The organism is Ditibartonella choladocola (assembly GCF_002007565.1).
Lineage (GTDB): Bacteria > Pseudomonadota > Alphaproteobacteria > Rhizobiales > Rhizobiaceae > Bartonella > Bartonella choladocola.
Map to the genome: position 1 here is coordinate 1,326,442 of NZ_CP015625.1, position 57,671 is coordinate 1,384,112.

The 57,671-nt window shown below is 44.7% G+C and carries 42 protein-coding genes and 1 tRNA gene (2 of these 43 only partly in view); 30 read left to right on the forward strand and 13 right to left on the reverse strand.

The genetic code is table 11. The features are described from left to right. Nucleotides 1–273 carry the 5' portion of an AzlC family ABC transporter permease gene (locus tag BBC0122_RS05945; protein ID WP_077992157.1) on the reverse strand. It extends 450 nt beyond the left edge of the window, so 273 of the gene's 723 nt are visible here — the first part of the coding sequence; its start codon is at nt 271–273; its stop codon lies beyond the left edge, outside the window. Nucleotides 274–427: 154 nt separating this feature from the next. On the opposite strand from BBC0122_RS05945, the gene BBC0122_RS05950 reads away from it, so the two are divergent. After that, nucleotides 428–721, forward strand: coding sequence for an FAD assembly factor SdhE (locus BBC0122_RS05950; protein ID WP_077992161.1), 294 nt, complete (start codon nt 428–430; stop codon nt 719–721). Nucleotides 722–724: 3 nt separating this feature from the next. Beyond that, on the forward strand, nt 725–4,228 hold the full coding sequence (gene mfd / locus BBC0122_RS05955) for a transcription-repair coupling factor (protein WP_077992162.1): 3,504 nt from the start codon (nt 725–727) through the stop codon (nt 4,226–4,228). Nucleotides 4,229–4,348: 120 nt separating this feature from the next. Here mfd and BBC0122_RS05960 read toward each other — a convergent pair whose 3' ends face one another. Next, nucleotides 4,349–5,023 (reverse strand): DsbA family oxidoreductase, encoded by a 675-nt coding sequence (locus tag BBC0122_RS05960; RefSeq protein WP_077992164.1) that lies wholly within the window; start codon nt 5,021–5,023, stop codon nt 4,349–4,351. Between the two features lie 8 nt (nt 5,024–5,031). Beyond that, on the reverse strand, nt 5,032–6,759 hold the full coding sequence (locus BBC0122_RS05965) for an extracellular solute-binding protein (RefSeq protein ID WP_149866733.1): 1,728 nt from the start codon (nt 6,757–6,759) through the stop codon (nt 5,032–5,034). A 465-nt stretch (nt 6,760–7,224) separates the two neighbouring features. Here BBC0122_RS05965 and BBC0122_RS05970 point away from each other — a divergent pair, with 465 nt between their 5' ends. Further along, complete coding sequence (locus BBC0122_RS05970; protein ID WP_075870681.1) at nt 7,225–7,839, forward strand: invasion associated locus B family protein; 615 nt, start codon at nt 7,225–7,227, stop codon at nt 7,837–7,839. 640 nt (nt 7,840–8,479) lie between these two features. Here the strand turns inward: BBC0122_RS05970 and gpt are convergent. Next, complete coding sequence (gpt, locus tag BBC0122_RS05975) at nt 8,480–8,977, reverse strand: xanthine phosphoribosyltransferase (protein ID WP_077992167.1); 498 nt, start codon at nt 8,975–8,977, stop codon at nt 8,480–8,482. A gap of 548 nt (nt 8,978–9,525) precedes the next feature. On the opposite strand from gpt, the gene BBC0122_RS05980 reads away from it, so the two are divergent. The 20 genes from BBC0122_RS05980 to queF all read left to right on the forward strand — a co-directional run bounded on the left by BBC0122_RS05980 (nt 9,526) and on the right by queF (nt 32,108). Then, nucleotides 9,526–9,601, forward strand: a tRNA-Lys gene (locus BBC0122_RS05980). A 511-nt stretch (nt 9,602–10,112) separates the two neighbouring features. Further along, entirely contained in the window at nt 10,113–11,267 is a 1,155-nt protein-coding gene (locus BBC0122_RS13340) for a septal ring lytic transglycosylase RlpA family protein (protein WP_188318091.1), read from the forward strand. Between the two features lie 52 nt (nt 11,268–11,319). Then, entirely contained in the window at nt 11,320–12,483 is a 1,164-nt protein-coding gene (locus BBC0122_RS05990; protein WP_077992168.1) for a D-alanyl-D-alanine carboxypeptidase family protein, read from the forward strand. A gap of 28 nt (nt 12,484–12,511) precedes the next feature. Then, nucleotides 12,512–13,165 carry a dTMP kinase gene (gene tmk / locus BBC0122_RS05995; protein WP_077992169.1) on the forward strand — a complete coding sequence of 218 codons (654 nt, stop codon included), beginning with the start codon at nt 12,512–12,514 and terminating at the stop codon, nt 13,163–13,165. Next, nucleotides 13,149–14,195 (forward strand): DNA polymerase III subunit delta', encoded by a 1,047-nt coding sequence (locus BBC0122_RS06000; protein ID WP_335617824.1) that lies wholly within the window; start codon nt 13,149–13,151, stop codon nt 14,193–14,195. The genes tmk and BBC0122_RS06000 overlap by 17 nt, the downstream gene beginning before the upstream one ends. Nucleotides 14,196–14,275: 80 nt before the next feature. Next, nucleotides 14,276–15,823, forward strand: a complete 1,548-nt coding sequence (metG, locus tag BBC0122_RS06005; RefSeq protein WP_077992171.1) for a methionine--tRNA ligase — start codon at nt 14,276–14,278, stop codon at nt 15,821–15,823. Nucleotides 15,824–15,825: 2 nt separating this feature from the next. After that, nucleotides 15,826–16,599, forward strand: a complete 774-nt coding sequence (locus tag BBC0122_RS06010; protein ID WP_077992173.1) for a TatD family hydrolase — start codon at nt 15,826–15,828, stop codon at nt 16,597–16,599. Nucleotides 16,600–16,609: 10 nt separating this feature from the next. Continuing rightward, nucleotides 16,610–17,422 (forward strand): MBL fold metallo-hydrolase, encoded by an 813-nt coding sequence (locus tag BBC0122_RS06015; protein WP_077992175.1) that lies wholly within the window; start codon nt 16,610–16,612, stop codon nt 17,420–17,422. A 542-nt stretch (nt 17,423–17,964) separates the two neighbouring features. Then, nucleotides 17,965–18,765 carry an ABC transporter ATP-binding protein gene (locus BBC0122_RS06020; protein ID WP_077992177.1) on the forward strand — a complete coding sequence of 267 codons (801 nt, stop codon included), beginning with the start codon at nt 17,965–17,967 and terminating at the stop codon, nt 18,763–18,765. 1 nt (nt 18,766) lies between these two features. Beyond that, a complete protein-coding gene (locus BBC0122_RS06025; RefSeq protein ID WP_077992179.1) occupies nt 18,767–19,777 on the forward strand; it encodes a FecCD family ABC transporter permease in 1,011 nt (336 codons plus the stop codon). Next, entirely contained in the window at nt 19,774–20,835 is a 1,062-nt protein-coding gene (locus tag BBC0122_RS06030; RefSeq protein WP_335617825.1) for a FecCD family ABC transporter permease, read from the forward strand. Before BBC0122_RS06025 ends, BBC0122_RS06030 begins: the two co-directional genes overlap by 4 nt. Before the next feature lie 11 nt (nt 20,836–20,846). Beyond that, nucleotides 20,847–21,809: an ABC transporter substrate-binding protein gene (locus BBC0122_RS06035; protein ID WP_077992181.1), complete on the forward strand. Its 963-nt coding sequence runs from the start codon at nt 20,847–20,849 to the stop codon at nt 21,807–21,809. 98 nt (nt 21,810–21,907) lie between these two features. Further along, the gene (locus tag BBC0122_RS06040; RefSeq protein WP_077992182.1) at nt 21,908–24,025 is read left to right on the forward strand and encodes a TonB-dependent receptor; all 2,118 of its coding nucleotides are present in this window, start codon (nt 21,908–21,910) and stop codon (nt 24,023–24,025) included. Nucleotides 24,026–24,507: 482 nt separating this feature from the next. Further along, nucleotides 24,508–25,140 (forward strand): TetR/AcrR family transcriptional regulator, encoded by a 633-nt coding sequence (locus BBC0122_RS06045; protein ID WP_149866646.1) that lies wholly within the window; start codon nt 24,508–24,510, stop codon nt 25,138–25,140. Between the two features lie 1,789 nt (nt 25,141–26,929). Further along, nucleotides 26,930–27,649: a transcriptional repressor LexA gene (lexA, locus tag BBC0122_RS06050; protein ID WP_077992185.1), complete on the forward strand. Its 720-nt coding sequence runs from the start codon at nt 26,930–26,932 to the stop codon at nt 27,647–27,649. Between the two features lie 322 nt (nt 27,650–27,971). Then, nucleotides 27,972–29,285 carry a 30S ribosomal protein S12 methylthiotransferase RimO gene (gene rimO, locus BBC0122_RS06055; protein WP_077992188.1) on the forward strand — a complete coding sequence of 438 codons (1,314 nt, stop codon included), beginning with the start codon at nt 27,972–27,974 and terminating at the stop codon, nt 29,283–29,285. A gap of 117 nt (nt 29,286–29,402) precedes the next feature. Next, nucleotides 29,403–30,149, forward strand: a complete 747-nt coding sequence (locus BBC0122_RS06060) for an arginyltransferase (RefSeq protein WP_077992189.1) — start codon at nt 29,403–29,405, stop codon at nt 30,147–30,149. 29 nt (nt 30,150–30,178) lie between these two features. After that, a complete protein-coding gene (locus BBC0122_RS06065) occupies nt 30,179–30,802 on the forward strand; it encodes a YrbL family protein (RefSeq protein ID WP_225868160.1) in 624 nt (207 codons plus the stop codon). Between the two features lie 85 nt (nt 30,803–30,887). Then, a complete protein-coding gene (gene queC / locus BBC0122_RS06070; protein ID WP_077992190.1) occupies nt 30,888–31,595 on the forward strand; it encodes a 7-cyano-7-deazaguanine synthase QueC in 708 nt (235 codons plus the stop codon). 42 nt (nt 31,596–31,637) lie between these two features. Next, nucleotides 31,638–32,108: a preQ(1) synthase gene (queF, locus tag BBC0122_RS06075; RefSeq protein WP_077992191.1), complete on the forward strand. Its 471-nt coding sequence runs from the start codon at nt 31,638–31,640 to the stop codon at nt 32,106–32,108. Between the two features lie 95 nt (nt 32,109–32,203). Here the strand turns inward: queF and parC are convergent, their stop codons facing one another. Next, nucleotides 32,204–34,453 (reverse strand): DNA topoisomerase IV subunit A, encoded by a 2,250-nt coding sequence (gene parC, locus BBC0122_RS06080; RefSeq protein ID WP_077992192.1) that lies wholly within the window; start codon nt 34,451–34,453, stop codon nt 32,204–32,206. 131 nt (nt 34,454–34,584) lie between these two features. On the opposite strand from parC, the gene BBC0122_RS06085 reads away from it, so the two are divergent. Next, the gene (locus BBC0122_RS06085; RefSeq protein ID WP_077992193.1) at nt 34,585–35,862 is read left to right on the forward strand and encodes a hypothetical protein; all 1,278 of its coding nucleotides are present in this window, start codon (nt 34,585–34,587) and stop codon (nt 35,860–35,862) included. 78 nt (nt 35,863–35,940) lie between these two features. Here the strand turns inward: BBC0122_RS06085 and aspS are convergent, their stop codons facing one another. Continuing rightward, nucleotides 35,941–37,731 (reverse strand): aspartate--tRNA ligase, encoded by a 1,791-nt coding sequence (aspS, locus tag BBC0122_RS06090; RefSeq protein WP_077992195.1) that lies wholly within the window; start codon nt 37,729–37,731, stop codon nt 35,941–35,943. Between the two features lie 148 nt (nt 37,732–37,879). Between aspS and rnd the strand changes: the two genes are divergently transcribed. Then, nucleotides 37,880–39,031, forward strand: coding sequence for a ribonuclease D (gene rnd / locus BBC0122_RS06095; protein ID WP_077992197.1), 1,152 nt, complete (start codon nt 37,880–37,882; stop codon nt 39,029–39,031). Between the two features lie 82 nt (nt 39,032–39,113). Next, entirely contained in the window at nt 39,114–40,079 is a 966-nt protein-coding gene (locus BBC0122_RS06100) for a 1-phosphofructokinase family hexose kinase (RefSeq protein ID WP_077992198.1), read from the forward strand. Nucleotides 40,080–41,139: 1,060 nt separating this feature from the next. Here the strand turns inward: BBC0122_RS06100 and ppx are convergent. Together ppx and BBC0122_RS06110 are read right to left on the reverse strand one after the other, a co-directional pair. After that, nucleotides 41,140–42,654: an exopolyphosphatase gene (ppx, locus tag BBC0122_RS06105; RefSeq protein WP_077992202.1), complete on the reverse strand. Its 1,515-nt coding sequence runs from the start codon at nt 42,652–42,654 to the stop codon at nt 41,140–41,142. Between the two features lie 7 nt (nt 42,655–42,661). Then, on the reverse strand, nt 42,662–44,881 hold the full coding sequence (locus tag BBC0122_RS06110; protein WP_077992207.1) for an RNA degradosome polyphosphate kinase: 2,220 nt from the start codon (nt 44,879–44,881) through the stop codon (nt 42,662–42,664). Between the two features lie 677 nt (nt 44,882–45,558). Here BBC0122_RS06110 and BBC0122_RS06115 point away from each other — a divergent pair. Further along, a complete protein-coding gene (locus BBC0122_RS06115) occupies nt 45,559–45,828 on the forward strand; it encodes a zinc-finger domain-containing protein (RefSeq protein ID WP_077992208.1) in 270 nt (89 codons plus the stop codon). Nucleotides 45,829–45,851: 23 nt separating this feature from the next. Next, nucleotides 45,852–47,090 (forward strand): FAD-binding protein, encoded by a 1,239-nt coding sequence (locus BBC0122_RS06120; RefSeq protein WP_077992210.1) that lies wholly within the window; start codon nt 45,852–45,854, stop codon nt 47,088–47,090. On the opposite strand, the gene BBC0122_RS06125 is transcribed toward BBC0122_RS06120, so the two are convergent. From BBC0122_RS06125 to BBC0122_RS06140, 4 genes are read right to left on the reverse strand one after another with little or no spacing between them, the layout of a single operon-like run. Next, on the reverse strand, nt 47,085–47,798 hold the full coding sequence (locus BBC0122_RS06125; protein WP_225868182.1) for an amino acid ABC transporter ATP-binding protein: 714 nt from the start codon (nt 47,796–47,798) through the stop codon (nt 47,085–47,087). The two genes, BBC0122_RS06120 and BBC0122_RS06125, sit on opposite strands and share 6 nt — an antisense overlap. A gap of 49 nt (nt 47,799–47,847) precedes the next feature. Further along, nucleotides 47,848–49,008: an amino acid ABC transporter permease gene (locus BBC0122_RS06130; protein WP_077992214.1), complete on the reverse strand. Its 1,161-nt coding sequence runs from the start codon at nt 49,006–49,008 to the stop codon at nt 47,848–47,850. Between the two features lies 1 nt (nt 49,009). Then, a complete protein-coding gene (locus BBC0122_RS06135) occupies nt 49,010–50,188 on the reverse strand; it encodes an amino acid ABC transporter permease (RefSeq protein ID WP_077992216.1) in 1,179 nt (392 codons plus the stop codon). 46 nt (nt 50,189–50,234) lie between these two features. Then, nucleotides 50,235–51,266, reverse strand: coding sequence for an amino acid ABC transporter substrate-binding protein (locus BBC0122_RS06140; protein WP_077992218.1), 1,032 nt, complete (start codon nt 51,264–51,266; stop codon nt 50,235–50,237). A 182-nt stretch (nt 51,267–51,448) separates the two neighbouring features. On the opposite strand from BBC0122_RS06140, the gene BBC0122_RS06145 reads away from it, so the two are divergent. Next, on the forward strand, nt 51,449–52,618 hold the full coding sequence (locus BBC0122_RS06145; RefSeq protein ID WP_077992219.1) for a cystathionine beta-lyase: 1,170 nt from the start codon (nt 51,449–51,451) through the stop codon (nt 52,616–52,618). Between the two features lie 133 nt (nt 52,619–52,751). Here the strand turns inward: BBC0122_RS06145 and dnaE are convergent, their stop codons facing one another. Beyond that, nucleotides 52,752–56,240 carry a DNA polymerase III subunit alpha gene (gene dnaE, locus BBC0122_RS06150; protein WP_077992221.1) on the reverse strand — a complete coding sequence of 1,163 codons (3,489 nt, stop codon included), beginning with the start codon at nt 56,238–56,240 and terminating at the stop codon, nt 52,752–52,754. Nucleotides 56,241–56,989: 749 nt separating this feature from the next. On the opposite strand from dnaE, the gene recG reads away from it, so the two are divergent. Then, nucleotides 56,990–57,671, forward strand: the 5' portion of a protein-coding gene (gene recG, locus BBC0122_RS06160) for an ATP-dependent DNA helicase RecG (RefSeq protein ID WP_077992224.1). 1,427 nt of this gene lie beyond the right edge of the window; only the first 682 of its 2,109 coding nucleotides appear in the window; its start codon is at nt 56,990–56,992; its stop codon lies beyond the right edge, outside the window.

A 57,671-nucleotide genomic window follows, 5' to 3' on the forward strand; every position in this document is an offset into this window, starting at 1 on the left:
ATAGGTGTTGATTAAAAGATAGCGCATATTGATAAAGAGGACGCCCAGAGCGATTTGCATCAGTCCGGCTCCTGTCGAGGCCATTGAATAAAACAGGAATTGTGCAGAACCGGCGTAAACAAATGTGCTTAGACAAAAAATCTGCAAAACAGAAAATCCGGATACCGAGCCGATTGCACCGCAGGCGAAACCGATCGCCCAATATCCTAACAATGTCGGGATGCAGGCGACGATCCCCTGTTTGAACAGATGCCAATGATTTTTCTGTATCATTCAAAGACTCAAATTTGCGTTCAACGCCTTTTGGAACGACGTCTTGATATACATGTTTACATATTTGGACTATTGTCAAACAACGAATTATTGAAACATAGTCGAGAGCGTAATATAGGACGAAGTCCCATATCGTGTTGAATTGGAGGATAGGATGACAGGCTCAAGAGTCGATAATAGTAAGCTGAATGTAAGGCAACGCCGACTTGTCTTTCGTGCCTGGCATCGGGGGATCCGTGAAATGGATCTGGTTTTCGGGCAATATGTTGACGCGCATATCATGAATCTTGATGAAAAGGCCATGGACGAGCTTGAATATATTATGTCTTTTGAAGATAGAGATTTATTGACGTGGGTTACCGGCGAAGTCAAAGTACCTTATGACGTGGATACGCCGCTTTTTCGCGACATTCTCGATTACCGTACACGCATGGATTTTAACGCTTAAGTTATGTCGATATTCAAAAAAAATTTCAGTCCGGAGAAATTGCCTCGATATGTCAGCTTTGACGGCATCGTTTCCGGTTATGAACCGTTTGCAATTTATAAAATAGCGGCTGAAATCGGCAATAAAGGACCAATTCTTTATATTGCTCGTGATGGACAAAAACTTGATGATCTGACACACGCACTCGCTTTTATAGAAGCGCAGATGCCGGTTGTGCAATTGCCGTCGTGGGATTGCCTCCCTTACGATCGGGTCTCGCCCAATCCGGCGATTTCGGCCAAGCGTATGTCGGCACTTGCGAATATTTACAGTCTTTTAGAAAATCCGCATCCGGCAATTATTCTTACAACGGCAAATGCTGTGATGCAAAAATTGCCACCCCGTGCGGCCGTTGCAGGACAATCGATTACTGCAAAGCCAGGGCAGAGCCTCGATATGGACAAGCTTATCCATCATCTTGAGCACAATGGCTTCGAGCGGGTTTCGACAGTCCGTGAAGTCGGTGATTTCGCTGTTCGCGGCGGAATTGTCGATTTGTTTGCACCAGGAAGCGATGCACCTGTAAGACTGGATTTTTTTGGCGATAGTCTTGAAACAGTACGTGCTTTTGACCCAGCCAGCCAACGAACAGTGAAAACGCTTCAAGAATTTTCGTTGGAACCGATGAGCGAGATAACGCTGACACCGGAATCGATAAGCAAATTCAGAACGAATTACATCCGCTCTTTCGGTGCAGCCAAACCGAATGACGCACTCTACGAAGCGATTTCGGAAGGCCGGCGTTTTTCCGGAATGGAACATTGGCTACCACTTTTTTACGACAAGCTTGATACCATTTTTGATTATATTGGCGATATTCCGGTTGTGTTCGATCATCTTGTGGAAGAGGCAATGATCGAGCGCAATAAACTTATTGAAGATTATTATCAGGCGCGTTTGGAAAATCATGATCCGAAGGACTCTTCAACCCCCTACAATCCTGTAAAACCGGCCGCACTTTATCTCACTCCACAAGATATTGATGCGCTCTCGGAAAAAGCCACCCACAGAATCGACTTCACGCCTTTTGCCGAGCCGGAAACATCCGGTCACTATGTGCTTCACAGCAATGTCACAACCGGTCGGGATTTTGTCGAGGAACGGACCTCGGAAAACAAGAATTTGTTTGAAAGTGTTGTCGAGCATGTTGCTCAACTCCGTTTCCGTGGGAACAAGGTTTTGCTTACCGGCTGGAGTGAAGGCTCGTTAGAACGTCTGGTGCAGGTGCTTGACGAACATGGCCTCAAAAAAATTGAAAAAGTTGGTTCTCTCAATACGGTAAAGGCTACGCCACGCGATCACATTACTGCTGCAGTCGTCACTATCGAACATGGATTTGTTGCCGAAGATCTGGTCGTTGTTGCCGAACAGGATATATTGGGCGACCGGTTGGTAAGGTCTGCGCGCCGACGCAAGCGCAACGCCGATTTTATTTCCGATATGACAACATTGAACAGCGGAGATATTGTCGTTCACGTCGATCACGGTATCGGCCGGTTTGTCGGTTTGAAGACGATTGTAGCTGCCGGCGTGCCAAGAGATTGTCTGGAAATACATTATGCAGATGAAGACCGGCTTTTCCTGCCTGTCGAAAATATCGAGTTGCTCTCGCGTTACGGTGGAGAGGGCACAAATGTTGTTCTGGATAAGCTTGGTGGTGTGGCGTGGCAGGCGAGAAAAGCAAAACTCAAAAAACGTTTGCTCGAAATTGCCGGACATCTCATTCATGTTGCTGCCGAGCGCGAAATGCGAAAAGCACCGGTTCTTGTTCCGCCGACCGGTAGCTATGATGAATTTGTTGCCCGTTTCCCATATGACGAGACAGACGACCAATTGCGCGCCATTGATGCGGTCCTCGGCGACCTTGCTGCCGGAAAGCCGATGGATCGGTTGATTTGCGGTGATGTCGGGTTCGGAAAGACAGAAGTTGCAATCAGAGCTGCATTTGTTGCCGCATTAAATGGCTTCCAGGTTGCGGTCGTGGTGCCAACAACGCTTTTGGCACGTCAACATTATAAAACGTTTCAAGCGCGTTTTCAGGGTTTACCGGTAAAAATCGGGCAAGCATCACGCCTTGTGGGCGCAAAAGAACTTGGCGCGGTTAAAAACGGGGTGCGCGACGGAACAATCGATATTGTCATCGGCACACATGCGCTTCTTGGATCAACAATGCAATTTTCGCGGCTCGGCTTGTTGGTTGTTGATGAAGAACAGAATTTCGGTGTCAAACAGAAAGAACGTCTGAAGGAATTGAAGACCGACATTCACGTATTGACCCTTTCGGCAACTCCTATTCCGCGCACTCTACAACTGGCTTTGACCGGCGTCAGGGAGTTATCACTCATTACGACGCCACCGGTAGACCGTATGGCGGTGAGAACATTTGTCTCGCCGTTTGACCCTTTGATCGTGCGGGAAACGCTAATGCGTGAACATTATCGGGGTGGGCAAAGCTTCTATGTCTGCCCGCGAATTTCCGATTTGAAAGTTGTAGAGGAATTTCTTTCCAATCATGTTCCGGAACTGAAGGTCACCACCGCCCACGGGCAAATGCCGCCCGGCCAACTTGACGATATTATGAATGCTTTTTATGACGGGCAATATGACGTGTTGCTTTCAACCAGTATCGTTGAATCGGGCCTTGATATTCCCTCCGCTAATACATTGATTGTCCATCGTGCCGATATGTTCGGTCTTGCGGCGCTTTATCAGTTACGCGGGCGGGTAGGGCGTTCCAAGCAGAGAGCCTATGCTTTGTTTACACTTCCCAACCAGAAGGTTTTGACACCGGGTGCAGATCGGCGGCTGAAAGTCTTGCAATCTCTCGATACTCTCGGAGCAGGATTCCAGCTCGCAAGTCACGATATGGATATAAGAGGAGCGGGTAATCTTCTCGGCGAGGAACAATCCGGACATATCAAAGAAGTCGGTTTCGAGCTTTATCAACAAATGTTGGAAGAAGCCGTTGCCGAATTGAAAGACGGAACAGCTATTAACGATAGTCAGTGGTCACCGCAAATCTCTATAGGAACAGCTGTTATGATTCCGGATAACTATGTTCCCGATCTGCCTTTGCGCCTGTCGCTTTATAGACGGCTCGCCGAAATCGAAGAGCTTGGCGATATTGATGCATTCGGTGCCGAGCTGATTGATCGATTCGGTCCTTTACCGGTTCCGGTTCAGCATTTGCTCAAGGTTGTTTATATCAAATCGCTATGTCGGCAGGCGAATGTCGAGAAACTGGATGCCGGCCCCAAAGGTGTCGTTATCCAATTCAGGGAAAACAACTTTGCCAACGGTGTCGGTCTTGTCAAATGGATTGGCGAGCAGGGGAGCATGGCAAAAATACGCCCCGATCAAAGCGTGGTCTTTATCCGCGATTGGCCAAACGCCGATCAACGTCTGAATGGTGCTGCCACAGTCATGACGCAGCTCGTAAAATTGGCGAAAGAAGGCGCAAAGAAATAACCGTTGCGTCTTCGCTTCCCGTCGAATTCGGGCATTTATCGAGTCCGGGCGTTTATCAAACAGTTTTTGAAGATGATAGAGTGCTAAAAAACCGGCATTCTATTTGTTTTCAGATCGGCGTTAACGATCTTCACTTGCTCCCGGTTCATAACCGTCAGCAATCTGTTCGATAGTGTCTATTAAAACCTCGGTAGGTTGTGCCCCCATGACAACATATTTCTTGTCGATAATAAAAGAAGGGACACCACGTACACCGATATAATATGAATGGGCACTGTCCTGTTTGATCGTATCTTTATCAATGTCCGTCTCAAGCAATTTTTCCACAACATCAAAACGCATTCCGACACTTTTGGCTGCGTCAACGAGTATCGCATGATCGCCAATATTCTGTCCCTGCTCGAAAAAGCGGGAAAACAGTTCGGCGATAAGTTTGTCCTGCATTCCTTCTTTATCTTGAGATGCCCAGTAGACGACACGGTGGGCATCAAGCGAATTCGGCTCGGTTTTGATTGCAGCGAAATCGAATTCGATGTCTTCCTGTTTGCCAAGCTCGATCAACGTTCTTTCGGTTTCATCAATTGTATTCTGATTACCTGAAACTTTCTTCATATGGGTGGCATAAGGAATGCCTTCCGCTTTCATATTCGGATAGAGCTGGAAGGGCGTCCATGTGAGTTTGATGTCAATTTCGGGAAGTGATTTTATTGCCTTGAAAAGCCGTTTGCGACCGATAAAACACCATGGGCAAACAAGATCCGAAATCATATTGATATAAAGGTTCGAGCTCATCATCCTATCCTTTAGCGGTGCCACCAGGCCGGCAGGCGATATCCATAAAGCGGGGTATAGGCCGGATATTCTATGCGTGACCAACGTGCAACCCATTGATCGGGCAAATGATAGAGCGGAAGATAATAATTCCCTGAAATGAGAACACGGTCAAGCGCACGGACAGCGGCAGTAAAATCTTCATCGGAGCGGGCATCCAACAGTGCCGAAATCATGGCGTCGATTGCCGGATCGGCGGTTCCTGCAAAATTGAAACTGCCTTCGAGATTGCGCGAAGCAGAACCCCAACGATTGAGCTGCTCGTTGCCGGGCGATAAGGAAGCCTTGAGTTTTCCGATAATCATATCGTAATCAAATGAAGTCAGCCGATTTTGATATTGTGTATCGTCGACGGTTCGCACTTCCGCGTCAACACCGATTCGTGCAAGAGATCGCTGATAGGCGAGGGCAATTTTCTCTTCTTCCAAAGATTGTGTCATAATTTCAAAATGAAGTGGTTGCCCATCCGCCCCCACAGCCTGCCGGTTTTGAAGTCTATAACCGGCCTCGCGTAGTAACTGCCAAGCTTTTTCGGCTGCTGCACGGTCAATGCCTGATCCGTCGGTCTTTAAACTATGCCAGGTTCCATTCATCACGTCAGGTAAAACGGCGTCAGGATAAGGGCGTAAAAGTTGTTTTTCTTTTTCGGATGCGGGGCGGCCAACGGCCGAAAGCACAGAACCGCACCAATAACCTTCTGTCCGGCTATACACATCGTCAAACAGATTGTGATTGACCCATTCAAAGTCGAAAACAAGCGAAAGTGCCTGCCTGACTTTCCGATCTTTGAAAACGGATTTTCTGGTGTTGAATACAAAGCCGATCATATCGGCAGGTGTTTCTTTTTTAAAACTTTCTTTGATAACCTCTCCTGCACGAACGGCAGGAAAATTATAGGATAGACGCCAGCGGTTCGGATTGGCGGGTTCTTCCAGAAAAACGTCAAGAATGCCTTTTTTGAATGCCTCAAACCGCGTATTATCATTGCGGAAGTATTCGATCTGAACAATGTCGAAGTTATTGAACCCGCGGTTAACCGGTAAATTTTTTCCCCAATAATCGGGATTGCGCGTGTAAATGACGCGTTCCCCCGGATCAACGCGCGAAATAATATAAGGTCCGCTTCCCGGAATTGGCGTCAGCCCGTTGTTCTCGAAAATTGCAGGATTGATTGCATGCTTTGGAAGAACCGGCATACTACTTGCCAGAATGAAGGGAAATTCCCGATCTTTGGAATGAGGGAAATCCATTTTTATAGTGCGTTCATCCAGCTTTTCGATGTGTTCAATCCGCTTCATATAACGATCAAAGGGGGGACGCCCCTTGTCTTTCAACAAATTGACCGTGAATAATACATCATCGGCAGTAATTGCGACGCCATCCGAAAACTTTGCTTCAGGATTCAAATGGAAAACAATTTCAGTGCGATCATCATTCAATATCACATTATCGGCGATCAAACCGTAAAGTGTAAACGGCTCATCACGCGACCTTACCATCAAACTTTCGTAAACCAGACCACCAAATTGTTCGTCGGCAAATAGACCGCGCGCAGTCGTCCTGAAACTGCGAATAACAAAGGGATTGAGGCCATCGAATGTTCCAACGACGCCAAAAGTTATTTTACCACCTTTTGGCGCTTCAGGGTTGGCGTAGGGAAAATGGTCGAAACCGGGAGGAAGGGCAGGCATTCCATGCATTGCAATCCCGTTTTGAGCGGCCTGACAATAGTGTCCCGATTGTCCAAAACTCAAACAGAGAATCACAAAGAAAAAACCGAGTTTATAGACAATATTCATAAAAAGACCTTGGGTTCATAAAAAGACCGTGGGTTCATAAAAACCTTGGGATCATAATATTCCCGATTCGCCGCGTTTTAACCTATTTCATAGATTTTGAGGGATTTTTATCATTAATTACAGGAAAAAATACTATTTTCAACCGCGTCGCTATATATGGGATGTGATTTAAAAAGCACAAAGATCGGTGCAATTTATATTTTGTTTGCTACTAATGCTGGATTTTTTGATTAATCTTGTGTAAATGCGGCTCTAATGGAAGGAAACGTCATCCTATCGCCCTAATTGTAAGTAGAGCTATCCTCATAGAGGATGATATTTGCCTTTCGGGATTATTTTTTGCGCATTGAAAGGATTTGCCTGATCATGTCCCATAAAAGAACCTACGCTGCTATTTCCGCATTGGCTGGTGCTGCTGCTCTACTCGTTGCGTCACATAGCACCGCCAATGCTCAGGGCATGCCTCAGGGGTGGTATAAGGTTTGCAGCAAGCAACAGGATGTTGATGTTTGTAACACAATGAATACCGTTGTTTCCAACACCGGACAACCGCTGACGGCTGTGAATTTGGTTGAAGTCAAAGGGAAACAGAACGAAAAACGCATCGGTATTCAGGTACCGACAGGTCGTTTTATTCCGGAAGGCGTTCATATTCAGGTCGGTGACGGCCCTGTGAAGAAGATTCCCTATGTCATCTGCAATGGCCCTAGCTGCATTGCCAATGATACATTTGATGACAAACTTATCAATGCTATGAAAACAGGACAGAAATTGGTGGTAACAACAATCAATTTCCGTGGCACACCAAATCCGATCGAAATTTCGCTTGACGGTTTCAGTGCTGCTTATACCGGTCCTGGCATGCAGGAGAAAGATTTTGAAGCCGAGCAAATGAAGCTTCAGAAAGCTGTTCAGGCCAAAGAAAAGCAGTTTGAAGACAAGATGCGCGCTGAACAGGAAAAAGCCAAGTCCGGCAATTGATGCGATGCTTCATTTATGACTATTCAAAAGGCCGCTTGCGGCCTTTTTATTTTGCTTAAAACTAAGATTTTTCCGGTTATTTAATAGCTTGTAAACGAAAGAGATTTTTTCTCAAAGCCTCAAAGCCTCAAAGCCTCAAAGCCTCAAAGCCTCAAAGCCTCAAAGCCTCAAAGCCTCAAAGCCTCAAAGCCTCAAAGCCTCAAAGCCTCAAAGCCTCAAAGCCTCAAAGCCTCAAAGCCTCAAAGCCTCAAAGCCTCAAAGCCTCAAAGCCTCAAAGCCTCAAAGCCTCAAAGCCTCAAAGCCTCAAAGTTCTGTTATCCTGAGCAGCGAAACGCTGACCTCGTCGTTCCAGCCAAACCGCTGCAATGAAGAAATGCTGCGCCGACGATTGGAAAATACGTTATTAGTATGGTAAAACAATCTCTTATTATTGTTTTTTAATAATCCGGTTCATACGTCATGAATTCGATAACCGGAAAATCTGCTATAGCGAATCGGATTTCCTGTGTCTGCAAGATAAATAAAAAGGCTCCAGAATGTCGACCATCATGGAGCCTGTTTTTTAATTCCTATTATCCGGATTGGGGATAAACGAAAACCGGATTAAAGAGTGAAACCAATCGATTCACAAATTAAACCATCAACCGGCATGTGAATCTGCAATCGGTTTTTGAAATGCATATCCCATATCCCACGGGAAATAGATCCAGGTGTCTTGGCTGACTTCTGTAACGAATGTGTCTATTAAAGCCCGCCCTTTCGGCTTTGCATAAACTGTTGCGAAATGTGCTTTCGGAATCATACTGCGAACGATTTGAGCAGTTTTTCCGGTATCGGTGAGATCATCTACAACCAGAACGCCTTCACCATCATTCACTCTGACATTGTCACTAATCCCTTTAAGGATTTCCATTTCCGACTGGTGGCGATAATCATGATAAGAGGCAATACACACGGTTTCGATAAGCCGGATACCCAATTCACGACAAATAATTGCAGCGGGAACCAGTCCTCCGCGTGTGATAGCGACCATCGAACGCCATTCTTTTTTCTGGTCTGCAATGCGCCAAGCCAAAGCGCGGGCATCCCTGTGAAATTGATCCCAGCTTACGGGAAAAGCTTTATCCGGAAGCGACATACCAAGCTCCTAAAATTCTAAAAAACGATTTTGCCTTGTAATCCCATTTAATCCCCCATTTCAAGCATAACGGCGTCATCTTTTATGACGAATCGGTATAAGGCGGCTCATTCCACTTGTTCATAGTTCTGATGGAAATTCTTTCCACATAACGATTCGCGATCGACCCGACAGCAATTTTCTATGTTACACAGACATGGACATAATATCGAAGCCGAAAAGGCAGAATAACGGGAGACCGGCAATTTTTATATCCGGCGAAACATTTAAAGGACAAATGAATAACCAATCATTTTGTTCCGCCCAAAGAATGTGAGGCTTTCATTTATCTTTTTGTTAAGCAGAACATATTTTTTAAAATGCTGTTTGAGAGGAATTGCAAACAATAATAGCCGAACGCCGGTATTTTACCCTGATAACGCCGATGGGATTGCCAAAACTAAAGATTTTTTTCAAAACGAAAAAAATTTTTTGCTAAAAGGTGTTGACCTGAAGCGATCTCGCCCGTATGTTCCGCCCACTTTCATCAGGTAACCACCTTCATGAAAGAGCGCGTAGCTCAGCCGGTAGAGCAACTGACTTTTAATCAGTAGGTCCAGGGTTCGAATCCCTGCGCGCTCACCACTTTCCCAACAACAAACTCATCCTGTTATTGTCGCGTTCCGCATTGTCTGCGATTAAAGTTGTCGGCAGTTAAAGCTTCAGTGCGCCTACCTGATTTTTAATGATTACTGACAAGACCGTTTCATTTCTTACGACAATTTGCTCTGCTTACGACAATTTGCTTTGCTTACGACAATTTGCTTTGCTTACGACAATCCGCTTTGCTTACGACAATCCGCTTTGCTTACGACAATCCGCTTTTTCCAGAGCCATTATTTCCGGTGGCCGTCGTCAATCATGAAGGCGGTCAAATGATACCAACGTCGACTGACGATTGAGCCGCGTTAACGATGTTTTAATAAACAAGGCGAACTGGCATATACGCTTCTTAAACAATTATTAAAGATGTGTTAATCGGACAACAGAAAACGTTTCCGCCAAGGCGGCGAAGTCAAAAACGGGTGTTGTTCATTCAAAATAACATATTCCGATTTTGCTTCGTCATCAGTGGCATAACAGGACGGTGTAATTGATGTTGTCAGAAGCTAGAAAGAACGCGCAGAAAAAAGGCGTTGTATTTGTTCGCGGAATTGTTGTTTCAATATCCACAATGATGCTTGCGGCTTGTGCCAATCATGCAAAAGATATAGCGGCTACAGCACCAACGAAGACCGGTAGCGAGCAAGTCAAAGCCTATTCGGTTATACCTGCGACAAAGCCGGCAATCGCCCGTTTCAAGAAAACTGCAGAACGAGAGAACGGAATCCATAACAAGATCAAGGAAATAGGGGAGGTTGCCTATCTTTCTCCATCCGAAAGGGCCTATAAAAAGGTCGGGCGTGCTTCCTGGTATGGTGCGGCTTTCAATGGCCGTCTGACGGCAAATGGTGAAATTTACGATATGCATAATCTCACCGCTGCCCATCCGACAATGCCTTTACCAAGCTATGCGCGGGTAACGAATTTGGAAAATGGAGCTTCTCTCATTGTTCGAGTCAATGATAGAGGACCTTTCGCGGCCGATCGGGTGATTGATTTGTCAAAACAGGCTGCAACGATGCTTGATTATAAAGATGACGGTTTGGCAGATGTGAAAGTGGAATATGTCGGAAGGGCGCCGATTGAAGGAAATGATAATGAATTTCTGATGGCTTCCTATAAGCCTGGCAATATTACACCGGATACATTGCTTGCAATGGCGGGTGTAAATTTGAATTCACAGGTTGCCGACAGTGCTACACAGGCGATGGAAGGCTTTGCTCCGGCATCCGTTCAAAGCACGTACAGGCCGGAAATTATGCGTGTAACTTATCCGGAATTGCCAGAAATAGGACCTCTTCCGGCATTCAAACCGGATAATTCGCAACTGTTGGCATTTGCTGATGAAACCTCGACCAATTCACGACAGGAGGTTTTCAACAGTGTTCTGAATTCCGCAGGCAATGATAAGCCTTCAGGAAATATCATGCATTCCAAAACCGGCGCTTCGGCAAAAACGGCAAAGCCGGTTATGAAAGGCGAGATGAACGACGCGACCCATAAAACGATTGATGATGAGAATGTCAGGAACCCTGCAAAGTCTATGAGTGATGTGGCCGAAAATAGTGGCAAAAAAGCTGATCGGGCATTGGAACTTGCATGGGCGACAGGTGTGAGCGAAGCTTTCAGCATCGGTAGTGAACATTAGATACTTGAGTGAACCGTTGGTTTGTGCTGAAAACAAACCACGGAGACGATTTATGCGCGCAGTCATCATCTATTTGTTTGGATCCTTTTTGTTTGGTTCTATAGCAACGCAGTCATTTGCTCAAAATTTCCAGATTACTGCCACGCAAGCGATTATGGTAGATGGCGAGACCGGCTCGATATTATACCAGAAAAGTCCCCGAACCAGATTTGAACCGGCTTCCCTTGCGAAATTGATGACGGCCGAAGTTGTGTTTCATTTGCTTGAAAGTGGAGCATTACGTGAGGACCAACTTTTCCACATCAGCGTCAATGCCTGGCGAACAGGGGGAGCACCGTCGCGTACAAACACAATGTTTGCGCCGGTTAATAGTGACATAAGTGTGCTTGATCTTTTGCGCGGTATGATTATCGTCAACGGCAATGACGCAGCAATTGCTTTAGCCGAAGGCATTTCGGGAAGTGAAGAAAAATTTGCCGATTTGATGAATGAACGCGCCAAAGAATTGGGGCTTAATTCGAGTCATTTTGTCAATGCAACGGGCTTGCCGGAAAATGGGCAATATACAAATGTGAGTGACGTTATCCGCTTGTCACGTCATATTGCGCATAGTTATCCAAAATATTTCAAGATTTATTCGGAACCGGAAATAAGTTGGAGCAAAATTACCCAACGTAACAAAAATCCGCTTTTTGCTTTGAATATCGGAGCCGAAGGGTTTGCGAATGCGTTCAGCGAAAGTTCCGGATTTTCGACCTCTGCCGTTATTCAAAATAATAATCGACAACTGTTTCTGGTTTTGAATGGTATTAAAAAAGAAAAAGACAGACCGGCGGAAGCAGCAAAGCTCTTCAACTGGGGAATGACTGCATTTCAATTCAAGCAGGTTTTTCCGAAAGATGTCATTGTCGGATATGCACATGTATTCGGAGGTAAAAAACCGCTGGTACCACTGTTAGTCAAGGAGCCTGTCGATATTCTGATGAATGTCGAGAAGAAGTCTGTTATATCTGCAAAAATTATCTATCATGGCCCGTTGGATGCTCCTGTAAAAGCCGACGTGGAAGTTGGAAAACTGCAAATATTGGCTGATAAAACCGTTTTATTGGAAAAGCCGGTCTTTACCGCTGATGAAGTCGCCGAGACAGGACTTGTCGGAAAAGCCAAAGATGCTTTATATGAACTGACATTAGGTTGGTTAAGAAAATATCTTTAATCGTTGTTTATGAAATCGGGATGTTATTGTGAGTGGTTATTTTTTCACATTCGAGGGCGGGGAGGGTGCTGGAAAATCCACTCAAATCAATATAGTGGGAGAATTTCTTAAACAAAAAGGTTATGAAGTTGTAGTCACTCGCGAACCCGGTGGTACGACGGGCAGCGAGGCGATAAGGTATGTTCTCCTTTCAGGGAATGCTCAAAAGATGGGAAGGTGTTTTGAAGCTGTGCTTTTTGCTGCAGCGCGCATCGACCATATTAATGAAGTGATTGCACCGGCCTTGAAACAGGGAAAAATCGTATTGTGCGACCGTTTTATTGATTCGACCCGCGTATATCAGGGTGATGAAAAGGACAATAATCGCTGTAAACTTGAGCTGCTCGAAAAAACAGCCATTGTCGGTTATATGCCCGATATTACATTCATATTGGATTTACCGGCGAAAATCGGAATGGCAAGAGCGGATAAACGTCGGGAAAAAACGGTAACAGTCGACCGGTTTGAAAAAGACGATCTGGCTGTTCAGGAGGCGCGAAGGCAAGCATTTCTTGAAATAGCAGCAGCTGAACCGGAACGTTGTCGTGTTATTAACGCAAACCGTAATATTGACGAAATTGCCAAGGACATCGAACAAATTACTTTAAATTTTCTGAAAAGGAAAAATGATGCAGGAAATTGAGACGCCGCGCCAATATGATGATATTGATGGCGTTATCCGTCCTGCACAAAATACCTGTATTTTTGGTCATGAGGATGTCGTCTCGTCAATTACCCGAATGCTTGAAGACGGACGCCTGCACCATGCACTATTGTTCGAGGGGCCACTTGGTATCGGGAAAGCAACGCTAGCCTATCATCTGGCTTGGAATATTCTGGTATCGTCTTCGGGCGAGTTCAAGTCACCTGATGAAACATCACCGGTCTGGCGCCAAATTGCACAAGGCAGCCATCCTTCTGTTACCCATATATCAAGACGATTCGATAATAAAACCGAACGCTTCAATACGGGTATAACCATTGATGATATAAGAGAAATCAACCGTTTTCTGGCACAGACTTCCTATAATGGAGGCTGGCGCGTTGTCATTATTGACACAGCCGATGACATGAACAGAGCAGCCGCCAACGGTATTTTAAAAACTCTTGAAGAGCCGCCTCAGAAAACGCTTTTTATTTTGGTCTCACATTCTTCGGGGCGTTTATTGCCCACAATTCGCTCACGTTGTCATCTCGTCAAATTTCGCCCGCTCGATTATGATAATATGCAAAAAGCGCTTCATCACGTATTGGCAAATCAATTGCCGAAACCGGCGGAATTGGATGCAATTATCAGCGAGTCCGAAGGGAGTGTGCGCAAAGCGGCTTTATTGGTTTGTTATGGCGGGATGGAAATTATCCGTGTACAAAGAGAGATATTGAATCAACCCGTTTTTGATGTCGTCAAAGCGCAGACAATTGCACAAGCTTTGTCCGGTCGCGACGCTATCGTACAGTTTCACCAATTTTGTGATAATCTTCTTAATATCGTATCAGGAAAGGCGATGCGAGCAGCAATTGACGGGCGTTCTGCTTTGAGCAATCGCTACGCTGAAGCTTGGAAAAATATTGCTGAAGAGGTTGCGCAAACGGAAGCATTTAACCTCGATAAAAAACAATTTGTGATTAATGTTCTTTATAAACTTCATAAATTGATTGCGGAAAATACCTGAATAGTTGGTTTTTCCGTGACAACTGCTTCAACTACCGCTATGTCAGGTTGAAAGCTGATATTGATATAGTTGGGTATCCTATGCGTGAAAAATATTATATAACAACACCGATTTTTTATCCGAATGGTAATCCCCATATCGGCCATGCCTATAACGCTATCGCAACAGATGCGATGGCACGTTTCCAGCGGGCCAATGGTAAAGATGTTTTTTTTCTCTCCGGCACCGATGAACATGGATTGAAAATGCAGCAGACTGCCGAAAAACAGGGGTTAACGCCACTGGAATTGGCCAACATTAACAGCGCTGTTTTTCAAAAAATGTTGAAGACGCTGAATGTGTCGAATGATGACTTTATTCGCACCACTGAAAAACGCCATTACGAGGCCTGTCAGGCGATCTGGAAAATGATGGAAGACAATGGCGATATTTATCTTGATCGCTATTCCGGCTGGTATTCTGTGCGTCAGGAAGCTTACTATGACGAGAGCGATACTGAAGTAGGGGAAGATGGTGTCCGGCGGGAAAAAGAAGTCGGTTCGCCAGTGGAATGGAATGAAGAAGAAAGCTATTTTTTCCGCCTTTCCAAATATGAAGACAGATTATTGGATTTTTATGAAAAAAATCCCGACTTCATCGGGCCTAACGAACGTCGCAACGAGATCATTAGCTTTGTGAAATCAGGCCTGAAAGACCTTTCAATATCGCGTACGACATTCGATTGGGGGATACCTGTTCCGGGCAATCCCAAACACGTCATGTATGTTTGGGTCGATGCATTGACCAATTATCTGACTGCCACCGGTTTTCCGAAGAAAAATACACCGAGATCGGATTTTTGGCCGGCAAATGTCCATGTCATCGGAAAGGATATTATCCGGTTCCATGCAATTTATTGGCCTGCATTTTTGATGTCTGCCGGTATCGCCTTGCCCAAACGCGTTTTTGCACACGGTTTTTTGTTGAACCGCGGTGAAAAAATGTCGAAGTCGGTAGGAAATGTTATTGATCCGTTCAAAATGGTCGAACATTACGGCCTCGATCAGGTGCGCTATTTCTTTCTGCGAGAAGTTCCATTCGGGCAGGACGGAAGCTATAGCCACGATGCAATCGTCAATCGAACAAATGCAGATCTTGCCAATGATCTCGGTAATCTCGCGCAACGTTCGCTTTCAATGATTATGAAAAATTGCGGCGGTCTCGTACCGAAGCCGGGCAAGTATCTCGATCAGGATAACGAGCTTCTGGAAAAATGCCGCAATGCGCTTCAAACTGCTCGTGAAACCATGGATAGACAGGCCCCCCATTTGGCATTATCGGCTGTTTTTTCAGTAATTTCGGACGCAAACCGTTATTTCGCGACAGAAGAACCTTGGGCGCTGAAGAAGACAGATCCGGAGCGGTTTTCGACTGTTCTATATGTGACTGTTGAAGTGTTGAGGCGCGTTGGCATTATGCTTTGCCCCTTTATCCCGCAATCAGCGGCAAAATTGCTTGATTTGCTGGCAATCGATCAAAATGAACGTATGCTGGATGATATTGTCAATAAAAAGATCATGCCTGACATGAAATTGCCTACGCCTGAACCGGTTTTCCCTCGTTATATTCCTACGGAAGATGAAGACTGAGCATGCTTGTCGATACACACTGTCATCTGGATTTCGAGACTTTCAGCAATGAACTGGACGCGGTCGTCGAGCGCGCCCATCAAGCCGATGTCAAACGTATGGTGACTATTTCCACACTTGTTCGCGATATGGAGAAGTTGCTCGATATTACCCGACGGTTCGATGACGTTTATTGTTCGGTTGGAACCCACCCCAGTTCCTCGCATGAAGAGAATGACACAACTGCCGAAAAACTTCTACAATATGCAAAGAATCCGAAAGTTGTTGCGATAGGCGAGGTGGGGCTCGATTATCATTATGATGACGCGACTCCTCAGGAACAAAAACGTAATTTTCATGAACATATTGTCGCGGCTCGCGAAAGCGGTTTGCCACTGGTTATCCATACGCGCGATGCCGATATTGATACGAGCGATATTCTCGTCGAAGAAATGAAAAAAGGAAAGTTTTCTTTCATTCTTCATAGTTTTTCATCGGGCGAAGAGTTGGCAAAGACAGCTCTCGAAATTGGCGGATATATTTCGTTTTCCGGCATATTAACGTTCAAAAGTGCCGAAAATGTAAGAAATATTGCAAAAGCGGTGCCCGTTGATCGCGTTCTGGTCGAGACAGATTCACCCTATCTTGCACCTGTTCCGTTCAGGGGCAAGACAAATGAACCTTCCTTTGTCAAACAGACTGCGTTAGTATTGGCAGAAGTCCTTGGCGTTCCATTTGAAAAGGTGGCCAAGCATACAACGGAAAATGCATTTCGTGTTTTCTCGAAGATGAAATAGGACAGGATTTATGCAAGATCGCTACAAGTTTACAATACTTGGTTGCGGCTCCTCGCCGGGTGTTCCCCGCGCTAACGGTGATTGGGGGGCTTGCAACCCCGATAATCCGAAAAACTATCGGTATCGCGCTTCAATATTGATTGAACGTATCAATGGCAATGGCGAACGAACAACAATCGTCGTTGATACCGGTCCGGATTTCCGATCGCAAATGATCGAGCAGGGGGTTCGTGAAATAACGTCTGTTGTTTATACCCATCCCCATGCCGATCACATCCACGGCATTGATGATTTAAGAACCTATGCAATAAGTCAACATAGGTTGATGGATATTTATGCAGACGATGAAACATTTCAAAGGTTGAACGAAGCTTTCGGTTATTGTTTCAAGACGCCTGAAGGTTCAAATTATCCGCCGATATTGAATCGGAAAAAAATCACACCTTATGAAAAATTCACAATAGACGGGAAGGGTGGGCCAATCACCTTAATGCCGGTTTTGCAAATTCATGGTGATATTCATTCCCTCGGTTTCCGGCTGGATAATGTGGCTTATTGTACCGATGTGAACGAATTTCCGACGAAAACACCTCCATATCTGGAAAACCTTGACGTTCTTATTATCGGCGCACTGCAATATCGCCCCCATCCGAGCCATTTTTCTGTCGATCAGGCGGTTGAATGGGGCAAAAAGCTCAATGCGAAACGGGTTATTCTGACACATATGCATATTCCTCTGGATTATGATGAAGTGATGAAATACACCCCGGACAACGTCGAACCGGCCTATCATGGTCTGACATTTGAAGTCGACGCAAAATAAAAGTACATTTGAAGATAAATGGTTGGCGAGGTTCCGGCTCTCTGCGCGAGTCCCTTGCCAGCGGTTTTAAAAATTGATCGTCAATTGATTTACCGTCAGTCCTGAAAAATAATTCCGGTCTGAAACCGGAAAAGACATTTTTCTTATCAAACCGGTTCCGGATAATATTAATTTTATAAATATTTTTTATTGAAAATAATTTTCTATTGAAACAATCTTTTAATATTGAATTCGACATTATTTTTATATATAAAATGACATAAATTTACAATTAAACGTCGTTTTAAATGGAAAGATTTATTTTTGAATGAAATTATAGATAATAGAGAATTTATAAAATAAATAAAATTCGTTTTCTCTATCATATTTAGTATTCGGCTCATTTAATTGATTGCTTAAAATAATTGATGAAAAGTTCACCCGATTTTTCTGAAAAGGTCGGCTGGGGCGCATCGGGATGATGCCCAATCCCTTATTTTTTTGAGATTGCAAACTTGATTATTTTTATATAGTTTAAGCCCTAAAATTAAATCGAGGGTGCTATGAAACTGGATTTGCAGAATGTAAAAGCCGGATATGGCAAGTTGACGATCTTGCATGATATTTCCGTCAATTTCGTCCCCGGCGAGGTGACCGCCCTTATCGGACAAAATGGTTGCGGCAAATCCACCCTTCTCAAGACAATTATGGGGTTTCTCGATTTGCAAAGAGGCTCTATCACATTGGACGGTCGGGATATTCGGTCTTTTCATCGAAAAAAACTTGCCCAGCTCGTTTCTTATCTTCCTCAAGAGAGCTATTGTCCCGATTATTTGACATTAGGGCAACTTATCGAACTTTCATCTTATGCCAGAAATTCTCTATTTTCAGGACCTTCTGATGAAGATCGTCAATATTTTCATGAGGTTCTTGAAATTGTAGGGCTCGGAGACAAAGCCCATTTGCCTGTTAATTCACTCTCTGGCGGGCAAAAACAAAGAGCCTGGCTTGCTTTGGTTCTGGCGCAAAAGACCGATATGATTTTGCTTGATGAACCGGTTAACCATCTCGATGTCAAATATCAATATGCCATTTTGAAGCTGGTTCGCGACTTGAGTTGCGAACTTAAAAAAACAATCATTGTTGTTCTGCACGACATCAATCTGGCTACCTATTTTGCCGATTATGTTGTTATGCTGAAGGCAGGTAAAATTCACGCTCACGGGCGAACGCAGGAAGTCGTAACCGAGACGAATTTGCAGCAGGTCTTCGGCATTCCGGCAGAATTATTTATCCATAACGGGCATATTATTTGCCAGCCTTATCCCGCTTCAGCCCAATCAGTTCATCATATGGAAGAATAAGATGTATTTTTCCAAATTCTGGTTGAGCTGCATCATCATATTTCTTGTTGTTTTCTATCTCAGCATTGCGTGGGGCGGAACTTTTTCATCTCCTTCCGAAGTTTTTCGTGTCCTGATTTCGAGGAAGCCGGAAAGCTATGAACAGGCATCCATTCTTTATCAACGCTTTCCACGCGCAATGATTGCGATTTATGCCGGTCTTATCATGGCTAGCTCCGGACTGGTATTTCAAGGGCTTATACGCAATCCCCTTGCTTCTGCGTCATCACTCGGTGTCAATGCCGGTGCGACACTTTTTGTCGTCGGAAGCGCTCTGATATTCGAGGCGAATTTAGCAGAGCAGGGGAGTGCTGCGCTACTTGGCGGGCTTTTTGGTTTTCTGCTTTGTACCACTATTGCAAGGATTGCGGGTGTCAGCGAAAAAACAACCGGACTTATGCTCATTTTATCAGGTTCGCTCACAACTATGCTGCTCATCGGTTTAAGCAATGCACTTCTGCTTTCTTATGCAGATAGAAGGAGCGAATTTCTTTCCTGGATAGCCGGTAATATCAACCATGCCTATATTGATCGCCTTTACGAATTCTGGTGGATTGGTCTGATCGCACTGGTTTTTGTTTTTCTACTATCGAAGCCGCTTACGCTTATTCTTCTCGGTAACGAGAAAGCCTCCTCTATGGGGGTAAGAACGGTAGCAATTTCACGTTTCGCAATGGCATGTGCGATTGTTGCATCTTGTTCGGCAACGGCTGTGTGTGGACCAATCAGTTTCATAGGTCTTATCGTTCCCCATATGGTCAAACCGCTTGTTGGACAGGATTTCCGGCTGACATTACCGGCATCGGCATTGATAGGTGCTATATTATGCCTGTTGGCAAGCAGTGTTTCGCAAAATGCGTTTCAGCCTTATGTCGTCAATACCGGCATTATTCTGGATTTATTCGGTGGCATAGTTTTCATCCTTTTGATTCGGAAATTCTATGTTTCTCCCCAAAACAGGAGAGATATATGATGATGTCACGCACGCTTGACGGGCGGTTATCAATCCGCTTTTTTAACGGTAAAGAGCTTATCCTACGCAATCTCGTTACCGGATTGTTTCTCATAATTTCGATATTCATTCTCTTTCTCATATCGTTGAACCTTGGTACGATTGACACCGGCCTTCATGACTTCTGGAGGTTGGTGAGAGGAGAGGAGATCGAACAGCAATCCTATTTTGCACTATGGGATGTGAGATTGCCACGTTTGGCTTTGGCATTCCTGATTGGTTGGTGTGTTGCTGTGTCAGGCGCTATACTACAACCGATTGCGCGCAATCCTTTGGCAGATCCCGGATTGTTCGGCATCAGCCATGGATCGCTGACAACGACCATTTTGTTACTGGCTTTTGTCCCCGCAGCCTCGCGCGTACTAATCGCATTTGCTTCCCTTGCAGGAGGGCTGGGAACAGCAATACTGTTGATTGTTCTGGTCGGTAACCGTCATGCGGGAGGTTTGGTCATTCTGTTAATGGGAATTGCCGTTGCCACAGTCTTGGCATCGGTCAACTCTTTTCTTATTCTCTACCTGCCTACCGAAGCTTCGTATAATGCATCAAGCTGGATGGCGGGGTCGCTTTTTCAGGCAAACTGGCTGAGTGTTACGGCATTTATCCCCTTATTCCTGTTCAGCCTTGTTGCAATGCTGATGGCCGGTCATTCGCTTAACCGTTATGATCTGGGAAGTGAATTGGCGTTGGCGCTCGGCGAACCGGTTATCGTTTCTCGTCCATTGTTACTCCTATTCGCGGTGCTCTTGAGTGCCGCTTCGGTGACAATTGTTGGCCCACTTGCTTTTCTCGGTATTCTTGCCCCCCAACTTGCCCAATTTTTGACAGGGGCAAATGGCAGCGGCCGACTTTATCTTTCTGGCCTTGTCGGCGCCAATCTTGTCATCGGTGCCGATATTATTTCCAAAAACGCAACCACGATTTCAATGCCTCTGGGGCTAACGACCACCATTCTGGGCGTCCCGTTATTCATCGTGGTTTTGCGACTTAGAACTCTCCGGCAATATTTTCACAAATAGGGAAATATCTCATGCGTATCTTATCCTTTTTTATTTTCATGCTTGCTCTTCCATTGACAATACTTTGCAACACGGAGGCGCGGGAAGTTGTTGATACGATGGGGCGAACCGTCGATATTCCCGACAAGCCGGATAGGGTGGTGGTGATGAGCGAGCCGGCCATCGGTGTTCCGATGATTGAACTGGGCGTTAATCCCGTCGGTAGTTTCGGTCGTGCTGATGATGGTACTTATCAAGTCGGTGCGGACTTCATTGATATTCTGTTCGGACCCGACCAGAAGAAACCCCAAGGCATAGGAAATAATCGTCAAGTTGATCTTGAAAAGCTTTACGCGATGAAGCCTGATCTTATTATCGGCACCGAGTTCGACGTTGACAAGCTCAAGCAGCTATCTTCGGTTGCTCCGGTCTATATGCAGCATTACACAACCGGACATCTGGATAATTTTGCGATCGAAGAAAATCTTGCGAAACTCTTCGGTAAGGAAAATGCTTTTCAAGCATTGAAAACTGATTACCAGCAAGATGTTGAAGAAACCAAAAAACAATTGCCGGAAAGTCTGGAAAACAAAACCTATCTACCCGTTATCATTATGGATCAGATCAATATTGTGGGTGAAGGAATCGGCGTTTCCCAACCACTTAATGATCTCGGCATGAAACCGTTCGAGGTATCGAAAGATAAAACGCATTCGGATGGTTCGCCCAAAATTGTGCTGCCAATCAGCGCCGAAGCATTCGGCTCGCTCGATCCGGATATTCTCGTCGTTATCATCAATTGGGGAGCACCTGATAAAAGTGCTGAAGCCACACGCGAAGCTCTGAACAAACTGGTTCCGGGATGGGAAAATTATATGAAGCCGGCACGTGAAGGACGTGTCATTTATCTCGATGGATCGAAAGTTTTCACCCCCAGCTTCAAGAGTGCGCACTACACTTTAAGCGAGGTTAGAAACTGGGCAAAAACCAAATAGGGATATTTTATTTCACTATATAAAATTAATGTTGACTTAGTTTATATCATGAGTAATAAAGTCATATTTTCTTTGTTTGCCTAAAAAGGTTCCATCCGATGTCAAAAGTGTTATCGAAAACTAGGTTTCTTCTATCGTCAGCCCATTACCAACTTTTTTGCGGGGTTATACTGGTATCGTCTGCAATTCCCTGTGCTTTCGCTGAGGATGGCAATGAACAGAAACAAGATCAGTCCAACACAACTGTATTGCAAAAGGTTGTTATCAGCGGTGAAAAATCACTGCGCTCGCTTCAGCATACTGCCAGTTCGGTCAGTGTGCTTAGCAGCGAAACAGTTGCGGAAAGACCGGCGGTGACAACGCTGACAGATCTTTTAAAGGGTACACCGAACGTACTTTATACGAACGACAGTGATGCGCCGATTATCCGCGGTGTCGACACCAAAGGCCCATTGGTTAAAGGCAATGCTTATCTGGCCAATCCTATACCTCGCGCCACGATCAGCGTTGACGGCCGCTATCTGAGTGCGGGCGAATTCGGAATTGGTGCAGCGCCAATTTGGGATGTCGAATCCGTCGAAGTATTCCGCGGCCCGCAGACCACAACACAAGGGGCAAACGCGATCGCCGGTGCCATTGTCATCAAGACGAAAGATCCGACATTTACGCCTGAAGCGGAAATACAAACTCTCTATGGCACCAGACAACAAAAACGTGGCTCTCTTATGGCTTCGGGGCCGATTACCAAAGAACTTGCCGGACGTATCGCCCTTGATTATAGCGGCCGTGATACTTTCATAAAATATACCAATCCCTACTTTCTGGATTCGGAAATGGATAACGACCCTCGGAATGTCAACGGTCGTGTAAAATTGCTTTGGCAGCCTTCCGAAATACCGGGATTGGAAGGTAAGCTCACCTATTCACACATGGATTCACGGCGTCCGGCTTTCGAGATTGCCTCACACCCTTATGACCAACTTCATGATACACGTAATAGCACAGACAACATCCAGACAAAAACCGATGTCGGTGTTTTCGACGTGAAATATGATCTTGGAAACACGGTTATTCTTTTTAACGAGTTGCAATATTCCAATGGCACTTACGATTATAATTTCGGGCGATCCTTCAATGGTACCGCATCAAGAGATTATGACAATATATCGAACGAATTCCGTGTCAACTTTGGTGATGAAACAACGACTCTAAGCGGCCTTGGCGGCGTTTTTTATTCAAAAAGCAACAACGACAACCATATGTTACATGATTTTGCGTCGACTGACTTTACCGTCGATCAGGATAGTGTCGGTGTCTTCAGCGAGTTGACATACCGTTTTGCTGAAAAATGGGCTCTGACAGGTGGTCTACGGTATCAATATGACGGCATCCGACATGACGGTGTTGCAAGCTATGTTCCCGGTGTTCGCCATATTTATGACGAAAGTTTTGACGCTGTACTGCCGAAGATCTCGCTGTCCTATGATATTCGTGACGATATAACCGTCGGTGTTATGGCATCTCGCGGCTACCTTCCGGGTGGTACAGGTTTGAACTTCTCAGGCAAACGTTATTATAATTTCGACGCTGAAAAAGCCTGGAACTATGAAATTTTCTCCCGTATTACAGTGCTTGATAGCAAGCTTTCATTTACGCCGAATATTTTCTACACGCGTTATACGGACTCGCAGCGTTCTGTTACCGATTATATGAACGGCAAACAATTCGGTTCCATCATTGTTAATGCCGATGAAGCAAAAACATATGGTGCAGAATTGGGGGCAGATTATCAGCTTCTCGATAACCTCCTATTGCGTGGTGGACTTGGGCTTCTCCACACAGACACCAGTGAATTCGGTGACACACGCGGCAATGTCTTTGACGGGAAAAAATTTGCAAAAGCTCCCGGTTACATGTTCAATGTCGGTGCCGATTGGGACATCATCGAAAATCTTCGCTTGAGCGGCGATGTCCGTTATACCGATGATTATTATTCAACGGATGATAACGATCCTGCTTTGCGCGTCGGTTCTTATGCAATTGCCAATATGCAGATTTCATATAAACCGAACGATCATATGGAGATTTTTGGCTATGCGAAGAATTTGTTTGACGAACGTGTACCAACGGAAAAAAACAGAGACCGTGTAGCCGGAATTCAGGCCTATATCACCGAACCGCGCGAATTTGGTGTCGGCCTCAAAATGAAGTTCTAATTTGAATCTGATTGAACCAGAACCAATCAAAAGCCAAGAAAGCCATACAGAACGCGAATTGTTGTATGGCTTTTTATTTTTATTCCAATTATCCGCCACTTCATTAGAAGCTGAAAGTTGAATAGGGGGGGAATAAAATATAAAACGGGGAGGAGGTGCGCATTGATGCCGGAACGCTCGAAAAAATCACAAACAATCGGCTAAAGTTATCATTCTGAAACTCAACCGATATTTCCCTTTTTCGGCTGTTTTTGCTTGTCATAATAGATATGATTTGCTTGTCATAATAGATAAAAGATTAATACCGCGTCCGATTTAACTTTTCCGCAAAAAGACAGCAAAATCTATTTCGCGCCATATGTTGGCCACCTTGTCACGTAATAAATAAGCTGTATCAGTAAAGACAGAACGCTTTGTTGTACCGTTCAATTATCCGTGATACATTTCTCGCTCATTCATAACAAACTCAGAAAATTGCTATAATGACCCAATCGCCCAAAAAGCTCCCACGGGGGCGACCGCCTACAATCAGTCGTGACAGGATAGTGGAGGCCGCTATTGAAATTGGCATTCCCAAAATCACCTTTGTGGGGGTTGCTGAAAAGTTGGGTGTAAGCCATATGGCGCTCTATAATCATGTTGACGGTCTCGAAGCTTTAAAGACTTTGGTTGCCGAAACAATTTTCTTGAAGTGGGAATTGCCTCATTGGACGCCCGAAATTGCGTTGCGCGACTATCTTGTAAAGCTCTCTTCGTCTATGTGGAAGCTCGTAGAAACCCATCAAGGCATCACACCGTATCTCTTGCGCAGAGATATGATTACGCCGACAATTGAAGAGCGGATTTCAAATCACCAGCAAAGACTTGCAAAAGCCTACAATCTTTCTCTGATTCAAGCGCATTGGTTGGCATTCACTATTTCCTATCACACACTTTCAGTAGCCGATAGTGTTTTGCCGGATAATAGAGATGAAGCCGATTTAACACGTTATCAGTCCGATTTGGGTATTCCGGGGATTGATGACGAATACGCTATCGGTATACAAGCGCTCATTATTGGATGTCTTTCAGTTCTTGACACGATTTCGGAGAAAGAGCAGGGAACTCACGCTTAAATTGGAAGCGTTTAAAAAGCCGATATTATCTCCAAAATTCGAGCAATTCTGAAAAGCAATAAAGGCGTGAAAAAACATTGCCTGTTACCGGAATTCAAAACCGGATTGATAAGATTGCAAATGTCTTAGTGTTTCATTGATTGACAGCCGATGATTATCGGAAAATCAAACGATCGTTTATCGGGCTTAACCTTTTCATAGGCCTTGGAGCTAACAGATGTTAATGAACAAGCACCAGATGTCGAATATTAAAACATCTTCATAATATATTGAATAAATGGAACAATTTACCTTTCGACATTGATTTTGCAATATCGCGAAAAACTTCAAAGCTTTTTCGGATGGATTTTAAAATCGACAGCTCTTCAGAAAAATTTAAAGTCGCAATTTTATAGGAAGATAGGAAATGCAATTTGAAGATGCATGGTAAAATCCGGCAAGTGAAACAAGCCCGAACGTTCACCAGCATTCGCCATTGATATTCACGTGTTATCATTGATATTCACGTGCTTGATCGAAAAATGGAAATTGAAATAGCCGCGGAATGATACCAAAACATCATCAAAACAGCATTCCGAACGACAATCGAAACAGCGTTCCGAACTATGACTGAAGCACTATGCCGAACTATCGTTAAGACTTTTTTGTGAAATCGGGTTTCTAATGCAATTTAAAAGCCGAGGGAAGAGGTTTCACCAAAACTCGAAAGATATGGAAAAGAGGCGAAAATCCGTTTTCTCGCTGATCGATAAAAATTCTATACCGGTATTTGATAGCAGGATATGTCAGTCAAACTAACATTCTAACATTCTGGCATCTTGTCATTTTATCCATTCTATCGTTCTGCATTTGGTCATTTGGTCATTCGCTTATTCTGACTTTTTGGCGCTTTGTCACGCGTTCATTCGTAATTTTTGGCGCTTTGTCATATTTTTGGCGCTTTGTCATTTGGTCATTCGGGCTTTTTGCCGCTGGAGTTTTACTCTCGAATAATTGCATAAGATATATTATGGAACTTTTTGTATAGGAGGGGGCGAGAACCGTTAAAAAACAACAATTGTGCAACTATCACGTCAAGACGCTCAATTCCTTAAATCACATAGATGCCGTTTTCAAAATGACATGGCCGCTTTCTTTTTCTATAATAACATATGGCCATTCACTCGAACAATCCACAATGCCTTCTATGCCAATATTCACCCGACAACGTATCGGCATTTCCAATGAAAACTTCGTCCTTTTCAGCTATGGAATTTTCGTCTTTGCCAGATGATGTCTCATTGCCGATTTGAAATGTCGCAGGTCAATTTAATTTAAACCTTTTTCGTGAGCGTTTATTGTGTTCCAATTCGTCGGTTTTCATGGCTAGCCTATGAGTACGCTATTCCGCCTTGCGCAAACAATGTCGCACAGATGGACAAATTCTGACTGCATCCCTTGCCATATTTACGGCCATATCGCTTTGCACTCGTCCATGACCTGTCAAAACTTAAATCGATTATCGGATCACACAAGTTTTTGAAAATAGAAAATTCATGCTCTTTAATCTTTGAAGCCCTATAGAAGACAAATGTATTTCTCATAAAAGTCACGATTTTCAGGTCGTATCGGGATGAATTTTATGTTGCAGAACTCGTTAGAAATAATTTTACCTTCTGTTAGATTGGATATTTGAACATAAAAATAAAAACACGAACATAAAACGCAAAATAACTTGTGGAACAATACTAGAACATATAGTGTACGTTCTGGTTTTGTTTCTCGTTGATTCGCATCATTGGAGAGTTTTATGTTAACACGCAAGCAGTATGAGTTGCTTCTGTTTATTCATAACCGGCTAAAAGAAACCGGTATACCCCCCTCTTACGACGAGATGAAGGATGCTTTGGATCTCGCTTCAAAATCCGGCATTCATCGGTTGATAACGGCATTGGAAGAGCGTGGTTTTATACGTCGCCTTCCCAATCGTGCGCGCGCTCTTGAAGTTTTGAAGCTGCCGGAAACAATGTCACCTGCGATAAATAGCGTAAGGAAGTTTTCACCCAGTGTTATAGATGGCCAGAAAAACAAGAATATGAAGAATGTTGTTCGCAGGGAACTGTCGAGTGGCGAAAGTGGGCAGGCAGCCAATGTGAATGTTCCAGTAATGGGACGAATTGCGGCCGGTGTTCCTATTTCGGCAATCCAGAACCAGACAAATATGCTTTCTCTACCATCCGATATGGTGGGCAGCGGTGAACATTATGCGCTCGAAGTCAAGGGCGATTCTATGATTAATGCCGGAATTTTCGATGGTGATACCGTTATAATCAGACGTGGAGATACAGCAAATCCCGGTGAAATTATTGTGGCACTTGTTGATGATGAAGAAGCAACCTTGAAACGTTATCGGCGAAAAGGTGCGTCTATTGCTTTGGAGGCTGCAAATCCTGCTTATGAAACAAGGATATTCGGTCCTAACCGTATCAAAATTCAAGGCAAGCTCGTCGGCTTGATACGCCGCTATTAAGCTCTCGTCATTGAATGTTTTAAACGTTTATGGTGTAAAAAAATTCAATCATAATTGTCGGATAGTGTTTTTCAACGGGAATGACGGAAGTTCTATTAGAGCTGTTTTAACGAGTTCGGGAGAGAAGCGGCGTTTGAGGTTTTTCGGGCGAGATTATCGTCCGGATATAATGAAAATGCGAATAGATGGATATGTCCTGCGGCAGGACTGGCGAAATTTTTGCAAAACAGCCTTGTATTTTTAACAAACTTGTATTTTTAACAAAATAGATTAGGTCTCATCTGATCGTTTTTAGAAATTCGTGTCTTCTACAGGAAGTGATATGTCAGCTCCTCGCGTTAGTTTTGTTTCTTTAGGATGTCCTAAGGCACTTGTCGATTCCGAACGCATCATTACAAAATTGCGCTCTGAAGGATATGAAATAGCACCCAGACATGATGGTGCGGATCTTGTTATCGTCAATACATGTGCTTTCATTGACTCGGCCCGCGATGAATCGCTGGCCAATATCGGCGACGCATTAAAGAAAAACGGTAAAGTCATTGTAACCGGCTGCCTTGGTGCAGAGCCGGAAGTGGTAACAAAAACTTATCCGAATGTATTGGCTGTGACAGGTCCTCAGGCGTATGAGAGTGTTATGGAGGCTGTTCATAAGGCTGCACCGCCTGTCCATGACCCGTTTGTTGATCTTGTTCCCCCTCAGGGAATACGTTTGACGCCTCGTCACTATGCTTATTTAAAAATTTCCGAAGGCTGTTCAAATCATTGCAGCTTTTGCATTATTCCACAATTACGGGGAAATCTGGTTTCCCGACCGGCATCCGATGTGCTGCGGGAGGCGGAAAGGCTTGTGAAAGCAGGCGTCAAGGAAATACTTGTCATTTCCCAAGACACCAGTGCATACGGGCTTGATCTTAAATATAGCGAAAGTCCATGGAAAGACCGTACGGTTCGCGCACGGTTCTATGATCTCGCCAAAGAATTGGGCGATATGGGTGTTTGGGTGCGGATGCATTATGTATATCCCTACCCCCATGTCGATGATGTCATCGAATTGATGGCCGATGGAAAAATTCTGCCCTATCTTGACATACCGTTCCAACATGCGTCCCCCAATGTGTTACGCAACATGAAGCGTCCTGCGCATTTGGAAAAAATTAATCAGCGCATCGAGAAATGGCGCAAAATCTGTCCTGATCTTGCTTTAAGATCAACTTTCATTGTCGGTTTTCCGGGAGAAACCGAAGAAGATTTCAAAATGCTTCTTGATTGGATGAGTGAAGTAAAGATAGATCGGGCCGGATGTTTTAAATATGAGGCTGTTGAGGGTGCATCGGCCAATGATATGGGGCTGGAAATAGTCCCTGATGATGTCAAGAAAAGCCGTTGGGACCGTTTTATGGTTCATCAAAAATCCATTTCGGCCAATTTGCTCAAGAAGAAAGTCGGCAAACGTTTGCAAATTCTCGTAGACGAGGCCAATGGACATACAGGCATTGGACGCACGAAATATGATGCTCCGGAGGTTGATGGTGTCGTGCATTTGACTTCACGTCGTCCCATACGGACGGGAGAACTCGTCACCGCAAAGATTGAACAGTCGGATGATTATGATCTCTATGGTATGATAGTTTAGGCGGTATGATCGCTGTTTATTTAAAGATCATTCCTTGAAGGATCGGCGATTGCGCTATAGTTTTCTATGTAAATGTAAATTTGTTTCAACTTGACGGTATCTTTAAATGCGATAAGCATGACACACAGCGATAAAGATGAACCACAATTTTTCCTTACAGCTCCGGCGCCCTGCCCGTATCTCGCCGAGCATTGGGAGAGAAAAGTATTTACCTATCTCACCGGCCAATTCGCAAAAGATAAAAACACCGTTTTGACGCAATGCGGTTTTCGACGTTCCCAAAATATTGCTTATCGCCCTGTTTGCGACGGGTGCAATGCATGCGTATCGGTGCGCATTGTTGTGGATGATTTTGTTCCTGATCGAACAATGAAACGTATTATCAAAAAAAATGCCGATCTCGTCGGTGAAGTTTGCGGGAGTGAGGCAACAGAGGAGCAATATTCGCTTTTTAAAAATTATCTCGGCGTTCGTCATGCCGGTGGTGGAATGAGCGATATGACATTTCAGGATTACCGGATGATGGTTGAAGATACCGAGGTTGAAACGTCATTAATCGAATATAGAAGAAAGCTATCCGGTGACGCGAATAAGAAAAATAATTTTTCGCTTGTTGCCGCCGCTCTTACCGATAAAGTTGATGATGGTCTTTCGATGGTCTATTCTTTTTATTCGCCATTTGAGAAGCACGCTTCGCTTGGAGTTTTCATGATTTTGGATCACATCCGCAAAGCTCGTCAATTGGGGCTTCCCTATATTTATCTGGGATATTGGGTCAAAGGTTCACCGAAAATGGACTATAAATCCCGTTATCGACCGCAAGAACATTTGACATCCAGCGGATGGACGTTAACAAAAGAATAAGACAGAGTTTATCTGCCGAGGAAATTGATATGTTGTCTAAAGAGATGATCGAGTTGAAGGGGTGCAAGCCTCGTTTCAAGGGAAATGCACGTCTGGTCTTCGTTCATCCCGACAACCCCGACTTATTGGTGAAAGTGCTGCGCCCTGAATGGATTGCTAAAACCAGACAAGTAGCCGAATGGAAAAAGCGTTTTAAGCCGTTGGGTGCCAATTCTGTCAATATGCACGAATTCTTCGAGATCGTCCGCGTCAATCCCCATGCTGAAACCTTGCTGCCGCACATGTTTTCGGTTGTCGGGCTTCAGCAAACCGATCTCGGTTGGGGACTTGTTGTTAGAGCCGAAAAGGATGAGAACAACAACTATGCGCAACCGGTAGCTGCCTTTGCCAAGGATGTAAGCCCCATTCGCGATGCACTTGATGAATTCGAGAATTGGGTCAAACAAACCGATGTTATTTTATATGATTTGAATCCGTGGAATTTGGTTCTTGCCCATCGTAATGGCAAACAGGAAATTGTTATTATTGATGGCATATCGGAAAAGTCCGCACTGAAATTCCGAACCTATTTTCCTTCGATCAATGCGAAGAAAAATCTTAAAGTTTATGCACGTTTCCAGCGCTTTATGGAGCGAATAAAAAACGGAAAGTAATGACAGGCTTTACAGCTATCAAAGCCTTTGATAGCTGTAAAAGATACCGGTCGCAGCCCACCCGGTTTTAAAAACAAGGGATAAAATGAAAACCTATCTTATCTGTTCAGGCGGACTTGATTCCGTCACCCTCGCCTATCGTCTGGCTCACGAGAAAAGCCTTCAAGGTATCATTTCTTTCGATTACGGACAGCGGCATAAAAAAGAACTGTTTTTTGCGAAAGAATGTGCTCGTGCTCTTGGCGCGGACTATTATCCAATTGATATTTCGGCAATCGGAAAGAATCTCTCCGGATCATCACTCACCGATAATATTGATGTTCCCGATGGTTATTATGCCGAAGATAATATGAAATCCACGGTCGTTCCCAATCGGAATGCTGTCTTTCTCTCGATCGCTTTTGCTATTGCCTCGGCTAAACATGGCGATAGCGTTGCTATTGCAGTACACGGTGGAGATCATTTTATTTACGCCGATTGCCGTGAAAACTTTATCAATGCGTTCAACGCAATGGAACAATTATCACTGGAAGGGCAATGTCAGCTCTTTGCGCCCTATGTGAGCTGCGACAAGTCGGACATTGTTAAAGATGGTGTAAAATACAACGTTCCTTTTACTAAGACTTGGTCTTGCTACAAAGGAGGAGAACACCATTGTGGGCGCTGCGGAACCTGCGTTGAACGGCGGGAAGCTTTCGCATTGGCCGGAGTGGATGATCCAACAATTTATGAAGATAATGAATTCTGGATTGAAGCTGTCAAGCGTAATAAAAATAGCAAGTTGTTAAAATAGCATTCTTGTTTGTTTCAATTTCTGTTCTCAAGGTTCTTGTCGATGACTTCAGACCATTCAATTTATGAAAATTTAAAACAATTAGGAAAGAAGACCCCTTTTCCGGAGTCTCCTGAAGATGCCGTTCTGGAACGCGTTCCCAATCCGCAGGCGGATGTCGAATATTGTGTGCGCTTTACTGCGCCGGAGTTCACATCTTTATGTCCAATCACCAGTCAACCCGATTTTGCTTATCTGATGATTGATTATGTTCCCGACAAATGGCTTGTCGAGAGTAAGTCGCTGAAACTCTATTTGGGATCATTCCGCAATCACGGTGCATTTCATGAAGATTGCACGGTCACGATAGCCCGTCGTTTGGTGGAATTATTGTCACCACATTGGCTACGCATCGGGGGGTATTGGTATCCTCGCGGGGGTATACCTATTGATGTCTTCTGGCAAACCGGACAAAAGCCGGAAAACGTCTGGATTCCGGAACAAAATGTACCCAATTACCGTGGTCGTGGTTAATAGATAAATGTCAAATAATCACTATGACAATTAATTAAAGCAAGTTAATTCCAACTATCGTTTACAGCGCGTAGACTTGTAAAAATTGTTTTGAATTAGCCTGAAAACTTTCCGGACCTTGGAAAACCTTTTGGTACCATCCGCCCTGCACTGCCGCGGGTTCCAAACCATTCAACGAGTTCGGCAGCGCCACGGGTAAAGTTTCTTTCTGCTGCATCACGCCATGTAAGGCCTTCGGATAGATCGAAAGTAATAGCGTCGCTGACGCCACCGTCTTTATAACGTTGCAGGCGCACGCCTTTGCCACGGGTCATTTCGGAAATTTGGTCGAGTGGGAAAATGAGCATTTTTCTGTTTTCGCCAACGATCGCCAAATGATCGCCGGTAACCGGCAAACACAGTTTTGCTTCGTCAGGCTGTTTTACATTCATAACCTGCTTACCCTTGCGCGTCGTTCCAAGCACATCGTTTTCAGACACGATAAATCCGTTTGCATGGTAAGAGACAAGCAGCAACTTCCTGTCTTCCTCGTGGACGAAAGCGGTTAATATATCCTCATCATTATCCATATCGACGAGAATACGAATAGGTTCACCATGCCCCCTTCCGCCCGGCAATGCATTCGCTGCAATGGTAAAAAATTTACCACCGGTGCTCATAACAATGATCTTATCTGTTGTCATAGCCGGAAATGCGATTTTTAATCTGTCATCTTCCTTGAAGGTAAGGCCGGAATAATCACTCAAGTGCCCTTTAAGTGCTCTTAGCCAGCCCTTCTCTGAAATAACGATTGTTACCGGCTCTTTCTCGATCATCGCTTGTTCGATATCTTTAATATCGTGATCGGGAGCGTCTTCAAAACTCGTGCGTCGCCTGCCAAGCGGGCTATCCGGGCCGAAAACTTTTTTAACCTTGGCAATTTCGCTTGCAATTGCTTTCCACTGTTTTATGTCGGATTGCAAGAGCGCATCAAGTTCGGCTTCCTCTGCCTTCAAAGTGTCGAATTCTTTACGAATCTCGACTTCTTCAAGCTTCCGCAACGATCTCAATCTCATATTCAGAATTGCTTCTGCCTGATTTTCAGTCAGAGAAAAGCTTGTCATGAGTTGTTTTTTGGGGTCATCTTCTTCGCGAATAATTCGGATGACTTCGTCAAGATTAAGATAAGCAATAAGGTAACCGCCCAAAATTTCGAGACGGCGTGTAATTTCATGCAGTCTGAATTCGGAACGGCGCACAAGAACACCTTTGCGGTGATCGAGCCATTGTTGCAAAGCCTGACCGAGTGAAAGAACATTCGGTATTTTTCCAAGGGTAAGCACGTTCAGGTTGAGAGGGACACGGACTTCAAAATCTGTAAGCTTGAAGATTGATTCCATCAACAATTCCGGATCCACTGTACGTGTTTTCGGCTCCAGAACAATGCGTATATCTTTTGTCGATTCGTCGCGAATATCGTCGAGCATTGGCAGGCGACGAGCGAGCAACAACTCGGCCGTCTTTTCAATCAGTCGAGATTTTTGTACCTGATAAGGAATTTCCGTAACAACGATAGAATAGCTACCGCGACTTCCCTCTTCCTTATGCCAACGTGCACGAAGACGGAAGACACCACGTCCGGTTCTGTAGGATTCACTTATACTATCCGCCGGTTCCACCAACACACCGCCGGTGGGAAAATCGGGGCCTTTTACAAATTTAACCAGATCATCGTTGGTTGCGTCCGGATGGGCAATCAAAAATGTTGCGGCTTCGCAAAGCTCGGCTACATTATGGGGCGGAATTGACGTTGCCATACCGACAGCGATACCGGAAGATCCGTTTGCCAAAAGATTAGGAAAGGCAGCCGGTAAAACAACCGGCTCTTCGTCTTCTTCGTTGTAAGTAGGGCGAAAATCGACAGCATTTTCGTTGATACCGTCAAGAAGCAACGTCGCCACTTCTGTCATTCGTGCTTCGGTATAACGCATTGCAGCAGCATTATCGCCGTCAATATTGCCGAAATTCCCCTGCCCGTCTACAAGCGGATAGCGAACAGCAAAATCCTGAGCCAACCGCACAAGTGCATCATAGATAGATGAATCGCCATGCGGGTGGAATTTTCCCATCACATCGCCGACAATACGAGCGCATTTTGCGTAAGCCTGATCGGGGTTCAATTTTAATAGGCGCATTGCGTGGAGGATGCGCCGATGAACCGGTTTCAACCCATCGCGGACATCGGGCAATGCACGATCCATAATCGTAGAAAGTGCATAAGCCAAATAACGTTCCTGCAATGCAGAACGCAATTCTATCGGCTCAATATGGTCTTTTTCGGATAAACGAATCACTTTATTTGACATAGGTATCGAATAGCAATTCGCAGAATCTACCGCAAGTCATGGACTTGTTTCCAGCCTTACTTAACTATGATAGGAATGACACCAAGACAGATCTAATCTTCAAAGCGTTCGAAGAGAGAAGGTATCTTCCAATGAGACAATTCAAAAAAGCATTCTTACTAACAACTTGCACTTTTTTTGCTGCAACAACGGTTCACCTGAACTCATGGGCAGTTGATCCGAATGCATTCAATTCCCGCTTGCAAGAAACTATCAAAAATACTCAACTATCGATTGATTCATCGAATTGTGAAGCTGACGGCAACGATATCGTTTTGCGTGATGTAACTATAAAGCTTCGGGAGTTGCAAAATAGTGGAAAGGAAAACGATCAATCTTCACCGTCGGACAAACAATCGAAAGAACCGGATCAAAATGTGAGCACCGCCAAGGGCGTTGTTTTTGATAAAATCGACAGCTTGCGCTTTAAAAATGTAACGGAAGGTCAGGATGGCACTTATTTTGTAGAAAATGTTTCCATACCTCTGCTGAAGAGTACAAGTTCAGATGCTACAGGGAATTTGAAAGACATCTCTATAGATAAACTCAGGCTTACACCGAAAAAAGACGCCAATCCCTTATTTGTTCAATTCCCCTATGAGAGTGTAAAAGTAGCTCAGATCTATTTGTCACCGTCCGACCAGACAGTTTTTAATGCCGAAGATCTGAAGATAGCATATCTCTTCAAAAACGGTACGAAAGGTGTAGACATTACAGTCGGCATAAAATCTTTCAGTTACGAGCCAAACAAGACCGGCATTTCCGAGGCGTCTAAATGGCTAACGGATATTGGCTATGACAAGCTGTCGGGTTCTTTGAATGTTCATGCCAGTTGGGATATCGAAAGCGGCAAATATATTGGCGACCAGAACGAGATTACCATTGATAACGGCGGAAAACTGGCGATCACCACAAATGTTGAAGGACTTACAGAAGATTTTGTCAAAAATATCGGCGTTCTGAAGCAGTTAGAGAGATCGAATAACTCGGATGATACAACGGCCGAGATGTTGAGTGTTTTTGGAATTATCCAACAGCTAAAATTTGGCGATGTCTCTATACGTTATGATGATAATTCCCTTACCAATAGAATCCTCGACTATTATGCGAAAAAAAATGGTGTAACACGCGAAGATTTCATAAAGCAAACCAAGGCAATGTTGCCATTATTGGGGAGCCAGATTGATGATCCGGATTTCGTCAAAGCGACATCGGAACAAATCGGAAATTTTCTTGATAATCCGAAGTCACTTACCGTCAGTGCTACTCCCGACAAATCGGTTCCCTTGCCGGTGCTCTATGCTACCGGAAGTATCTCTATGGCTAAACTTATTGATTTGATAAAACTGAAGGTAGAAGCCAACAAATAGCCTCCGCAATTACAAAATTGTTTCAATCATTAAAAAGCCCGGTAAAACCGGGCTTTTTTTGATTGGCACTTCTATTTATCAGTTATCTTTTTTCATCGGCGCAATACGCAGCGACAATTCGCTCAGTTGGGCTGCCGTCACTTCCGAAGGCGCTCCCATCAAAAGGTCAAGAGCCTGTTGATTCATCGGGAAAAGCGATATTTCACGCAGGTTTTTGACACCCAGAAGCAGCATAACCATACGATCAATTCCGCAGGCCATTCCGCCGTGCGGCGGGGCTCCATAATGGAAGGCGCGGTAAAGTGCTCCGAAACGCTCTTCAACTGTTTCTCGTGAAAGTCCGGCAATCTCGAATGCACGAACCATCGTTTCAGGTGAATGGTTACGTATACCGCCAGATCCCAGCTCGAAACCGTTGCAGACGACATCATATTGATAAGCCTTGATATTTAATGGCTCTTCAGTATCCAATGCCTGTTTGCCACCCTGCGGCATAGAGAACGGATTATGGGAAAACTCGATCCGCTTTTCGTCTTCGTTCCATTCATAGAAAGGAAAATCGACAATCCATGCCAGTGCAAATTGGTCACGGTCAATCAGGCCAAGCTCTTCGCCCGCACGTGTTCTTGCGGCTCCGGCAAATAAAACAAACTTACGGGGATCGCCCGCTACAAAAAAGCATGCATCACCATCGGCAAGCTTAAGCTGATTGCGTATGGCTTCGGTGCGTTCCGGTCCGATATTTTTTGCAATCGGGCCAGCACCTTCAATTTTGTCACCCTCTTTACGCCAGAAAATGTAACCGAGCCCCGGTTGTCCCTCGCCCTGAGCCCAGGAATTCATGCGATCACAAAAAGCGCGGCTGCCACCTGTCTTGACTGGTATGCCCCAAACTTCGGCTTTATCGTCGCTTTCCAATATATGGGCAAATACTTTGAAACCGGATCCGCGGAAATGTTCGCTCACTTCTTCCATAACAATGGGATTGCGCAGGTCCGGTTTATCGGAACCGTATTTTCTCATTGCTTCATTATATGGAATACGTGGAAATTTCTGCGTGACGGGTTTACCATTGGAAAATTCCTCGAAAATGCCACGGATGATCGGTTCCATAACCTGCAGGATGTCTTCCTGCTCGACGAAACTCATTTCCATATCCAATTGGTAGAACTCACCAGGAAGGCGGTCGGCACGTGGATCTTCATCGCGAAAACATGGTGCGACCTGAAAATACCGGTCAAATCCCGACATCATCAAAAGCTGTTTATATTGCTGTGGCGCCTGTGGAAGAGCGTAGAATTTTCCCGGATGAATGCGACTCGGAACAAGAAAGTCGCGCGCACCTTCCGGTGATGACGCTGTCAAAATCGGCGTAGAAAACTCGGTAAAATTGGCTTCCTGCATACGCCGGCGAATGGCAGCGATTATTTTTGTTCTCTGCAAGATATTTTTATGCAATGTTTCGCGCCGCAAATCCAGAAAACGATATTTCAAGCGAATATCTTCGGGATAATCCGGTTCGCCAAAAACAGGTAATGGCAATTCGTCGGATTTCGACAAAATCTCGATTTCGTTGGCAAATACTTCTACTTCACCCGTTGGTAGATTGCTGTTTACCGTATCGTCGGAACGAGCGCGAACTTCTCCGTCAACACGCAAAACCCACTCGCTTCTAACCATTTCGGCAACTTTGAAGGCTGGCGAATCCGGATCAGCAACAATTTGCGTTATGCCGTAATTATCACGCAAATCGATAAACAATATTCCGCCATGGTCACGGACACGATTAACCCATCCCGAGAGACGAACTTTCGATTGAACATCGCTCTTACGAAGAGCGGCACAGTTATGACTGCGATACCGATGCATAGTCTTGCCTTTTTGTTACATGCATTCTGAAATAATAAACTTGTGCGAAAAAGCGCATTTTACCGCCCATTTGTCAAGCTATCGAAGGATTGTGTATGAAAAAATATAGCAAAAGACAAATACAATATAATGCGTTATAGCCTGAAATATGAAACTTGTTACTGATACACATACGCTCGAAGACGTTATATCGACACTGTCAAAATCCGATTTTGTGACGGTAGACACCGAATTTATTCGAGAATCCACCTATTGGCCGGAACTCTGTCTGATCCAGTTGGCCTCTCCCGATATTGCTGTGATCGTTGATCCGCTTTCACCTGAAATCGATTTGTCGCCATTGTTCAAATTAATGGCGAATACAAATGTGGTAAAAGTTTTCCACGCTGCGCGGCAGGATGTCGAAATCATATATAAACTCGGCAATATTATTCCTACACCGCTATTTGATACGCAGATTGCCGGTTCTGTTTGCGGATTCGGTGAAAGTGTCTCCTATGAACAAATTGTCGAACGCATAACCGGCGAACATATTGATAAATCCTCCCGCTATACCGACTGGAGTCGGCGTCCACTGAGCGATAAACAATTGTCTTACGCTTTGGCTGATGTAACCCATTTACGTGATGTCTATAAATATCTTAAGGAAAGGCTTGAGAAAAACGGTAGAACTCATTGGATTGACGATGAAATGTCGATCCTCATCTCTCCAAAAACCTACATTATGCCGAATGATGAAGCTTGGAAAAGAATAAAGGGTCGCATACGTAAACCGAGGGAGCTTGCTGTCCTTCAACAAGTGGCAGCCTGGCGTGAACAGGAAGCTAAAAATCGCAATGTTCCACGGGGACGTATTTTAAAAGACGAATGTCTTGTCGAGATCGCCATACAACACCCTAAAGACGAAACGGCTTTATCCAGATTGCGCAGCATCCCGAAAGGTTGGGAACATTCCGGTAGTGCTGCCGAATTGTTGAAAGCGGTACAAAAAGGTCTTTCTGTTGATCTTGATAATTTGCCGACGATACACAAACATGTGGCAACGGGAAATGGCACAGCCGCCGCAATCGAACTGTTGCGTGTTCTTTTAAAGCTCGTGGCCGATGAGGAAGATATAGCTCCGCGCATTATCGCAAATAATGACGAGCTGGAAAAAATAGCCAAACAAGACCACCTCGACACCTTATCCGCCATGCAAGGATGGCGGTATAATATTTTCGGAAAAAAGGCCGAAAAAATGTTGAATGGCCATTTGGGATTTTACTTTCATAACGGTAAAATATTGACAAAAGAGCTTTAGCTGTAGAGAGATAATCAGACGAGCTTTATATACAGCTTTTTTAGTTCCGCAGAAAAGCGTGCTTTGTTTGCAGAGGCAGATAATGGAAAAAGTCCTGACAGTTACGTTCAATCCTACCGTTGATGCAGCAAGTGAAGCTGAAGTGGTGCGCCCTACCCACAAGATCAGAACTTTTGACGAGAGTTTTCACCCCGGTGGTGGCGGTATCAATGTCGCACGGGTTATTCATCGTCTTGGTGGTGACGTGAAGGCACTTTATGCCAGCGGCGGAATTATGGGGAATGTATTGAATCATCTTTTGGAAGATCGCGGCATTCAATGCATTAAAATTTCTATTTCCGGAAATACACGCGTCAATAATGTTATTCATGAAAGAGCTTCCGGCATGGAATACCGCTTTGTAGCCGAAGGCCCTGTCATGGAAGAAACTGAATGGAAAGCGGTAGTCGAAACAACCAAAGAGCTTGAATGGGACTGGATTGTCGTAAGCGGTAGTTTGCCACGTAATGTTCCAATTGATGTCTATGATATGCTGATAGACATTGCTCATAAGCGCAACGCCCGTATTGTTATTGATACGTCAGGAGATGCGCTTAAACACGTTCTTCAAAAAGGCGGTTTGACACTCGTAAAACCAAGTCAGGGCGAGTTTGAGGCGTGCACAGGAAAAACCTATAATTTGACTGATGATATTGCCAAAGCTGCTCAAGAATATTGTCTCAAAGGAGCTTCGGATATTATCACTGTGACACTCGGACATCAGGGAGCAGTGCTGGCGACAAAAGATAAGACACTTTATCTTCCCTCACCCCACGTTCGGGTTATCAGCGCTTCCGGCGCCGGAGACAGCTTTGTAGCCGGTATGGTTCATGGGCTGGCTGTTGGTTGGGAAGCGGAAGATGCTTTCCGGCTGGCTACCGCCTGCGGCACAGCAGCAGTGGCCGAAAAAGGCAATGGTCTTTGTCAATTACCCAACATCAAACGACTTTATAACTATCTTGCTCGTAAGGGTAAGAATGCGGGTTCTGCACCACTATCTCAAGAGTGAGCAAGTACGGTTAGACATGAGAAAACACGACAATTTCATTGTTAGACCGTTTTTGGTTAGCAGGATTTCCAGATATATTTTGCTGCGTAATTATAACTGCAAAATTTTGGAAAATTACGGTTTGAAGTGAATTTACGGGTGAAGTGAATAGCCGCTGAACAGTTTTACATGACCCGATGTTTTTAACGCCTGATTGTGTCAGGTCAGGCATATTTAAATCTAAAAAAATCTATCGACAACGGTTTTGTGCTTTTGGTGAAAACACTTCATTGCGCAAAATCCGGAGTAAACGGGTTCGATAGTCGATTGCATACTGCGGGATAGCCTCCCGAATTCCGGTGTCTGTTCCGGACGTATTACTTGATCTCGTTCTAAAAAGAAAAGACGACCCCAATATTGCTCGGAAATCGGTAAGCTTGAAAAGAGAAATTGTTCAACATCAGGCGGTGGACTATAGTGGCAAGGAAGCTTGAACGATTGAAGCGGTAAATTGCCTCTCATGCTTTGAGTAAGGAGGTGCACTTCAAACCGGCTATGGCTTGTTCAAAAAAGGTCGTGAACTGAGTAAGTACCGGTTTATTAGACGATCTCCGGTTTATTGTCTGCTCGTAAAGGAACCTCAACCGGAATGGAATTTGTCTCATTATTCAACGTTTAAGACGCAATAAGCGGAGAAACAGGCCTTGCACCACAAGAGCAACTCTATACACGCTGATAACACATTTCATCTCCGGATAGATCAAAAGTGATTTCCGAATAGATCAAAAGTTGAAGAGCAGTAAGGCAATTTCTATCATTGATAAGCGAAGGTAACCGTTTCACATTATTTATCAAAATCAACGCAGACCGACTTTCATCATGCGATTAACTTCATGATGTTTCTGGAAACCAAAACGGCAGATTCCCAACTTTTCGAGGCGGTTCGTTTCGTTCCGGTTTGGCTGTTATGTAAAGTTAAATCCGATTTTGGATTCAAGTGTTGGCGGCCTCTTTTCCCATTCGATCAATGTTCCCGAACCTTGACCTTACTCAAATGGTGAAAGTTCAGTTTCCAGACGTGTCAAACAACCAGATAGCTTAATTCCTTATTGGTTATTTTAGCAAGTTGTTGCAATCGCCCCAAAGGCCTTTCTGCAATCAGGTCAGCGTGTCGCTTCGGAATTGTCAGAACTATCTTCTTTTCTTGCGATTTCCATATCAAATCAGGCAAAATACCGGCGGTTGAAGCTGAAAACAGGTTTGCAACCCGCATAAGTCCGCCTAGAAAACGCGCTCTCTCTATCATTTCCTTATTTGCCAATTTTATGATTGCAGGTGCATCTTCATCCACGAAAAGACCTTCATTCCGGTAGAAAACCGACAAGGCCACATAGACACGTCCACGATGCGTAATTCCCGGATAAGGGCCGAATGCAACCTGATTGGCCGATTGATCGCCACGATAATCGGGATGAAAACGCCAACCAATATCGGCAAGCAAACAGGCCGCTTCGCGATAACGCCTTTGTTCTTCATTTTCCTCGACGCCAAAAACTTCAAAAGCGTTTTTGGTAAAACCGATAAGATCATAAGCCTGCGCAGGAGAGCGGGCACGAAGTGTTGCCATTTCCTGACACGCCGCAATCAGCGGATCTTCACTCTGCACTTTTTGTGTCAATTGGGAAAACATAAACCCTTCCCTGACACCGGCACCGGAAAAAATAACTTTCTTTGGCGCCAGACACCGCAAAACTTCTGTCAGAACAGTTGCACCATAAGACAACAACTGGCGACGGTTCTTGGAGATGGCAGAAATGTTTTTTAGCTGTTCTATCTCGCCTTTGGTTACCCTATGAAGAAAAGAATCCATATCGGATGCTTCTACCTCATAAGCATGCATAACAGGCAAGGGATAACGTTTGACAGCAATATGGAGTTTGGCCAAATTGCGCCATGTACCGCCCACCGCGTAAAAATTACGCCCCTTGTTTTTTGAAAGAATTTCACTGTTTTTCAGATATTTACGCGCAATTTTTGTCGCTTCTGAAAGGTTGTTATCCGACATATCCTGAAGGCGTAATCCACCAAGCGGCAAGGTAATGCCATCATCGCCAACTTTTGTTTCATGAATATCCACCAATTCGAGGCTACCGCCGCCCAAATCACCGGCAATGCCGTCGGGATGATGAAAAGTCGAAATAATTCCATAGGCAGAATAGGTTGCTTCTTCTTTTCCGGTTAGAACTTTTACGCGGTTTTGAAGTATCTTTTCTGCGTCTTCTATAAATGCAGGGCCATTCTTCGATTCGCGTGCAGCAGCGGTTGCCAATGTGTGAATTGCAGACACACCGATTTGCTCGCAAATTGCATGAAAGCGCCGCAATGTTCTTAACGCCATCTCGACAGATTCCGGTTCGAGACAACCGGTCTTTGCAACGCCTTTTCCCAAACCGCAAAGGATTTTTTCATTAAACAAAACAGTCGGAGAACGCACCAGACCTTCATAGACAACCAAACGAACAGAGTTCGATCCGATGTCTATGACGGCAACAGGTTTTCGACCTTTTAATCGGCCCTGAGCTACAGAATTATCCATTTATATTTCAGTCTTTATCCGTTGTTTCTGCACTTGACGCATCGGTTTGTTGGCGACGAAGAGCAATAATGCGCGGAGCAGAAGATCTCAGAGATTTTCCCCGTCCCGAAAGACTCGGATTGGTCATGAAATATTCCTGCGCATTAAATGGTTTCTCACCTTTAAGTGGCGTAATACGCCGGGATGTTCCATCGCTCAATATCTCGAAGCTCTGCTGATTGTCTATTATATTTGCCAACATAATTTGCGAGAGTATTTGCTGATGAACGGTTTTGTTGAATACCGGTACTAACGTTTCAACGCGTCTGTCAAGATTTCTGGTCATCATGTCGGCCGAACCAAAATAAACAATCGCATTTTCATTCGGTAAATCTTCACCGTTTCCAAAACAGAAAATGCGGCTATGTTCCAAAAACCGGCCGACGATCGACTTGGCACGAATATTTTCGGAAAAACCGGGTATTCCGGGACGCAAACAACAGATTCCGCGAACCACCAAATCAACTTGAACACCCGCTTGTCCGGCGCGATATAACGCATCTATAATTTGCGGATCGACGAGTGAATTCATTTTCATCCAGATTGCAGCAGGTTTGCCATCTCTTGCATGCGCAATTTCGTCTTCAATATGTCCTAAAATGCGACGACGTAATGTCAAAGGCGAAAATGCAAGCTTCATAGGCTCGTCAGGTTGTGCATAGCCTGTGATGAAATTGAAAATCAACTGAACATCATGTCCTATGTCATCATCTGTGGTGAAGAAAGATAAATCGGTATAAATTTTGGCAGTTATCGGGTGATAATTACCGGTTCCCAGATGGACATAGGAACGCAACCGGTTTTCTTCGCGCCGTACGACAAGCGACATTTTGGCATGGGTTTTTAGTTCGATGAAACCGAAAACAACCTGTACGCCTGCGCGTTCCAGATCCCGCGCCCAACGAATATTGGCTTCCTCGTCAAAACGGGCTTTCAATTCAACCAGAGCTGTAACCGATTTACCTGCTTCCGAGGCGTCAATCAGTGCGCGCACGATCGGGCTGTCATTGGACGTGCGATAAAGAGTCTGCTTTATGGCAAGAACATCCGGATCTGCCGCTGCCTGACGCAAAAACTGTACAACAACATCAAACGATTCATAGGGATGATGAACAACAATATCTTTTTCTTTGATTGCGGCAAAACAATCTCCGGCATGTTCTCTTATACGTTCGGGAAAACGCGGATTATAAGGAACGAATTTCAGGTCTTCACGCGGAATAGAAACAATTTCCGAAATCATGTTGAGTGCAAGCAAACCGTCAAGAACACTGATACGGTTATCAGGTACACCGAGTTCGGTCGTTACAAATTGGCGTAGATCATCGGGCATTTCGGCATCGAATTCGATACGGATAACCTGCCCGCGGCGTCTGCGTTTCAATGCGCTCTCGAACAATCGAACAAGATCTTCGGCTTCTTCCTCAACCTCGATATCGCTATCGCGAATAACGCGAAATGTCCCTGCCCCGTTGACTTCATATCCGGGGAACAATTTGCCTATGAAAAGGCTCACAATATCTTCCAGCGAAATGAAACGGTAACCTTGTCCTTCATCAGGCAATAGTGTGAAGCGTTTCAAAGCCGTTGGCAGCCTCAAGAGTGCTGTCATCGGTTGATGGTCTGCACGACGCAACAAATGAAGCGCAATTGAAAACCCCAAATTAGGTATAAAAGGAAACGGATGGGCCGGATCAATTGAAAGGGGTGTAAGCACCGGAAATATGGTTTCCAGAAAATGGTTCTCAAGCCATGATTTTTCAGTCGCGGTCAGGCGGTCGGGACGAATAATAACAATTTTTTCTTGTTCAAGTTCGTGGCGCAAAGCCCTCAATTCCTGCTGCTGGTTAGCCTGTAACCGGGCAACTTCGGCCAGCACAAAATCGAGTTGTTCTTGTGGCGTGCGGCCATCGGCACTACGAGTAACAATGCCTGCACGCACCTGACCGGCAAGGCCGGCAATACGCACCATAAAAAATTCATCGAGATTTGTTGCCGAAATCGATACAAAACGCAAGCGTTCCAAAAGAGGATGTTTTTTATTTGCTGCTTCCATCAATACGCGATTATTGAACTGTAGCCAGGAAAATTCCCGATTTACAAAGCGTTCCGGAGTTTCCATATTGATGGTTTCGGCATTTGGTTGCTTTATCTCTGAATTTGATGAGTTTTTTGTACGTAAAGCCATATGCTTTTCCCTTCAATCTGATGTTTTATGTTGCAACCGACTTGATTACATCAGCCCGCGTCAAACAAAAATATTTTGAATCATAAGGTCTTTATGACCCGCGAAAAAAGTTTACAACGCGCGCTCGTTAATGACAAATCCTATATCAACTTTTTGATATTAATATTGATCTTATCCAATGTTTCTATTGCGATCTTTCTCAATCGGCATAAATTTTTTGAATTTTAAAAATATTTGAATGAAACCAATTTTATTAGCATATTAATTCAAAAAATTGATAAATTGCTTCAGTTTTTTATAAGAAAAAATATAAATAATTTTATTTTTGAGTTATAATTGAATTTTTATTTTTATAATTTTTTTAAAATTATATCGAATAAAATCTAAATTGAAACACACTTAAATATTTATTGTGATGTATGTTTTTAATAATAAAATTATTTATTATTTTTCATGACATTTATTATAAATGCTTTAAGTACCGATCTTGGGCGATACGCCGGTAATCCGGTAAAACGACTTTTATGTATTTTTCTATGAGAGCTTAGGCTACAAAGTTTGGCAAACCTGCGTTACAAACTATTGGCTATCGCCTAACAATTAGGCTATAGAAAGAAACGTTATCAACGGCAGTGCGGTTTTGCACTTTCAATCCAATTGTTACATGGAGTTCTGACATGGCAGATCATCACATTCCACATTTCCAGAATGATGGCGGATATAAAATGATTGAAATCGGCGTAAAGAAATTCATGTGCGTGGGAGCCAACCCGCCTTTTGACCATCCGCATGTCTTTATTGATATGGGAGCTGATGACGAAAAGATTTGCTCTTATTGTTCAACGCTCTACCGGTTTAATCCTTCTCTTGGAGAACTGGAAACAAAGCCGGCCAACTGCACTTTTGATCCGGAGCAAATTAACTATAAAAAGCGGGATAATCGTTAAAATCACTATACAAGGAATAAGCTATGGATTGGCAAAACCAGGAAAAACCAATCATAGTGGGGGCAGGAATCGCCGGATTAAGTTCGGCGTTGGCATTGGCTGAAAAAGGAATAAGCTCTCTTGTTCTTGAAAGCCGCGATCACCTTGAAGAAGTCGGCGCCGGTATTCAACTGGCACCAAACGCTACCAGACTGTTACAGAAATGGGATGTGCTGGACCAGTTGACGGATCTGGGTGTGAAAGCCCGCTTTCTCGAATTAAGAGATGGTCTTTCGGCTAAAACACTTCTTCAGGTGGATTTACAAGATGTGTCGGAACGCCGGTGGCACGGCTCATATATCACCATTCACCGCGCAGATCTCCAAAATGTGCTTTATCAAAAAGCAAAACAGAATTCTCTTATTGATATAAGATTATCTGAAAAAGTCACCGCAATATCCGAAGAAACACCGCAATTGGCGGAAATCCGCTCCGATCATCAGGGCGAAGATGACCGCTTTGTTACACCGTTGGTTATTGGTTGTGATGGCGTTTGGTCAAAAATGCGACAGTTCCCGCCGCTTGACGATCACGCAAGTTTTAGCGGTTTTATCGCATGGCGGGCAACAATCGATATAGATGCACTTCCCAAGGAATTTATCCGCTCATTTGCCGATGTAAAGACGGTCGTTGCATGGATGGGGCCTGATAATCACCTTGTCGGTTATCCTTTAAAGGCTGGTAAATCGTTCAATTTTGTTGCAATTACACGAGGAAATAATCCGGGTGAAAGCTGGTCGCGTGAAGGCGACAAGAATGATTTGTTCAAACATTTCAATGATTGGCATCCCGAAATAAGAAATATTTTCAATCTTGTTGAAAAATGGACTTATTGGCCATTGTTCCAGATGCTTCCTCATCGGTTTTCCGACAATCGCTTTCGCGTTTTTGTCGGCGACGCATCGCACGGGTTTTTACCGTTTGCGGCGCAGGGAGCTGCTATGGCAATCGAGGATTCGGCAACTCTTGCCGAGTTGTTGTCAAACAAAAATTTGACACTTGCCGATGCGATGAGGCTTTACAGCACTCTTCGCACACCGCGTGTTGCGGCGGTGAACAAACGGGGAGCATTTAACAGTTTCGTATATCATGCAACAGGACCGGTGGCTTTTGCTCGCAATGTTGTAATGAAATTCCGCTCTTCCGAAAGTTTTATGGCAAGTCTCGACTGGCTTTACGGGTATGATGCAGAGAGCGCAGCCCGTAAGCTAACGGGTTCATAATATCTGGCTTAGAAATGCTTTGGCTCTTTCATGCACCGGATGATCGAAAAATTCATCCGGTGGCGCAACTTCGAGAATTTGCCCCTCATCCATAAAAATGACACGGTCGGCCACCTGTCTGGCAAAGCCCATTTCATGGGTAACGCAAAGCATTGTCATGCCGTTTTCGGCCAGATCGATCATTGTATCGAGAACTTCTTTTATCATTTCCGGATCGAGAGCCGAAGTTGGTTCATCAAACAACATGACACGCGGTTCCATACAGAGCGAACGGGCGATTGCAACGCGCTGTTGCTGTCCTCCGGACAGTTGCCCCGGATATTTGTTGGCCTGATCGGGTATTTTAACCCGTTCCAAATAATGCATCGCCTGCTCTTCGGCTTTGCGACGACCAACATGCTTGACCCAGATGGGCGCAAGCACACAATTTTCAAGCACCGTCAAATGTGGAAACAAGTTGAAATGTTGAAAAACCATTCCGACATTGCGTCGTATTTTATTAAGACTCCACATTCCATGTTTAAGCGGAATACCCGTTACTGTTATTTCGCCCTCTTCGGCGCGTTCAAGCCCGTTGATACACCGTATCAATGTGGATTTTCCGGAACCGGAAGGACCGGATATAATCACTCTTTCTTTCGGTTTGACTTCGAGATTAATGTTGCGCAAGACATGTAGCCGGCCATACCATTTATTGACACGGTGCATGGATACTTCCAATTGCTTATCTTTTTCGTCGGGACTTTTCCGCAATGATCTATCCTTCCGCACCATTGACTTTAGGTGCATTCAAGCGCCTCTCGATAAAATGAGCATAACGCGACATGCCGAAACAAAATATCCAGAATACAAGACCGATAAAGACCATTCCCGTTAAAGGCGTTTGCGGAGTGCTCCATTGCGCCTGTTGAATGGCTTGTCGCACAATCCCCAAAAGATCGAACATACCAATAATATAAACGAGACTTGTTTCTTTAAACATGCCGATGAGCACGTTGATAATGCCGGGTATCACAAGGCTATAAGCTTGTGGCAGAATAACAAGCAGCATTGTCTTGACGTAGCCAAGCCCCAATGCTTCCGCAGCTTCGTATTGACCGCGTGGTATGGCTTGCAAACCGCCACGCACAACTTCTGCAATATAGGCGGAAGTAAAGAGTGCAACGCCGATCAGGGCGCGTAAAAATTTGTCGAACGTCATGTCTTGCGGCAAAAATAACGGTAACATAACGCTTGCAATAAACAGCACCGCAACCAATGGTATACCACGAACGGTTTCAATAAAAATGACCGAGATGAGGTGGACAACCGGCATTTTTGAACGTCGGCCAAGTGCGAGTAGGCTTCCCAATGGCAGCGAAATCGTAATACTGCAATAGGCAATTGTAAGGGTTACAAGCAAGCCGCCCCATAATTGCGTTTCCACTGTCGGCAAATTGAAGTGCCCGCCAAAAAGCAGAAAATAGCCAATCACCGGAACAACAAAAAGTGACACAAGTGCGTTTGCTATTTTGAGGGGAACGGACGGTATAAGAAGCGGCAGGTTAATAATAATAACGACGAGCGCCGTGAGATTGACCCGCCAACGTTCACCATCCGGATACCGGCCATAAATAAACTGCCAGAAATTGGCTTTGACAAAGGCCCAACATGCCCCGCTCCAACCATCCGGCATCAGCCCGCCTTGTGTGACCGTGGTGCACGCCTGACGATCGGTGCCGGTCCAGACTGCGTTGACAACCAACCAATTAACCAGCGGAACCATGATATAGGTGATCGCAAAAACAAGTCCTATGCTGATTACGCAGTTAAGCGGTGTGGAAAACAGATTTTTCCGCAGCCAATGCCAGATACCCCTGTCAAGAATAGGGGGAGGAGATGCCGGAATAAATTCGGTTTGAACGTAACGCCCGACCATTTTAACGCTCCACCAGAGCCATATGACGGTTGAACCAGTTCATGAAGAGTGAAACAACGATGCTCAATCCCAGATAAACCTCGATCCATATCACCGCAAGCTCGACAGACTGTCCGGTTCGCTCCATTATTGTGCTTGAAACCATCATCAGTTCGGAATAACCGACTGCCGCGCCTAAAGAAGTATTTTTGACGAGGTTCATATATTGGCTTGCTAGCGGTGGAATAATAATGCGCAGTGCGAGTGGCAAAATAATCAAACGCATAATGAGACCGTTTGATAGCCCCAGCGAAGACCCCGCTTCGGACATGCCTTTATCAACGCCCTGAATACCTGCCCTTATCGTCTCTGCAATAAGTGCTCCGGTATAGATTGATAAAGCAAGGTAAAGTGACAGGAACTCCGGCGAGATATAGTAACCGCCGCTATAATTGAAACCTTTCAACGCCGGAATATCCCATGAGGTGGGATAAGCTAACAAGAAAAACAAAATGACTGGACATAAAACGCCGATAACGAAACCATACCACCATCGGATAGAGGTCAATCCCCTCTCCTTTATCATGTAGCGGGCACGAAAATGAAGTCCTACCGCAACCGCGATCAACAGAATTGAAATCACGATGAATAAGCCCGTATGCTCCCCCCATACGGGACGGGGCAAATAAATCCCCCGTATATTAATTGCGATTGCACCCCAATGAAGGCTTTGTCTGGCGGGAGGTAAAATTTGCATTACCCCTATCGACCAGAAAAACAACAGTACCAGAGGCGGAATATTCCGGAAAAATTCGACGTAGCAGAGTGAAAGTTTGGCTATCAGCCAATTATTGGATAAGCGCCCGATGCCGATAAACAATCCGATAAATGTAGCGGTTATCAGGCTGATTGCCGAGATAAAAACCAGATTGACGAGGCTTGCTTCAATCACTTCGCCATTCGTTGCATTGTCGTCATATTGAATGATACTTGATGGTTGATTAAATCCCGCTCTTTTATCGAGAAAATCAAAACCCGAAGCAATATTCGAGGCACGCAAATTGACAATTGTATTATGTGTGATCCATCGAATAACGAGAAATAATGCAATAATGACCAGGCACTGCACAGCAAATGATGAAAGTGAACGCACGTTTAAAAAGGCACCCAATTCCACCTTTAAAGAACGTCCAGACATCATTGTGCTGTGTTTTGGCATTGGCAATATTTAGAACAATAAATAATTATCAGCGTATCGGAAGCCCATATTGCAGCCCGCCTTTGGTCCACAGCGCGTTAATGCCGCGAGAGATCTTAAGCGGGGTGTTCTGCCCGATATTGCGTTCAAAAATTTCACCATAATTGCCTGTAGACTTGATGATTTTGACAACCCAATCGTTTTCCAGTCCCAGATCTTTGCCGATTGTATTGCCCTGCTCTACGCCCAACAAACGACGAATGTCCTGATTGTCGGATTTTAGCATATCGTCGACATTGGCCTGTGTAATACCGAATTCTTCGGCGTTCAAAAGTGCATTATGTGTCCAACGCACGACATCTGCCCATTGCGGGTCGCCTTGCCGTACAGCCGGACCAAACGGTTCTTTGGAAATAATCTGCGGCAAAACAACATGGTCTTCCGGATTTTTCAATTGCAGACGCAAGCCGTAAAGAGAGGATTGATCGGTCGTATAAACGTCGCAACGTCCGGCATCATAAGCCTGATTGACTTCGGTAAATTTATCAAAAACAACCGGCGTATATTCCATTTTATTGTTGCGGAAATAGTCGGCAAGTGTGAGCTCAGTTGATGTGCCGGATTGTACGCAGATCGAAGCTCCCGACAATTGGAGTGCAGACGTTACACCTTCGAGATTTTTTTTATTAATCATAAAACCTTGGCCGTCATAATAATTGACGCCCACAAAATCCAGTCCCAAAGCAGTTTCGCGGTTGATCGTCCATGTCGTATTACGGATCAAAACGTCGATTTCGCCTGATTGAAGTGCCGTAAAACGTTCTTTGGAGCTCAAAGGTACAAACTTCACCTTGTCGCCACTACCGAAAACGGCCGCAGCTACTGCCCGACAATAGTCGACATCAAAACCTGTCCAATGACCTTTTTCATCAGGGATACTGAAACCGGCAAGCCCGGTGCTGACACCACATTGTAAATATCCCCTTGCCTTAACATCGTCCAATGTGCCGGCAGAGGCCGAAACGGTGCCGATGGCCGTGAGAGCAACGCCGATAGCGGCGATATAAGTATTGAAAAACATAACGTCTTCTCCTGCGTTTGCAAAAATCTGTCTTAACGGCTATCGAAAAGCATAATTATCCCAAGGTCAAGCAAATTGCATACTATCATTAAGGCTAAAAGCGAACAGATTTTGCTTGACCTTTATCATGAATTATCAAAGGTAAAATATAACGTGGTTTTAAAAATTGGAAAGTACAGTTGATGACCGTTAATAAAATATCCAACCCGTCTGGCATCAATACCAAACTCGCCCATTGCGGAAATAACCCCGCCGATTATTTCGGCTTTGTCAATCCACCGGTTGTTCATGCCTCGACGGTATTGTTTCCCGATGCTGCAACCTTGAAAACCGAGAATCAGCGATACACCTACGGCACGCACGGAACGCCTACAACAGATGCGTTATGTGAAGCCGTCAATATGCTTGAAGGAGCAGTGAAAACAGTTTTAGTGCCTTCGGGTCTTGCTGCCATCACAGTTCCGCTGTTAGGAACGTTGGCACAGGGCGACCATGTACTTATTGCCGATTCCATTTACAGCCCGACACGTCGTTTTGCCAATAATATGCTTAAAAAAATGGGAATTGACGTTGAATATTATGACCCGACCATCGGTGCTGAAATCGAACAGTTGATGAAGCCTAACACAAAAGTCGTCTATACCGAATCGCCAGGGTCGAATACTTTCGAGATTCAGGATATACCGGCCATATCGGCGGTGGCACATGCCCATGATGCCATTGTTCTTATGGATAATACATGGGCTACGCCACTCAATTTCAAACCGCTTGAACACGGTGTCGATATTTCGATAACCGCAGGTACAAAATATCCCGTCGGCCACTCCGATATTCTCATCGGTTTTATATCGGCCAACGAGAGAACAAAAAAAATTGTCGAAGATACGCATAAATTTTTAGGAATGAGTGTTTCCGGCGATGACGCATATAATACGCTGCGGTCGATGCGAACCATGGGAATTCGACTTGCACACCAGAGCAAAACAGCTTTTGACCTCGCCCGCTGGCTTGAAACCATGCCACAAATTGCACAAGTCCTTCATCCCGCATTGGAAAGCCACAAAGGTCATGAATTATGGAAGCGGGATTTCAAAGGTGCTTCAGCGCTGTTTTCAGTTGTTTTGAAGGGCGGTGGCGAGAAAGAAGCCCATGCTTTTCTCAATTCGCTCAAAATTTTCAGACTTGGATATTCCTGGGGAGGCTATGAAAGCCTTGCCGTTGAAGTTTATCTGGGCGACAGGACTGTCAAACAGTCTTACATGGGCTCATTGTTACGTTTGCAGATAGGCCTTGAAGATTTTGAAGATTTGAAAGCCGATCTTGAACAGGCATTGGCAGCAACAGGGCTATAAACAAGGCCTGTCAAAAGCTGATAATTCTCCATCGGGCAGGCAATGAATTTGCCTGCCTATATGTTTTTTATGTTGTATAATTAATTTTATTTAACAATTGCTTATTGTTATTTGTTGAACCGGTTTTTCAACGCTAGACGAGTTCAACATCGACCACACCTTGAATGGCTTTCATGGCTCCGGCCACCTGCGGCGTTACCCGATATTTATGAGGTAGAGAAACCTCGATCTCGCGGGCTCCGTTATCCTTGATAACAATAAATCCGACATCTCCATCTCCGCCACGTTCAAGGCTGCTGCCGATCTCTTCTACCATTGCGGCATTACGCACAAATATGCGCATTGTTTTATGAATACGTTCGGCTTCATGTTCCAAAGATTGGACGGTTTCAATCCGCAAACTGATTCCCTCCGGCCGGTTTTCAGCGTTTACGGTTATGACAACCGATTGCCCCGGTTCCAACATATCTCCATAAGCGCTCAAACCTTCAGAAAAAAGGATTGCTTCAAATTGACCGGTAGGGTCTGAAAACTGGATAATGCCCATTTTTTTACCGGACTTTGTTTTTCTCACTTGTTTTGCGCTGACGGTTCCGGCAAGCCGTCCGGCAGTAGAACCCCGACGAACGGAATTGGAAAAGTCGCTCCAGTTTTGTACGCGCAGCTTTTGCAAAACATCTTTATATTCATCAAGTGGATGGGCAGAGAGGTAAAAACCGATCGCTTGAAATTCATGATGAAGTTTTTCCGCCGGTAGCCAAGGTTTAGCTTGTGGCAACATCAACGGTTCTTTAGGACCGTCGCTCATACCGAAAATATCGGTTTGACCGCTCCGGTTATCATCAAGCACCCGCATCGAACGGGCATTTATCATATCAATACCGGCAATCAACACTTCACGCGGAATATGAAAACAGTCAAAGGCTCCCGCATGGATGAGACTTTCCATCACTCTTTTGTTTACGATGCGCGGATCAGTCCTTTCGCAAAAATCCTCCAAATCCTTGAACGGTTTATTGCCTCTTTTTTCAACAATATGGTTGACTGCCGGCTCCCCCACCCCCTTGATCGCTGCAAGCGAATAATAAATACGCTTTTCGCCAACTTCAAAAGCACGGTAGGATGTCTGAACCGACGGCGGAACCACTTCAATACCAAGCCTGTTTGCCTCGCGCCGAAAATCATTGAGTTTTTCGGTGTTGTTCATATCATAGGTCATAGATGCAGCCAGAAACTCGACCGGATAATGCGCTTTCATATAAGCTGTCTGATAAGAAACAAATGCATAAGCGGCAGCGTGCGATTTATTGAAACCGTAATCGGCAAACTTTGCCAATAAATCGAAAATCGAATTTGCCTGATTTTTATCGACACCACGTTCAACAGCACCGGCAACAAAGTGTACGCGCTGACGTTCCATTTCTTCATGGATTTTTTTACCCATTGCGCGGCGTAAAAGATCAGCTTGTCCGAGAGAATAACCTGCAAGAACCTGTGCAATCTGCATCACTTGTTCCTGATAGATGATAACGCCCTGCGTTTCCTTCACGAGATAATCGATCTTCGGGTGAATGGAAGCGATTTCTTCTTCGCCGTGTTTACGGGCAATATAAGTCGGTATGTTCTCCATTGGTCCGGGGCGATAAAGCGCGACAAGGGCGGTAATATCCTCGATACGGTCCGGCTTCATGCCGATCAAAGCCTTCCGCATCCCCGCGCTTTCAACCTGAAATACTGCAACGGTTTCACCCCGTGTCAACATGTCGTATGTCAGTTTATCGTCCAGAGGGATATGGGACAGATCAATTTTTATTCCCTTGCGAGCCACAAAATCGACTGCTGTCTTCAACACAGTCAATGTTTTCAAACCAAGAAAGTCGAACTTGACCAGACCTGCTTTTTCAACAAATTTCATGTTGAACTGGGTAACCGGCATGTTCGAGCGCGGATCGCGATACATCGGTACCAATTGCCACAATGGACGATCACCGATAACAATACCGGCGGCATGTGTGGATGTGTGTCTATATAGCCCCTCAAGTTGCAAAGCTATGTCGAGAAGATGCCCTACCTGAGGGTCTTTTTTCTTTTCTTCCTCGAATTTCGGTTCATCTTTGATAGCTTTTGCGAGTTCTACATTGTTACCGGGGGTTTGCGGCACCAATTTGGAAAGATAGTCCACTTGCCGATAAGGCATTTCGAGAACGCGACCGACATCGCGAATAACAGCCCTTGCCTGAAGTTTACCCAGTGCAATAATTTGGGCAACCTGTTCACTCCCATATTTCGACTGGACGTAATGAATAACTTCTTCACGTCTATCCTGACAGAAATCCACGTCAAAGTCCGGCATGGAAACGCGTTCCGGATTAAGAAAACGTTCAAACAGCAATGAAAAACGCAATGGATCAATATCGGTAATGGTCAATGCATAGGCAACCAACGAACCGGCACCCGAACCGCGCCCCGGCCCGACCGGAATATCATGGGCTTTTGCCCATTTGATAAAGTCGGAAACGATAAGGAAATAGCCGGGAAATTGCATTTTTGTGATAATGGAAATTTCATATTCCAGCCGTTCTTCATAATCTTTGGCTGTATAACCTTCCGACGGACCGGCTGTTTCGAGACGCATTTTCAGCCCTTCTCTTGCCTGCCGTATCATTTCGTCGGCTTCCGCTTTCACAGCCGCTTCGGGGTCATCGGATTGACCGGTGAAACGCGGCAATATCGGCTTCCTTGTCGGCGTATAGGCATGGCAGCGCAACGCAATTTCAACCGTATTGTCAACAGCTTCGGGAAGATCAGAAAATAGTTTGACCATCTCGTCCTGTGATTTGAGGTAATGGTCAGGAGTTACACGTCGTCTGTCCGGATTGGATACTATTTGTCCCTCGGCAATAGCCAATAGCGCATCATGCGCTTCGTAACCGCTTTTATCTTTAAAGAAGGCTTCATTTGTTGCAACAAGCGGGATTCCATATTTATAGGCAAGGTCGACAATTTCCGCCTCTGTTACATGGTCATAATTGCCATGGCGTTGCAATTCCATATAGAGACGATCGCCAAAGATTTTTTGAAGGCGTTGCAACCGTTCGACTGCACGTTCTTTTTTATCGGCTACAATTGCACTATTGATCGGCCCGTTTGGCCCGCCTGTAAGAGCAATAATCCCCTCACCCAGTTCCTCGACCCATTCTATTTTTGCATTGGCCGGATCGGTTTCACTCTTATCAAGATAGGCACGGCTTACAAGATGAACCAGATTTTTATAACCTGTCTCGGTCGCTGCCAGCAAAACAATCGAGGTAAAATCGGAAGGATAACGCCATTTGGTAATTCGCGGATCATAGCCGACATCTTCAAAATCGATAGCCAACTGGCAGCCGATGATAGGCTGGATACCATCGGCAAAACAATATTGGGTAAATTCAAGCGCTCCGAAAAGATTGTTGGTATCGGTCATTGCAATAGCCGGTGCCCCGTCATGAAGCGCGTATTTGATAACCTCCTTGACCTTCAATGCACCTTCCAACAATGAATAAGCCGAATGAACCCTTAAATGGATAAAACGCGGGCGCTCTATCGCCTCTTCCTTGTTGCTTTTGCTATCGTCTGACACGTTTATGCCTTCTATTTTTCTCGATCATTGAATCCTGAATAGCCGGTTTTGTACAATCCGAACTTTATGCCCCCAATGGCGGCAGGCTTACCTTTATGGTTGGCATTATGCCCCAACCTGCCAACGGATTATCGCACAAAAGCCTTCCTTCAAACTAGAACGTTATCAACCAAATTCCCACGGTTGTCACGAACAAACTCACAGAAATGAAGGATAACACATCATATAGAATATCGGACATCATCTTTTCCTTTCATGTTATGTATCCTTTATGTTCTGGTTTTGTTCTTATTTCAAGCGTCATTTTTCATGATTGACCTCATGCTTAACAAATCATTACCCTTCCGGTTTTTTCAGGTTTGCCGGCGATCGGGTTTGTTGTTTTTTACGTTACGGATAAAGACAAAAATAATAGAAGCTTTCTTTATGAATTCTGTTTAAAAAAGGATTTAGCCTCATGGCTTGTTGATTGGTATAGAATTCCGCCGACCCGTTCGATTGATTGGAACAAAATCATGGAAATGATACCCCCACGCATGTGCGGAGAATGAATAGACAAACGCGCCCCCGCATTGCTTCTTCACTTTTTCACTCTTCTCGAATCTTGATCTTTTCCATTGGTTCTTGACGCAGAACCATTGAATAGCCACAGAGTTAGGACAGTTGCATCTGATATTAAATTGAGATTCAAACAAAAAAATAATTGTCGATACTGGTAAATATAACCAACTCCCGCTAGATTTATCCCCATGCGCCCGACAATATTAGATCCTTTTTTTGCGACAATACGAAGCCTTCCCGGCATAGGACCGAAAGTGAGTCTTTCAATATCCAAATTGCTTGGTATTGACGCGGCGCAAGATGAGCCACGGCTTATTGACCTCATTCAAATCATGCCTCATTCGGTGATTGATCGCAGACAACGTCCCGGCATTGCCAATGCGATAGATGGCACTGTTACAACTGTTGAAATTGTCGTTGACTATCATCAGGAACCGCCGAAATTCAACAAACGTTTGCCCTATCGGGTTATTGGACATGACGAAACGGGCGAGATCACTCTGGTTTTTTTCCATGCCCAGACAAGCTGGCTACAAAGCCAACTTCCGATAGGCGAAAAAGTGGTTGTTTCGGGAAAAGTTGAACGTTTTAACGGCCAGCTTTCAATGGTTCATCCGGATTATATTATTCCGGCATCCCGAAATGAGAAACTTCCGCTCATCGAACCGGTATATCCATTGACTGCGGGTTTGTCGGCAAAAACGTTGCAGCGGGCAATCACAGAGGCTCTCGCAAGGTTGCCATTATTGCCGGAATGGATTGATCGAACGATGGTGAAGCAATTCGGTCTTCCTTCGTTCAACGTTGCTTTGCACAAAATTCACACACCGATTGATCCCTCTGATCTTCCGGTTGACAGTTTACCACGTA

Excerpts from the sequence above, each read along its gene's own strand:
- BBC0122_RS05960 (WP_077992164.1), bottom strand. The coding sequence starts at position 5,023 with ATGATGAGCTCGAACCTTTATATCAATATGATTTCGGATCTTGTTTGC.
- BBC0122_RS05990 (WP_077992168.1), top strand. The coding sequence starts at position 11,320 with ATGCGCGCAGTCATCATCTATTTGTTTGGATCCTTTTTGTTTGGTTCT.
- queC (WP_077992190.1), top strand. The coding sequence starts at position 30,888 with ATGAAAACCTATCTTATCTGTTCAGGCGGACTTGATTCCGTCACCCTC.
- BBC0122_RS06140 (WP_077992218.1), bottom strand. The coding sequence starts at position 51,266 with ATGTTTTTCAATACTTATATCGCCGCTATCGGCGTTGCTCTCACGGCC.
- BBC0122_RS06145 (WP_077992219.1), top strand. The coding sequence starts at position 51,449 with ATGACCGTTAATAAAATATCCAACCCGTCTGGCATCAATACCAAACTC.
- BBC0122_RS05950 (WP_077992161.1), top strand. The coding sequence starts at position 428 with ATGACAGGCTCAAGAGTCGATAATAGTAAGCTGAATGTAAGGCAACGC.
- BBC0122_RS05965 (WP_149866733.1), bottom strand. The coding sequence starts at position 6,759 with ATGCATGGAATGCCTGCCCTTCCTCCCGGTTTCGACCATTTTCCCTAC.
- BBC0122_RS06020 (WP_077992177.1), top strand. The coding sequence starts at position 17,965 with ATGAAACTGGATTTGCAGAATGTAAAAGCCGGATATGGCAAGTTGACG.
- BBC0122_RS06030 (WP_335617825.1), top strand. The coding sequence starts at position 19,774 with ATGATGATGTCACGCACGCTTGACGGGCGGTTATCAATCCGCTTTTTT.
- mfd (WP_077992162.1), top strand. The coding sequence starts at position 725 with ATGTCGATATTCAAAAAAAATTTCAGTCCGGAGAAATTGCCTCGATAT.
- BBC0122_RS06115 (WP_077992208.1), top strand. The coding sequence starts at position 45,559 with ATGGCAGATCATCACATTCCACATTTCCAGAATGATGGCGGATATAAA.
- BBC0122_RS06110 (WP_077992207.1), bottom strand. The coding sequence starts at position 44,881 with ATGGCTTTACGTACAAAAAACTCATCAAATTCAGAGATAAAGCAACCA.
- BBC0122_RS06040 (WP_077992182.1), top strand. The coding sequence starts at position 21,908 with ATGTCAAAAGTGTTATCGAAAACTAGGTTTCTTCTATCGTCAGCCCAT.
- BBC0122_RS06125 (WP_225868182.1), bottom strand. The coding sequence starts at position 47,798 with ATGCACCGTGTCAATAAATGGTATGGCCGGCTACATGTCTTGCGCAAC.
- BBC0122_RS06035 (WP_077992181.1), top strand. The coding sequence starts at position 20,847 with ATGCGTATCTTATCCTTTTTTATTTTCATGCTTGCTCTTCCATTGACA.
- rnd (WP_077992197.1), top strand. The coding sequence starts at position 37,880 with ATGAAACTTGTTACTGATACACATACGCTCGAAGACGTTATATCGACA.
- queF (WP_077992191.1), top strand. The coding sequence starts at position 31,638 with ATGACTTCAGACCATTCAATTTATGAAAATTTAAAACAATTAGGAAAG.
- BBC0122_RS06130 (WP_077992214.1), bottom strand. The coding sequence starts at position 49,008 with ATGGTCGGGCGTTACGTTCAAACCGAATTTATTCCGGCATCTCCTCCC.
- BBC0122_RS06135 (WP_077992216.1), bottom strand. The coding sequence starts at position 50,188 with ATGATGTCTGGACGTTCTTTAAAGGTGGAATTGGGTGCCTTTTTAAAC.
- gpt (WP_077992167.1), bottom strand. The coding sequence starts at position 8,977 with ATGTCGCTTCCGGATAAAGCTTTTCCCGTAAGCTGGGATCAATTTCAC.
- BBC0122_RS06045 (WP_149866646.1), top strand. The coding sequence starts at position 24,508 with ATGACCCAATCGCCCAAAAAGCTCCCACGGGGGCGACCGCCTACAATC.
- ppx (WP_077992202.1), bottom strand. The coding sequence starts at position 42,654 with ATGGATAATTCTGTAGCTCAGGGCCGATTAAAAGGTCGAAAACCTGTT.
- lexA (WP_077992185.1), top strand. The coding sequence starts at position 26,930 with ATGTTAACACGCAAGCAGTATGAGTTGCTTCTGTTTATTCATAACCGG.
- BBC0122_RS06025 (WP_077992179.1), top strand. The coding sequence starts at position 18,767 with ATGTATTTTTCCAAATTCTGGTTGAGCTGCATCATCATATTTCTTGTT.
- BBC0122_RS06060 (WP_077992189.1), top strand. The coding sequence starts at position 29,403 with ATGACACACAGCGATAAAGATGAACCACAATTTTTCCTTACAGCTCCG.
- BBC0122_RS06010 (WP_077992173.1), top strand. The coding sequence starts at position 15,826 with ATGCTTGTCGATACACACTGTCATCTGGATTTCGAGACTTTCAGCAAT.
- parC (WP_077992192.1), bottom strand. The coding sequence starts at position 34,453 with ATGTCAAATAAAGTGATTCGTTTATCCGAAAAAGACCATATTGAGCCG.
- BBC0122_RS06000 (WP_335617824.1), top strand. The coding sequence starts at position 13,149 with ATGATGCAGGAAATTGAGACGCCGCGCCAATATGATGATATTGATGGC.
- metG (WP_077992171.1), top strand. The coding sequence starts at position 14,276 with ATGCGTGAAAAATATTATATAACAACACCGATTTTTTATCCGAATGGT.
- BBC0122_RS13340 (WP_188318091.1), top strand. The coding sequence starts at position 10,113 with ATGTTGTCAGAAGCTAGAAAGAACGCGCAGAAAAAAGGCGTTGTATTT.
- BBC0122_RS06100 (WP_077992198.1), top strand. The coding sequence starts at position 39,114 with ATGGAAAAAGTCCTGACAGTTACGTTCAATCCTACCGTTGATGCAGCA.
- BBC0122_RS06015 (WP_077992175.1), top strand. The coding sequence starts at position 16,610 with ATGCAAGATCGCTACAAGTTTACAATACTTGGTTGCGGCTCCTCGCCG.
- BBC0122_RS05970 (WP_075870681.1), top strand. The coding sequence starts at position 7,225 with ATGTCCCATAAAAGAACCTACGCTGCTATTTCCGCATTGGCTGGTGCT.
- BBC0122_RS06065 (WP_225868160.1), top strand. The coding sequence starts at position 30,179 with ATGTTGTCTAAAGAGATGATCGAGTTGAAGGGGTGCAAGCCTCGTTTC.
- BBC0122_RS06085 (WP_077992193.1), top strand. The coding sequence starts at position 34,585 with ATGAGACAATTCAAAAAAGCATTCTTACTAACAACTTGCACTTTTTTT.
- aspS (WP_077992195.1), bottom strand. The coding sequence starts at position 37,731 with ATGCATCGGTATCGCAGTCATAACTGTGCCGCTCTTCGTAAGAGCGAT.
- rimO (WP_077992188.1), top strand. The coding sequence starts at position 27,972 with ATGTCAGCTCCTCGCGTTAGTTTTGTTTCTTTAGGATGTCCTAAGGCA.
- BBC0122_RS06120 (WP_077992210.1), top strand. The coding sequence starts at position 45,852 with ATGGATTGGCAAAACCAGGAAAAACCAATCATAGTGGGGGCAGGAATC.